Here is a 53,813-nt window from a genome sequence, read left to right on the forward strand (position 1 = left end):
ACATTCCGAACCCGGAAGCTAAGCCTCACAGCGCCGATGGTACTGCAGGGGGGACCCTGTGGGAGAGTAGGACACCGCCGGACTCCTTTTAGACAGAATGGCCACCCATCGATGGGTGGCCATTTTGCATTGTGCTGGAGAAGACAGAAGGGCCATCCCATACGGGGTGGCTCTTCTGCGTTAAGCCGCGGAACGCGGGGGCGCTCTCAGCGTTTGAGGCGCGACTCCAGCATCGCCGCGCACTCCAGCACGGCTGCGGCCAGCAACTCCTCATCCAGCTCTGCGCGCCCCCACGTGACGGCCACGGCGGCGACGGGCCACCCGGCAGCATCGAGCACCGCGGCGCCGACACTGCGCAGTCCATCAGCGATCTCGCTGTTCTCGGTCGCATACCCGCGCGAGCGCACTTCGCGCAGCAGCTCCCGTAGTTCTCGGGGTGTCCGAGGGCCGAGGCCGGTGCGGTCGGGGAATGCCGAAAGGTCGGGATACAGCGCTCGCACCTGTTCGCGGGGGAGCGCGGCGAGCATCGCCCGCCCCGAGGCGGTGAGGTGCGCGGGCAGCCGCACGCCGACGTCGGTCACGAGAGCGGGGCGTCGCGGTGCTCGCTCCTCGACGATGTAGAGCACATCGCCGCCGCTCATCACCGCGAGGTGAGCGCTCTCGCCCAAACGGTCGGAGAGCGCGGCCACCAGCGGCCGGCCTCTCCGCGCCAGTGGCTGCTGTCGTGTGTACCCGCCAGCGAGCTCGAACGCCGAGGCGCCGAGTCCCCACCGTCGTTCCTCGCGCAGGTGCAGGACGAACCCGTGAGCGGCGAGCGTCGTGAGCAGGTGATAGACCGTGGATCGCGGCAGCTCGAGCTCGCGCGCGATCGCTGAGGCGGCCACCGGGGCGGGACGTGCGGCGAGAAAGCTCAGGATGCGGAGCGTGTTCTCCGCCGCAGGTACCTGCGCGCCGCCGTCCGACGCGGTGCCTGCCTTGTCTGGGATCACAGACACAGTGTCGCACGAACGGGTGCCGCTCACGACACGTCGGGTGTGGAATCGAGTCATGACTGTTCCTGTCCCCGTTGTCGTCGGCGCGGCCCCGCTGTCGCCCGCTGATGTCGTCGCCGTCGCCCGTCACGATGCGCCCGTGCAGATCGATGCGGATGCCCTCGGTCGTGTCGCCGAAACCCGTCGCGTGATCGACGGCCTCGCCGCAGACCCGCATCCGCACTACGGCGTCTCCACCGGGTTCGGTGCGCTCGCGACCACCTTCATCGCACCCGACCGGCGCCTGCAGCTGCAGGCCAGCCTGATCCGCTCCCACGCCGCCGGCACCGGCGCCGAGGTCGAGCGAGAGGTCGTCCGCGGGTTACAGCTGCTGCGCCTGCAGACGCTCAGCTCCGGACGCACCGGTGTGCGTCCCGTCGTCGTCGAGACGTATGCGGCCATGCTCAACTCCGGGATCACTCCGCTCGTCCGCGAGTACGGGTCGCTCGGGTGCTCCGGCGATCTCGCACCCCTCGCACACATCGCCCTCGCCGCGATGGGTGAGGGCGACGTGCGCGACGCATCCGGCGCGCTGCTACCCGCAGCGGACGCCCTCGCGGCGGAAGGCATCGCTCCCCTCGTGCTCGTCGAGAAGGAAGGGCTCGCGCTCATCAACGGCACCGACGGCATGCTCGGAATGCTGGTGCTCGCGCTGCACGATCTCGAAGTGCTCCTGCTCACCGCCGATGTCGCTGCCGCGATGTCGATCGAGTCCCAGCTCGGCACCGATGCCGTGTTCGCCGCCGACCTCATGGCACTGCGACCGCAGACGGGTCAGGCCGAATCGGCGGGCAACCTGCGCGCGTTCCTGTCGGACTCCCCGATGGTCGCAAGCCACAAGGGACCCGAGGATGGGCGCGTCCAGGATGCCTATTCACTCCGGTGTTCGCCCCAGGTGCACGGGGCGGCCCGCGACACCATGGCGCACGCGTCGATGATCGCCGGCCGCGAACTCTCCAGCGTGATCGACAACCCGGTCATCACCTTGGACGGACGGATCGAGTCGAACGGCAACTTCCACGGTGCGCCGGTCGCTGCCGTGCTCGATTTCCTCGCCATCTCGGTCGCCGATGTCGCTTCGGTCTCGGAACGCCGAACCGACCGCGCACTGGATCCGGCACGCAGCCACGGTCTCCCGCCGTTCCTGGCCGACGAGGTGGGCGTCGACTCCGGTCTCATGATCGCGCAGTACGCCGCCGCGGGCATCGTCTCCGAGCTCAAGCGCCTCGCGGTGCCGGCATCGGTGGACTCGATCCCGTCGTCCGCCATGCAGGAGGATCACGTATCGATGGGATGGGCCGCGGCCCGCAAGCTGCGCCGGGCGATCGACGGTTTCGGGCGCGTGCTCGCGATCGAGATCCTCACGGCGTCCCGTGCCCTCGATCTGCGGTCTCCGCTGCAGGCGGGACCCGCGACCGGCGCTGTGCGCGACCTGGTCCGCACGGTCGCCGCCGGCCCCGGCCCCGATCGCTTCCTCTCCCCGGAGATGGAAGCCGTCACCGCCCTCGTCCAGTCGGGCGACGTCGCCCGCATCGCAAAGGAGCACATCGATGGCTGAGAACACGACGGCTGCGAACACGGCGTCTGAGAGCACCGCCGCAGGACCCCGTGTCGTCCGTGCCGCGCGTGGCAACACCCGCACCGCGAAGAGCTGGGGCGCCGAAGCGGCCAAGCGCATGCTGATGAACAACCTCGACCCCGAAGTGGCCGAGCACCCGGAAGACCTCGTCGTCTACGGCGGAACCGGCAAGGCTGCCCGCAGCTGGGAGGCGTACGACGCGATCGTGCGCACCCTCGACGAGCTCGAACCCGATGAGACCCTGCTCGTGCAGTCCGGCAAGCCGGTCGGTGTCTTCCGCACCCACGAGTGGGCTCCGCGCGTGCTCATCGCCAACTCGAACCTGGTGGGGGACTGGGCGACCTGGCCAGAGTTCCGCCGTCTCGAAGAACTCGGCCTCATCATGTACGGGCAGATGACCGCCGGCTCCTGGATCTACATCGGCACCCAGGGCATCCTGCAGGGGACATACGAGACCTTCGCCGCAGTGGCGCGCTCACTCGGGCGGGATTCCCTGCGCGGCACCCTCACACTCACTGGCGGTGCCGGTGGGATGGGCGGTGCCCAGCCTCTGGCCGTGACCATGAACGACGGCGCGGTGCTGATCGTCGACGTCGACGAATCGCGTCTCGCCCGTCGCGTGGAGCACGGCTACCTCGACGAGTACGCGACGGATCTGGATGCCGCCGTCTCCCGGGTCGTCGCAGCGAAGGAGGCCGGCGAGGCCCTCTCGGTCGGCGTCGTCGGCAATGCGGCCGAGGTCTTCCCCGAACTGCTGCGCCGCGGTGTGCCGATCGACGTCGTGACCGATCAGACCAGCGCGCACGACCCGCTCGCATACCTGCCGGTCGGCATCGGAGTCGAGGAGTGGAAACAGGAGGCCGAGCGCGACGCCGAGGAGTTCACCCGCCGCTCACGCGAATCCATGGCTTCGCACGTCGAGGCGATGGTGGCGTTCCAGGATGCCGGGGCCGCGGTGTTCGACTACGGCAACTCGATCAGAGCCGAAGCACAGCTGGGCGGCTACGACCGGGCCTTCGCCTTCCCCGGATTCGTGCCGGCCTACATCCGTCCGCAGTTCGAAGAGGGGCGAGGCCCCTTCCGCTGGGCGGCTCTCTCCGGAGACCCGGAGGACATCTACAAGACCGACCGAGCCATCGCCGAGCTCTTCCCGGAGGACGCGGCACTGCACCGCTGGCTGGAGAAGGCCGCCGAGAAGGTGCACTTCGAAGGTCTTCCCGCGCGCATCTGCTGGCTCGGCTACAAGGAGCGGCACCTCGCCGGGCTGAAGTTCAACGAGATGGTCGCATCGGGCGAGCTCTCGGCGCCGATCGTGATCGGACGCGATCACCTGGACTCGGGCTCCGTCGCGTCGCCGTACCGCGAGACCGAGGCGATGAAGGACGGCTCCGATGCCATCGCGGACTGGCCGTTGCTCAACGCACTCCTGAACACTGCGTCAGGCGCCTCCTGGGTGTCGCTGCACCACGGCGGCGGTGTCGGCATCGGCCGCTCGATCCATGCCGGCCAGGTCACCGTCGCCGACGGGTCGGTCCTCGCCGCGGAGAAGCTCGAACGCGTGCTCACGAACGATCCAGGCACCGGTGTGATGCGCCACGTGGATGCCGGGTACGACCGTGCCCGCGAGGTCGCGCGCGAGCGTGGCCTGAATATCCCGATGCTCTGACACACTCGAAGGATCTCGACCGGGAGGAACGGCGATGCGCACGCTGCTGACCAACATCGCAGAACTCACCACCAATATCGCCGCCGATGGCGACCCCTGCGGAACGCTGAGCGATGCGGCCGTCCTGATCGAGGACGACAGGATCGCCTGGGTGGGCGCGGCGGCGGATGCGCCGGCGGCCGACGAGGTGGTGGATGCCGGTGGCCGGGCGGTGCTCCCCGGATTCGTCGACAGTCATAGCCACCTCGTGTTCGCCGGCGACCGTGCCGCGGAGTTCGAGGCGCGCATGGCGGGACAGAAGTATGCCGCCGGGGGCATCCGCTCCACCGTCGCCGCCACCCGGGCAGCGAGTGACGACGAGCTGCGCTCTCGACTTCGCGGGTTCCTCGCCGAGATGCTCGCACAGGGGACGACCACCGTCGAGATCAAGAGCGGCTACGGGCTGAGCGTCGCCGACGAGGAGAGGCTCGTGCGTGTGGCGGCGGAGGTCACACCGGAGGTGACCTTCCTCGGCGCGCACGTCGTTCCCGCGGAGTACGCCGACCGCCCGGATGAGTATGTCGACCTGGTCACGGGGCCCATGCTCGACGCCTGTGCACCGCACGCGAGATGGATCGACGTGTTCTGCGAGACCGGCGCATTCACCGTGGCGCAATCACGGCGGGTGCTCGAGGCGGGGATCGCGCGCGGACTCGCGCCCCGCGTCCATGCGAGCCAGCTCGGACCGGGCGACGGCGTGCGACTCGCGGTCGAGCTGGGCGCAGCATCCATCGACCACGGCACGTATCTCACCGAGGCCGACATCGACGCGCTCGCTCAGAGCTCCACCGTGCTGACCCTGCTTCCGGGAGTCGAGTTCTCGACCAGACAGCCCTACCCCGACGCGCGGCGCCTGATCGATGCGGGCGTCACCGTGGCCCTCGCGTGCGACACCAATCCGGGATCGAGCTTCACCTCGTCGATGCCGTTCTGCATCGCGATCGCTGTGCGCGACATGGGCATGACCCCGGCCGAAGCCGTCTGGGCGGCGACCGCAGGGGGCGCTCGCGCGCTGCGGCGCGACGACGTGGGGATCATCGTCCCTGGTGCCCGCGCCGACCTCGTGCTGCTCGATGCCCCCACCCGGGTGCATCTCGCGTACCGTCCGGGCGTGCCCCTGGTGCGTCAGGTGTGGAAGGACGGCGCGACCGTCGGATGACGGACGCTCAGCCGGCGACGGCCGCGAGCACCGCGCGCAGTCGTGATGCGGCGTCGCCGCCGACGGTGATCACGCGGACGACGTCGTCGTGCTCGAGGTCGTCTGCGATCTCCTGCAGCGCCTGATCCATCGCTTCGCGGAGCTCAGGATCCTCATCGTCGGGGACATGGATCGGACGCTCGCCATCCAACGGCACCACGACGATCAGGTCGATGCTCTCCGCCGACTCTTCGACGATCCTCGACGCGCGCGCGAGGAGTGCTCCGTCGCTGCGCCCCAATCGCTCCAACGCGATGAGGTAGGCGAGGAAGTCGAGCGGCCCGCGCTCGGCGATGACATCGTCATCGGCGGACGACTCCTGCAGACGCACGGTCGAGATCCGCAGTTGGGCGGCGAAGCCGGCCTCGCCGGCCGGCTCTTCGAGATCGAGATCCTCGAAGGGGTCGCCCAGCGTGCGGTACTCGGGGTGCACGGCGTGGAAGTCCGAGATCAATGTGCTCTTCCCGCTCGCGTGCGTGCCGGAGACGACGATCCTCATCGGCGGGACGCGAGACCGGCGAGCAGTTCGAGCACGCACAGCGCCGCGAGTCGGACCGTGCGGGCGTCATCGGCATCGGCGGTGGCGTCGACCTCGGCGATGTCGGCGCTCACGACGCGGAGATCCGAGGCCACGGCGCGGGTCAGCGCGCGCAGCTCCCACGCCTGGAGTCCGCCCGGCACACTCGCCGGGCAGCCCGGAGCCACTGAGCGGTCGCACACATCGACGTCGATGTCGAGGTGGACGCGAGAGCCTTCGCCGACGCCCGCGATCTCGAGGGCCTCCGCGACCACGTCGTCGATGCCGCGCCGCCGCAGCTCGTCGAGGGTGATCACCCGGATGCCCCACTCGGCGGCACGCCGGGCGTAGGCGGCGGAGTTCGCGAAGTCGGCGATCCCGATCTGCACGATCCTGGACGGATCGATCCGCACGGTGTCGAGCGGCGACGCGGCCGGCACGTCTTCGACCAGGCGGCGGACCGGCGTGCCGTTCGAGATGCCGTCGCGAAGGTCGAAGTGCGCGTCGAACGTGATCAGCCCCGTCGCCTCGGCGCCGAGGGCGACCGGGTAGGTGAGCGAGTTGTCACCGCCGAGCGCGATCACGAGGTCGGCGGCACCGGTGAGTTCGCGCACGCGGGAGATGACCCTCGCCTCGCCGGCGGACCCGTCGGGGTCGGTCACGTCGCCGGCGTCGGCGACGCGCAGCACCTCGTCGAGCTCGATCGCGGGCGGGCCCATCAGCGCCGTCCCATACCGGGGGAGTGCCTCGCGGATCGCGGTCGGCGTCGCATGGGCACCCGTCGGCGAGAGCGACGTGCGCCAGGTGGGCACGCCGAGCAGCACCGCATCCGCCGTGCCGCTGAAGGCGGGCCAGGATCCTGCGCGTGGCCAGAGCGGGTCGTGACTCAGCTGTCGGGATGCGGGTGCCATGTCAGACTCCGGGGATCAGGGCGTGGGCGATCGTGAAGATGGCGAGGCCGGCGAGGGCGCCGACGAACGTGCCGTTCAGGCGGATGTACTGCAGGTCGCGGCCGACCATGAGTTCGATCTTCTCGGTGGTCTCGGCCGGGTCCCAGCGCTCGACGGTGTCGGTGATGATCGAGGCGATGTCGTGGCGGTAGCGGTCGACGAGGAAGACGGCCGCATCGGATACCCAGGTGTCCACCCGGGTCTGCAGCGCGGCATCCGTCGTCAGGCGTTCGCCGACCTCCTGCAGCGCCTGCACCGCGCGTCGGCGCAGCCCGCTCTCGGGGTCTGCGAGGGCGGTGAGCAGCCCGTTCTTCGCGGTGTTCCAGGCCTCGGCGGCCAGAGCGCCGACCCGAGGGCTGTCGAACAGCGACGCCTTCGCGTTCTCGAGCTTGGCGCGCGTGGCGGGGTCGTTCTGCAGATTGTCGGCCAGGCGGCCGAGGTAGCCGTCGATGGCGATGCGAGCCGGATGCCGCGGATCGGCCTGCACGGCGTGGACGAACTTGATCGCCTCGTTGTAGACGGTGTCGTCGACGAAACGATGCGCGAGCTTCGGCACCCAGCCGGGAAGGCGCCGCGAGACGAGCCCCGAGAACGACTCGGCGTTGGCCTCGAGCCAGCGTCCGATGCTGTCGACCGCGAGATCGACGGCGCCGTGATGCGCGTCGGCCTCGACGATCTTCTCCAGCCAGGCGCCCGCGGGCGGGCCCCATTCGGGAGCGACGAGGTGCTCGCGGGCGAGGTCGGTGATGAGGTCGCGCACGTCGTCGTCGCTCAGCGCATTGAGCACCGCCGTCGCGATCGTCGCGCCCTCGGCCCCGACCCGCTCGGCGTGGGGAGCCTCACGCAGCCACTCGCCGGCACGGAGGGCGATGTGCGTGCTCGACAGCTTGGTGCGCACGACGTCACCCGCCAGGAAGTTCGTCTCGACGAACTCGCCGAGGCTCCGGCCGATCTCGTCCTTGCGGCTCGGGATGATCGCGGTGTGCGGGATCGGCAGCCCCAGCGGACGACGGAACAGCGCGGTCACGGCGAACCAGTCGGCGAGCGCACCCACCATCCCGCCCTCCGCCGCTGCTCGGACATAGGCCAGCCAGTCGAACCGCTGCTGGAAGGCGAAGGCGAACACGAAGACCACGGCCATGAACACCAGAGCTCCGAGGGCGACGGCCTTCATCCGGCGGAGCGCGCGGAGGCGTTCCTGGTCAGCGGGCGAGAGCTGCGTCATCGGTGTTCGCGGCATGACGTCATCCTTTCACGGGCGGTAGCCTCGAGACGTGATCGAAGACATCAAGAAGCGCGCCCTGCACCGCACGAGCATCCTCGAGGGGCAGATGCGCGGCGTCGCGCGGATGATCGAGAACGAGGAGTACTGCATGGACATCATCACGCAGTCCCGCGCGATCCAGCGCTCCCTCGAGTCGCTGAACCGGCTGCTGCTGGAGAACCACCTCCGCACGCACGTCACCGACATGTTCGACGCGGGCGGTGAGGAACGCGACAAGGCCGTGGTCGAGCTACTCAAGGCGTTCGACTTCGACTCCAAGTAGGCGCGGCTCTCCGTTCGCCTCAGCCGGCGGTGGCCTCGTCGGCCACGCTCAGGGCCTCGTCGAGCACGGACAGGCCGCGGACCAGATCGTCCTCGCTGATCACCAGCGGCGGGGCCACGTGCATGCGGTTGAAGTGCGTGAACGGCCAGACGCCCGCGTTCTTGGCCGCCGCAGCGAAGGCACCCATCGGGGCGGCATCCGCACCCGAGGCGTTGAACGGCACGAGCGGTTCTCGTGTCTCCTGGTCGCGCACCAGCTCGACCGCCCAGAAGAGCCCGAGGCCGCGCACATCGCCGACGCTGGGGTGCGTCTCGGCCCAGGTTCGCAGGGTCGGACCGACGATGCGCTCGCCGAGGTCGCGCACGCGCTCCAGGATGCCGTCGCGGCGGAACACCTCGAATGTCGCGACACCGGCCGCGCACGCCAGCGGGTGGCCCGAGTAGGTCAGTCCGCCCGCGAACGGCATCGTGTCGAAGGCGCTCGCGATGCGGTCGGAGATCACCACGCCGCCCAACGGCACGTAGCCGGAGTTCACACCTTTCGCGAAGGTGATCAGGTCGGGGCGGGCATCGAACGCATCGATGCCGAACCATTCGCCCAGTCGCCCGAAACCGACCATGACCTCGTCGGCGATGTACACGATGCCGTGGCGGTCGCACAGTTCGCGCACACCCTGCAGGTAGCCGGGCGGCGGCACCAGCACGCCGTTGGTGCCCACGACAGTCTCGATGATGATCGCGGCGATCGTCTGCGGTCCCTCGAGCTGGATGGTCTGCTCGAGATGTGCGAGCGCCCGCTCGGACTCCTGCTCCGGGGTCTCGGCATGGAAGGGCGAGCGGTACAGGTACGGCCCGAAGAAGCGCACCGCTCCGGAGTCGACGGTGTCGTTGGCCCAGCGGCGCGGGTCGCCGGTGAGCGAGATCGCCGTCGAGGTGGAGCCGTGGTAGCTGCGGTACATAGACAGCACCTTGCGACGGCCGGTGAACTGGCGGGCCATGCGCACCGCGTACTCGTTCGCCTCGGCGCCGCCGTTGGTGAAGAACACCTTCTCCAGCCCCTCCGGCGCGACCTCGGCGATCAGACGCGCGAGCTCGCCGCGCACGTCGTTCGCGATCGACGGCTGGATCGTCGCGAGACGCCCGGCCTGCTGCTGGATGGCCGCGACCAGATCCGGATGCTGGTGCCCGAGGTTCAGGTTCACGAGCTGGCTGGAGAAATCGAGGTAGGCATTGCCCTGGTAGTCCCAGAACGTCGAGCCCTCGCCCGCGGCGACGGGCAGCGGGTCGATCAGGCCCTGCGCGCTCCAGGAGTGGAACACGTGGCCGCGGTCATCCGCACGCACCTGCGCCTCGGCCTCGGGGGCGGGGAGCGGGTGCGAGACGCCGTGGCGGTCGGTGAAGTTCGTCATCGTGGTGTGCTCCTCGTCAGTGGTTGCTCGGGAAGCCGAGATCGATCTGGGAAGGGGTGTGGTCGGGCCAGCGGGTGGTGACGACCTTGGAGCGGGTGTAGAAGTGTACGGATTCCGGGCCGTAGATGTGGGAGTCGCCGAACAGCGAATCCTTCCATCCGCCGAACGAGTAGGCGCCGATCGGCACCGGGATCGGCACGTTGACGCCGACCATCCCGACCTCGATGTCGAACTCGTACTGCCGTGCCGTGCCGCCGTCGCGCGTGAAGATCGCCGTGCCGTTGCCGTAGGCGTTGGCGTTGACCAGCTCGACCGCTTCGGCGTAGGTCTCGACGCGCACCACCGACAGCACCGGGCCGAAGATCTCGTCGTCGTAGACCTTCATGCCGGGGGAGACGCGGTCGATCAGGCTGACGCCCAGGAAGAAGCCCTCCGACTCGAACTGCTTCTGCGTGCCATCGACGACGACCTTCGCGCCCTCGGCCTCGGCGCCCGTCACGTAGGACGCGACCTTGTCGCGGTGCTCGCGGGTGATGAGCGGACCCATCTCGCTCGCGGCGTCGGCGCCCGGACCGATCTTCAGACCGTCGATGCGCGAAGAGATCGCGGCGACGAGGTCATCGGCGATGTCGCCCACCGCGACCAGCACCGAGACCGCCATGCAGCGCTCGCCGGCGGAGCCGTAGGCGGCGGAGACCGCGGCGTCGGCGGCCGCGTCGATGTCGGCATCCGGCATCACGACCATGTGGTTCTTCGCGCCGCCGAGCGCCTGCACGCGTTTGCCGGCGGCCGAGGCGCGCTGGTAGATCGAGCGGGCGATCGGGGTGGAGCCGACGAAGCTGACGGCCTCGACCCGGGGGGAGTCGAGGATCGCGTCGACGGCCTCCTTGTCTCCGTTGACGACGTTGAGCACGCCGGCGGGGAGACCCGCCTCGGCGAAGAGCTTCGCGAGCCACACCGCAGCCGACGGATCCTTCTCGCTGGGCTTGAGCACGACCGTGTTGCCGCAGGCGATAGCCGAGGCCACCATCCACAGCGGCACCATGACCGGGAAGTTGAAGGGGGTGATGGCGGCGACGACGCCGACGGGCTGCTTGACCGAGTGCACGTCGACGCCGCGCGAGACCTGCTCGCTGCGCTCGCCCTTGAGCAGGTGCACGAGACCGGCCGCGAACTCGACGTTCTCGATGCCGCGCGAGACCTCGCCGGCCGCATCCGAGAGCACCTTGCCGTGTTCGGACGTGACGATCGCGGCGAGCTCGGGCGTGCGCTCCTTGAGCAGCTGGCGCAGGCGGAAGAACACATCGGCGCGCTTGATCAGGCTGGTCTCGCGCCAGGCGGGGAGGGCGGCGGCAGCGGCGGCGATGGCGGAATCCACCTCGGCGGTCGAGGCGAAGGCGACCTGCTTCGACACCTGGCCGGTGGCGGGATCGAAGATCTGACCGGTGCGGGCCGCTTCGGCGGTCTCCACTCCGTTGATGACGTGACGGACGATGTCCACGATGTTCCTCCGACTGCTGAAGATCTGACTATCGAACACTCTGACCGAGGTTCGGTACGCTGGTGCTCCTCAATGATCACAGAGCGGAAGAGCGGCCAGTGGTGTCAGAACGTCAGGACTTCTCGTTGAATCGGACAGATCGTCCGACGTCGCCGAGCGTGCTGCTCACGGTCGCCGAGGTGCTCACCGAGCCCGCACTGCAGGCCGGCGCACCGGAAGTGGTGGTCGGCGGGGCCGCGCTCGACGCCGAGGTGCGCTGGGCCCACGTCTCGGACAGTGCCGGAGTCGCCCGGCTGCTCGACCGCGGGGAGCTGCTGCTCAGCACGGGCGCCGGGTGGCCGGCAGGTGCAGTGGATCTGGCCGCATTCGTGCGCGACCTGCACCGGGCGGGGATCGCCGGCATCGTGTTGGAGCTCGGCGTCGCACACGCTCGGGTGCCGGAGGCCGTGGTCGATGCCTGCGTCGAGGCGGGGCTCGCCTTGATCGCTCTCACGCGCGAGGTCAAGTTCGTCGTGGTGACCGAGGCTGTGCATCGGGCCCTGATCGCGGCCCAGACCGACGCGCTCCACGAGCGACAGCGGCTGCACGAACTGTTCACGGCGCTCAGCCTGCAGGGCGCACCAGCCGACATCGTGGTGGCCGAGACCGCGCGGGCGCTGGGCTCTCCTGTCGTGCTGCAGAACTTGGCAGGTGAGGTGATCGCCGTCGAAGGGCTTCGCGTTCCGGTTGCCGAGGTGCTCGCGCGACTCGACGACGTCGCGGAGGTCGTCCCCGTGCAGGCGCGCGGGACGCGCTGGGGGATGCTGTCGACGCTGGCCGGATCCGCGCATCCGGCCGGCCGACTCACGGTGCTCGAGCAGGGGGCGACGGCGCTGGCGTTCGGATGCCTCGCCGATGGAGGGGACGCCGAGTGGGCGATCCTGGTGCAGAGGAGCCTGATCGACGATCTGCTCGGAGCACGATTCGCGAGCCCGGATGACATCGCGGCACGTCTCGCCGCCGGCGGCTTCGGGTTCGTCGACCGCCACTGTCACGGCATCGTCGCCCGCGGCGTGGTGTCTGCGGGCGAGCTCGCCTCCCGCGCGAGGGAGTCGGGCTGTGCGGCCGTCGCCGCACGTGTGGAGCAGGACGATGTCGCCCTGCTATCGGTGCCAGCATCCGTTCCCCTCACCGACGCGCTGCTCGCCCACATCGCAGGACCCGATCGCACGGTCTTCGTCGGCCCCGCCGCTGACGACGTGCTCGGTCTGCTCGCCTCGGTGAGAGCCGCGCAGGATCTGGCGGAGGGCGATCCCACGGGACACGCGCCGCGCGTACGGCGGGTCGAGGACCGCCCGCTCGAACGACTCGTCGCCGCGCTGCGGGACGATCACCGGCTGCACGAGCACAGCGAACGGATGCTGGCGCCGCTCGTGGCACATGACCGCGACCGGCGAGGGGATCTGCTGGGAGTGCTGGCCGCGCTCGTCGCGCACCCCGGCAATCGATCGGCGGCTGCTGCGGCCAGTCACCTCTCCCGATCCGTCTTCTACCAGCGCCTCGCTTTGATCGGCGACCTGCTGGACGCCGATCTCGACGACGGCGAGACCCTCGCGGCGCTGCACCTCGCCCTCGCTGCTCGCCGTCGCACAGCGCGCTGACTGTCGCCGAGGCCCCGCTTTTCCGACGAGACCCCGCTCTGCCGATGCCGGGAAGCCGGGGTGTCGGCGCGAAACCGGGGTCTCGGGCGGGTTACAACACGGACTGCGCCCGCGTCAGCACATCCCGGAGAATCTGCTCGATCTCGCGGAACTCCGTGGGGCCGACGGTGAGCGGTGGTGCGAGCTGGATCACGGGGTCGCCGCGGTCGTCGGCGCGGCAGTACAGTCCCGCCTCGAACAGGGCGGGGGAGAGGAAACCGCGCAGCAGTCGCTCGGACTCGGCTTCGTCGAAGGTCTCCTTGGTGGCCTTGTCCTTCACGAGCTCGATGCCGAAGAAGTACCCGTCTCCGCGCACGTCGCCGACCAGCGGCAGGTCGAGCAGCTTCTCGAGCTCGGCGCGGAACAGCGGCGAGTTCTCGCGCACACGGGCGTTGAGCCCCTCCTCGTCGAAGATCGCGAGGTTCTCCAGGGCGACCGCGGCAGACACCGGATGTCCGCCGAACGTGTAGCCGTGGGGGAAGGAGACCTCGCCCTTCGAGAACGGCTCGTAGATGCGGTCACTGATGATCGTCGCACCGATGGGGGAGTAGCCGCTCGTCATGCCCTTGGCGCAGGTGATCATGTCGGGCACGTAGCCGAGACCGCTGCACGCGAAGGTGTGACCGAGGCGACCGAACGCGCAGATGACCTCGTCCGAGACCAGCAGCACGTCATGACGGTCGCAGATCTCGCGCACCCGGGCGAAGTATCCGGGAGGCGGCGGGAAGCACCCGCCGGAGTTCTGCACCGGCTCCAGGAAGACCGCGGCGACCGTGTCGGCGCCCTCGAACAGGATCATCTCCTCGATGCGGTCGGCCGCCCAACGACCGAAGGCTTCGAGGTCGTCGGCCGGCCCGCCCATCTCGGCCGCGCGGTAGAAGTTGGTGTTCGGTACGCGGAAGCCGCCCGGGGTGACCGGCTCGAACATCGACTTCATCGCGGGGATGCCGGTGATCGCCAGCGCACCCTGCGGGGTGCCGTGATACGCCACCGCGCGGGAGATCACCTTGTGCTTGGTGGGCTTTCCCTGCAGCTTCCAGTAGTGCTTGGCGAGCTTGAACGCCGTCTCGACAGCCTCGCCGCCACCGGTGGAGAAGAAGACCCGGTTGAGGTCGCCCGGAGCTTCGTCCGCAAGACGGTCGGCCAGCTCGATCGCCGCCGGATGCGCGTACGACCACAGCGGGAAGAACGCCAGCTCGGATGCCTGCGCCGCAGCGGCCTCGGCGAGTCGCCGCCGACCGTGTCCGGCGTTCACGACGAACAGGCCGGCGAGCCCGTCGAGGTACTCCTTGCCCTTCGCGTCCCAGATCCGGTGTCCGTCGCCTTTGACGATGATGGGCACACCCGACTCGGCCATCGTGGACTGCCGGGCGAAGTGCATCCAGAGATGGTCCTTCGCCATCGCCTGCAGCTGAGGCTCGGACGGGATGGTGCGGCTGGTGTTCATCTGGTCCCCCAGTTGTAGAGCTGCTTCTGCAGTTTCGCGTAGATGAAGGTCTCGGTGGAGAGGACGCCGTCGATCGGGCGGATGACGTCGTTGATCAGTGACAGCAGGTGGTCGTCGTCCTCGCAGACCACCTCCGCGAGGACGTCGAACGATCCAACGGTGATGACCACGTAGTCGATCGCATCGATCGCGGCGACGGCCTCGGCCACGTGCCGCGTGTCTCCGGCCACACGGATGCCGATCATCGCCTGCCGGGGAAAACCCAACTGCATCGGATCGGTCACGGCGACGATCTGCATCACGCCGGTCTCGGTCAGCCGCTGTACCCGCTGCCGCACGGCGGCCTCGCTCAGGCCGACCACCCGGCCGATGTCGGAGTAGGAGCGGCGCCCGTCTTCCTGGAGCAGCTCGATGATGGTCTTGGCGATCGCGTCGAGTGGGGGATTCTTCTTGACCGGACCCATGCTGCGATCCTGGCACTCGTCCTGGCGTCAGGCAACCGATTCGGTGGTCTTGCAGCAATTCATCTGCGGAATCGGCGGAAAAGCTGCTCAGCCCTCGATCGGCCCCAGCAACGCGCTCGCCGCGGTGGAGTGCGCCGATTCGGGGTCGGAGGGGTGGAACGCGCCGGCCAGCACGTCGCGGTAGAGACGTGACAGCTCGTTGGCGGAGAAGTAGGAGCCGCCGCCCGCGACGAGCATCGCCTCGTCGACGACGTGCTTGGCCATCGTGATCGCGCGGTGCTTGACGCCCGAGAGCAGCGGGAACCAGCGTGCGCCGTTGTCGACCCGGTCGTCCACGTCGCGGGCGAGGGCCGCGATCTGCGGAGGCAGCGCGTCGTAGGCCAGCCCCATGTCGGCGATCCGCCAGCGGATGTCCGGGTCCTGGCTGTAGGCGAGGCCCGTCTTTTTGGAGTGCCGCTTCTGCGCGGTCGCGACCGCCAGCTCGAGCGCCCGCCCGGCGATGCCGGTGTAGACCGAGGCCAGCAGGATCTCGAACACCGAGAAGATGCCGAACACGATCGGGTCGGGGCTGGGACCGGGGTCGATGCGCCGCACCACGTGCGCGGCATCCGCCATGGCGCCGTTCAGTCGCGTGGTGCGGCTCTGCGTACCCCGCATGCCCAGGGTGTCCCAGTCGTCGGACGTGGTCACGGAATCCGTTCGCTCCACGAAGGCGAACACGAGCTTCGGCGCATCCGGGCTCGTGGTGTCGAGCCCGTGCAGTCCGAGCCTCGTCCAGACCGGGGCGAGCGAGGTGAAGATCTTGGTGCCGGTGAAGGTGTAGCCGCCGTCACCGTCGGGCACGGCGGTGGTGTCGCTGCCGAACAGCACCAGGTCGTTGCCGCCCTCGCTGATGCCGAAGGCGAAGACCTCGCCGGCGACCGCGCCGTCCTGCACGAACTCGAGGCCGGGAACGCCGCGGTCGGAGAACACCTTCGCGACGCCGGTCCACACCAGGTGCATGTTGATGGCCAGCGCCGTCGCCGGAGCGGCGCCCGCCAGACGCTGCTGCAGGATCGCGGCCTCGGCGAGCCCGAGCCCTGCACCGCCGCGCGCGGTCGGCACGAGGATCGACAGGTAGCCGGCGTCACGCAGCTCATCGAGGTCCTGTTGGGGGAACGTGTTCTCGCGGTCGTGGATCGGCGCGCGCTCCCTGATCCGCTCGAGAAGGTCGTCGGGCAGGAAGACTGTGGGGTCGAACGTGCTCATGCGAGTGCCTCCAGAAGCTGTCGGACGGATTCCTCCGGGCGATCGCGGTGCAGCGAATGCCCTGCGCCCTCGACGACGGACAGGGTGATCAGCGGATTCGCGGCGAGGACTTCGGCGGCGAGGGCGCCGGTGAAGATGCTGTAGACCGCGGGGTCGGCGCCGATCACATGCGTCGGCACGGTGAGGCGCGCGGCGTCGGCCCGCACATCCCACGGCTGGTTCTGGACGCTGGTCTGTTCCACCGCCCACGCGCTGGCACGCAGGACGGCATCGACCTTGAGCTCCTGATCCTGCGGATGCCAGTGCGGATGCTCCTGCTGCACGACCTCGAGCCGGGTGTCGGCGAAGGCGCGCTCCTGGCTCCGGCGGACGATGGCCGCGTCACGCCCGTCGACGTGGATCGCAGGATCGACGAGCACGAGGCGTCGCGTCCAGTCGGGGTCGGATGCCGCCGCGACCGTGCTCGCCGCGCCGCCGAGGGAGTGGCCGATGACCGCGTCCCAGGCTCCGCCGTGTTCCGGGTGGGTGGCGGCGAGGTCGGCGCCGAACGCGGCCACGGAGTAGTCGAGGGAGCGCGGGGCGTCACCATGACCCCGGAGATCGACGGCTGTCGCATGCCATCCGGCGTCGGCGAGAGCATCCCCCAGGCGCCACATCAGCGCGCCCGAAGAGCCGAGACCGTGGACCAGAAGCGCCCGTCGAGAGGCCGACGGAGCGCCCCACGAGAGGCGGGGCAGCGTGAGCGGTGCAGGCATGGCACCAGCCTACGACCGGGCGGAGCGCCGCAGGCCCTGCACGGGCGGCATCCGCGCGTCAGTCGAGCGGCGGCAGCGCCGGCAGGTCGGCCGCGATCAGCAGCACCCTCTCGGCCGCGGCGTGACCCGCGGAGAGGCGTGCGGCGAGGTCGGCGCCGTCGAGGGTCGCCGCCAGGAAGCCGGAGGCGAAAGCATCGCCGGCGCCGACCGGCTCGACCACTTCCACCACGGGAGCGGGGACGAACACCGGCTCGGCATCGCCGTCGAACGCGGTCGCGCCGACGTCGCCGTCCTTGACGATGAGGAGTGCGCAGTTCGGCAGGAAGGCGCGGATCTCCGCCGGGGTCACGGTTCCCCAGATGCGTTCGGCCTCGTCGCGTCCGACGAAGGTGATGTCGGCGGCGTCGGCCAGTCGTGCGAGGGTCTCGGCCGCGTCCTCCCGGCTCCACAGCGGGCGGCGGTCGTTCACGTCGAAGGAGACGAGGGCACCGGCCGTGCGTGCGTCGATGAAGAGACGGTCCACCATCTCGCGGCAGGATGCGGAGAGCGCGGGCGTGATCCCGGTGGTGTGCACGATGCGCACGCCCTCGAGCCGCTCTGTCGGCAGGAACCCCGCCTCCATGTGCGAGGCCGCGGAGCCTCGGCGGTAGTAGTAGACGGAGGAGGACTCGACGCCCGGATCCTTGAACATCACGCCGGTGGGGGTGGCGTCGTCGCGCTCGACCCACAGTTCCACGCCGCGACGATCGAGCTCCGACGCGATGCGGTCGCCGAGCGGATCGGCGCCGAGGCGGGAGGCCCAGGCCACGCGGTGCCCGGTCGCGGCGACCCCGGCGGAGACGTTCGACTCGGCGCCGGCGATGCCGATCGTCGCGTGACCGGCTGTCGCGAGTGCGGCGTCGGTCGGTGTGATCAGCGCCATGGTCTCGCCGATGCAGACGATCTCGGGTGCGGAGCCGGGGGTGGAGGTGGAGCTCATGAGGGGGTGACCGCCAGGGGTTCGGTGTCGGGATGCGGGCTCGCGTCGCGATGACGCAGGTCGGGGAAGGAACGGACGAAGACGATGGAGACGAGCAGGCCGACCGCGGCGAAGATCGTGGCGGCGAGGTAGGCGCCGCGCCAGTCGCTGACGTCGACGAGGAAACCGGCGACGGCGGATCCTGCCGCCGCGCCGATGAGCTGCCCGGTGCCGGCCCAGCCGAAGGCTTCAGCGGTCTCGCTGAACTTCACGCTCGCCGAGGTGATGGCGAAGAGCACGGCGAGGGCGGGGGCGATGCCGATGCCGGCGAGGATCAGGGTGCCGCCCAGCCAGAACACGTTGAGCATGACCATCGTGAGGCCGAGCCCGATCGTGACGATCAGCAGGCGGCGCGCCATGGCCCACGGCCCGATCGGGATGTGGCCGAACGCCAGGCCGCCGGCCAGGCTCCCCGCCGAGAAAACGGCGAGCACGAGTCCGGCGGCGAGGCTGCCGTGCTCGAAGGTCGCGACGACGCCCACCTCCACCGCGGAACAGGCCCCGATCAGCAGGAAGCCGATCACCGTGGCCAGCAGCACGGGAGGTTTGAGGACCACCTTGCCGAGCGCATTCCGGCTGCGCGGGATGCGCACCCGGCCGACCTCGGGGGAGAGGATGAACCAGGCGCCGCCGCCGACGAGGATGATCGCCACCAGCAGCAGGCCCTCCGGCGTGCCGATCTGGGTGGAGACCAGGGTGATGACGACCGGCGCCAGCACCCAGATGATCTCCTGCAGCGAGGCGTCGAGGGAGAACAGCGGAGTGAGGTTCGAGGAGTTGACGAGCTTCGGGTAGATCGTGCGGACGGCGGCCTGCACGGGGGGAGTGGAGAGCCCCGCGACCATGCCGAGTACCATGTAGCCGGGTACGTCGAGCGGAAGCAGCGCGAGTCCGAGCACGGCGACGACGCAGACTGAGAGGGTGAGGGTGAGCACCCGCCGCATGCCCCAGACGCCCATCCACCGGCTCGTGATCGGGCCGGCGACGGCCTGCCCGACGCTGGTCGCGGCGAGGACGAGTCCGGCGGAGCCGTACGATCCGGTCTGCTGCTCGACGTGCAGCAGGATCGCGAGGGACATCATCCCGTTGGGGAAGCGCGCGGTCAGCTGAGCCGCGATCATGCGCGCCACTCCGGGCGTGCGAAGAAGGTCCCGATATCCCGCCACCAGACAACGGTACCGGGCCTCGAGGGTGGTCGTGGAAGACGGGGTGCGACGACACGCCCGCGACACGCCGAAGGTCCGATTCCACAGGAAACGAAATGTCCGAGGGGCGTCGTAGCGTGCCCCCTGTGGATGGATCGCTCACAGGGGCTTCCCAGCCGCGATTTCTCGGGGTTCGGGAGCCACGCGAAGGGGTCTCGGCCTGTGGAAGAAACGGTGGAGAACCTGTGTTGTATCTGTAGAGAACGGTGGATAACTACACGGATGTAACTACTACCCCTTGTGGTCGCCCCCAATGTCGGTCCCCATATGTAGTATTGAAGTCCCGGCAGGGGGTCTACCGGGAAAACGCCTGATTAGCAGCAGGCCAGAGATTTGAGGGGTTACGAAAAGATGTCGATCACGGTCTACACAAAGCCTTCCTGCGTTCAGTGCAACGCCACCTACCGCGCCCTCGATGCCAAGGGCATCGAGTACGAGATCCTCGACCTTTCCGAGGACCCGACGGCGCTCGAGCAGGTCAAGGCGCTCGGCTACCTGCAGGCACCCGTCGTCGTCACCGACGAGGGCCACTGGTCGGGCTTCCGTCCCGACAAGATCGACGAGCTCGCCTCCCGTCTGGCGTGATCCTTCGGCGTCGCTCAGGAACCGGGGTGAATCATGCACCTAGTCGCGACCGCAGCGCCGCTCCTGATCTACTTCTCGAGCGTGTCGGGTAACACTGCGCGCTTCATAGAGAAACTCGGACTCCCGTCCCGACGCATCCCCCTCCACCGCCACGAAGAAGATCTCGTCATCGACGAGCCTTTCGTGCTGGTCACCCCCACCTACGGCGGGGGTGCGGGGCGCGGCGTCGAGAAGGGCGCCGTCCCCAAACAGGTGATCCGGTTTCTCAACGACGAGCGCAACCGGCGCCACATCCGCGGAGTGATCTCCGCGGGCAACACCAACTTCGGCGATGCGTTCTGCCTCGCCGGTGACATCATCAGCCGCAAGTGCCACGTGCCTCACTTGTATCGGCTCGAGATCTTCGGCACACAAGACGATGTGGATCGCGTGAGCGACGGATTGGAACGACGGTGGCAGCTTCAGTGACCGAGACAGTGGCATTCAAGGCGAACCCCTCCTACGAGGGTCTCGACTATCACGCCCTCAACGCGATGCTCAACCTGTACGACGCGAACGGGAAGATCCAGTTCGACGCCGACAAGCGCGCCGCGCGGGAGTACTTCCTGCAGCACGTGAACCAGAACACGGTGTTCTTCCACTCGCTCAAGGAGCGTCTGGACTACCTCGTGGAGAAGGAGTACTACGAGGGCGCCGTCATCGAGAAGTACTCGATGGAGTTCATCCAGAAGCTCAACGACCTCGCCTACGGCAAGAAGTTCCGCTTCGAGACGTTCCTCGGGGCGTTCAAGTACTACACGAGCTACACGCTGAAGACCTTCGACGGCAAGCGCTACCTCGAGCGCTTCGAGGACCGCGTCGTCATGACCGCCCTCGGTCTCGCCGACGGCGACGAGAAGCTCGCCGTCGCCCTCGTCGAGGAGATCATCTCCGGCCGCTTCCAGCCGGCCACCCCGACCTTCCTCAATGCCGGCAAGGCACAGCGCGGCGAGCTCGTCAGCTGCTTCCTGCTGCGCATCGAAGACAACATGGAGTCGATCGCCCGCGGCATCAACTCCGCGCTGCAGCTCTCCAAGCGCGGTGGCGGTGTGGCGCTGCTGCTCTCGAACATCCGCGAGTCGGGTGCGCCCATCAAGCAGATCGAGAACCAGTCCTCGGGCATCATCCCCGTGATGAAGCTCCTCGAAGACAGCTTCAGCTACGCCAACCAGCTCGGTGCCCGTCAGGGTGCGGGCGCGGTGTACCTCAACGCCCACCACCCCGACATCATGCGCTTCCTCGACACCAAGCGTGAGAACGCCGACGAGAAGATCCGCATCAAGACGCTGTCGCTCGGTGTCGTGGTTCCCGACATCACGTTCGAGCTCGCCAAGAACGACGAGGACATGTACCTGTTCTCGCCGTACGACGTAGAGAAGGTCTACGGCGTGCCGTTCGGCGACATCTCGGTCACCGAGAAGTACCGCGAGATGGTCGATGACCCGCGCATCAAGAAGACCAAGATCAACGCGCGCGAGTTCTTCCAGACCGTCGCCGAGATCCAGTTCGAGTCCGGCTACCCGTACGTCATGTTCGAAGACACGGTGAACAAGGCCAACCCGATCAAGGGCCGGATCAACATGTCCAACCTCTGCAGCGAGATCCTGCAGGTGAACACACCGACCACGTACAACGACGACCTGTCGTACGACAACATCGGCAAGGACATCTCCTGCAACCTCGGCTCGATGAACATCGCGCTGTCGATGGATGCCGACGACCTCGGCCAGACCGTCGAGACGGCCATCCGCGCCCTCACCGCGGTCAGCGACCAGAGCCACATCGGCTCTGTGCGCTCGATCGAGGACGGCAACGACCGCTCGCACGCCATCGGCCTCGGCCAGATGAACCTGCACGGATACCTCGCTCGCGAGCACGTGTACTACGGCTCCGAAGAGGGCATCGACTTCACGAACATCTACTTCTACACGGTGCTCTTCCACGCGCTGCGTGCGTCGAACAACCTCGCCATCGAGCGCGGCACCACGTTCGACGGGTTCGAGGACTCGAAGTACGCGTCGGGGGAGTTCTTCGACAAGTACATCGACCAGGCGTGGGTCCCCGCGACCGAGAAGGTCAAGGAGCTCTTCGCCGGCAAGCACATCCCGACGCAGGACGACTGGGCCGAGCTGAAGGCGTCGATCCAGAAGCACGGCATCTACAACCAGAACCTGCAGGCCGTCCCGCCGACCGGCTCGATCTCGTACATCAACAACTCCACGTCGTCGATCCACCCGATCGCGTCGAAGATCGAGATCCGCAAGGAAGGCAAGCTCGGTCGCGTCTACTACCCGGCGGCGTTCATGACGAACGACAACCTGGAGTACTACCAGGACGCATACGAGATCGGCTACGAGAAGGTCATCGACACCTACGCGGCTGCCACGCAGCACGTCGACCAGGGTCTGTCGCTGACGCTGTTCTTCAAGGACACCGCCACCACGCGTGACATCAACAAGGCGCAGATCTACGCATGGCGCAAGGGCATCAAGACGATCTACTACATCCGCCTGCGTCAGCTGGCGCTCGAGGGCACCGACATGGCCGAGTGCGTCTCGTGCATGCTCTGACACTTCGACAGGCTCAGTGACCCAGGATTCAAGGACGACGAAGATAATGACTCCCGAAAGACTCAAGCTGGTCTCCAGCGTGCAGGCGATCAACTGGAACCGCATCCAGGACGACAAGGACCTCGAGGTCTGGAACCGTCTGGTGAACAACTTCTGGCTGCCGGAGAAGGTGCCGCTGTCCAACGACGTGCAGTCGTGGAACACGCTCACCCCCGACGAGCAGCTGCTCACCATGCGGGTGTTCACCGGTCTCACCCTGCTCGACACGATCCAGGGCACCGTGGGTGCGGTGTCGCTGATCCCCGACGCGATCACGCCTCACGAAGAGGCCGTGTACACGAACATCGCGTTCATGGAGTCGGTGCACGCGAAGAGCTACTCCTCGATCTTCTCGACGCTCGCGTCGACGAAGGAGATCGACGAGGCGTTCCGCTGGTCGACGGAGAATCCGAACCTTCAGAAGAAGGCTCAGATCATCATGGACTACTACCAGGGAGACGACCCGCTCAAGCGCAAGGTGGCCTCCACCCTGCTGGAGTCGTTCCTCTTCTACTCGGGGTTCTACCTGCCGATCTACTGGTCGTCGAAGGCGAAGCTGACGAACACGGCCGACCTGATCCGCCTCATCATCCGTGACGAGGCCGTGCACGGGTACTACATCGGCTACAAGTTCCAGAAGGGGCTCGAGAACGAGACCCAGGAGCGCCGCGATGAGCTCAAGGACTACACGTTCTCGCTCATGTACGAGCTCTACGACAACGAGGTGCAGTACACGCAGGACCTCTACGACGGCGTCGGTCTGACCGAAGACGTGAAGAAGTTCCTGCACTACAACGCCAACAAGGCCCTCATGAACCTGGGCTACGAGGCGATGTTCCCCTCCAGCGTCACGAACGTGAATCCGGCGATCCTGTCGGCGCTCTCGCCGAACGCCGACGAGAACCACGACTTCTTCTCGGGGTCGGGCTCGTCGTACGTCATCGGCAAGGCCGAGGCCACGGAAGACGACGACTGGGACTTCTGAGAGTCGCCGGCGGACATCCGCTGCATGACGACAGCCCCCGGCCACTTGCAAACGAGCGAGTGGCCGGGGGCTATCGCGTGTGCTGAAGTCCGAGTTCAGCGACGGCTGATGTCGTCGGACACCCATAGAATTCGGGAATGCGCACGCACCGAAGCCGCCCTGCAGAGCCATGCCCCTGACGCGCGAGATGCTCCTCCACGAGATGGAGGCGACCCTCGACCGTATCGGCGTCGGCATGAGCGAGTGGCCAGAGGGGGTCGACGTCAAGAAGTTGTCACCGCGGGATCAACTCGTGGCCCTGCTGCTGATCATGGATATCAGCCCCACGCGGGTGAACGGGTGGCCGTTCCGGTCAGCGGAAGACAAGATCGTGACCTCCCTGCCGCGGAAGACCCTGCCCTGGGACTCTGACACCGCGGTGTTCGCCCTGCAGGCGGCGCTGAAGGTCGATTGCATGAACTACATCTGCGGGCCGGCGCTGCGGGGCGCGGAGAAGGCGATGGCGGCCGGCCACGTCGGCCCCGCCCTGTACGAGGCGATCGACGCCTGCGCGACCCACCTCGCGGGCCTCATGCACGGGCGGTTCGCGCCGCGCTGGAACGTCGACAAAGACCTCAAAACGGCCAATCGGCTGCTGGCCTCCTTCCTCCCACCGGGTGTGCTCGACCTGACAGCTGTCCAGGATGGAGACGAATGGGCGGAACGGGCGCGGCAGCTGGCCCGTGCCCATCCCGTGGACGACGTGGAGCCCTTGGTGCGTCATCTCGCGCTCCTCGGGCACAAGGCGCCGTCCCAGACGTGGCAGCGACAGGTGCAGGAGGTGCTGCGTCCGGCGACCGCCCGTCTCCTCGTCGCGGAGTGGGTCGGTGCCGCTCGGGAGGCCGAGGTTGCCGCCGACGGACATCTCTACGCGCCCTCGAACGAAGATCTGATCCGGGCAACGGTGATCGCCGCGCGAGCGCTGCCCGCAACCGAGGTGCCCTCGGAGATGCTGGGAGCCTTGGTTCGGCAAGGCGCCGAGACGCGACCTCCCTCCACTGAGTCCCTGGCGCTCCGCGTGGCCAGTGCCGCCGTGGACACGCTCGCGCAGCGCGCCGCCGAGAGCGACCTGGCCGAGTTGGAACGGCTCCTCGACGACATCTCCCGCCGCGATCTTCTGAAGCGGATCGGCGCAGCGCTCGGACCCGGAGCCGTCGCACGCGCCGAGAAGCGCGACGCCGACCTCAAGAAGGAGAAGGCCGCGGCCGTGCGGGCGAAGGCGAGTCCCATCCCGAAGCTTCTGCGTGCTGAGGTGGATCGCCTGCTGGACGAACGCGTGAACGGCACGATGCGCGAGCTGGGCTTCCGCAAGTCCGGCCGTACCTGGCGTCGATGGGTGGATGCGCGTGTGGAGCTCGTGGACTTCTACTCCAGTGACCTCTACATGAGTGTGCAGTACGGGGTCCTGTTCGAAGGACTGCACCCCGAGGATGGCCCGGCGCCGCAGCGCGACCCGAAGCGGGTCAAGCCCTTCGAGCTCGACCTGCTCGTGTCCGAGACCGGGTGGTTTGCCGAGGAGGACGTCCTCGACCTGCTCGCCGAACGCGTGCGCACGGAGATCGTCCCGTTCCTGGAGCGCTGCGGCGACCGCACCGCGCTCTTCGAGCTGCTGCTGCACGGGGTGGGTCTGCCGCCGGTGCTCCACCGCGGGGATCCGCGGTTCCGCGACACGGACTACTCGGTGTCGCTGCGCAATCGACCAGCTCAATCGGGTCTCGCGCTCGGAGCACTCGCCTGCATCGACGGCGATCGTGCCGGAGCGGAGAGCTGGCTCGACGCGGCAGATCGGCAGGTCGATCCTCTCAGCCACCATGCCACGAAATCCGAGATCGACTACTGGCGGGAGCGCACTGCCGCTCTGCCCGCGCCGTAGCGTCCAGATCGATGACGGAGAACACCCCCGCCACGACCACCCCCACCGACGCCCGCGCGCGCAGGACCGTGACCCAGAAGCTGGTGCGCAACCCGCTCCTCTGGGGTGCGGTGCTTCTGCTCGCCGCCATCGGCTTCACGCTCGCCGGCGACGATCTGAGCTTCTTCCCCTTCCTGCTCATGCTGGTCGGTGGCTGGTGCTTCGGCTTCGCGTTCGTGAACGCGACATTCGACATGGAGCCCGCTCGCAACGGTGCCATCCTCCATACCGCCGTGGCCGTCGTCCTGGGCGCGCTCGTCGTGTCGGTGATCGAGTTCGGGGGAGACCTGCTCGACCCGTTCCCCGATGCTGTTCGCGGTGTCGCCGTGGTGCTGCAGATGGCGGCGATCCCCGCAGTCGGATGGATCTGGCTCGGGCTGCTCAGCCGGGTCACGGATCTCTTCACTCGGCGCGACGGGAAGAAGCGACCGCTTCCGGTGGCCCCGGGCTGGGAACGTGAGGAGAGCGGAGACGGGTCGATCGTGCGCTTCCCCGCCATCGAGCTCCGAATGCGCACTCTCACCCAGGCGATCGTGGCGATCGTCGTGGTCTTCGGGCTTCTCGGCGTCGTCGCGCTGATCGCGCTCGATGACATCGCGATGCGAATGGGGCCGCGGATCGCCGTCATCCTCTTGGGGATCGTCATCGGGCTGCCCGTGTACCTGGCGTTCACCGCGATCCTGCGTCGCCGCACGGAAGCATGCACGGTCGCGTTCGGCAACGATGAGCTTCGAGTCCGCGTGGGCACCACTGTCCACACGATCCCGTTCCGCGACCTGGAGTTCCTGCGCTGGCGGACCCGCAGCGACTACGCGCGTGTCGAGGTGCGCGGCGCCGGTGCGGATCTGTCTCTGGTCGCCGGGCTCGCGAAGCCGCCGCGCGGTCTCTCCGCGGAGCTTCCCGCGTTGCCGAAGCGGGTCCACCGACGACTCGAACTCGCCGGACTCGCGCTCGAGAAGTCGCGCCGGGACGAGGTCGTCACCTTCCGCCGGTGATCCGATCGGGCCGAGCGTCGGTGGCCCGTGCCATCATCCGAGCATGGAATCCCTCCGGCTCCGGCTCTGGTCCGAGAACGACATCGAGCTGCTGCACGCCGCGAACACCCCGGCGATGACGGCTCATCTGAACGGCCCGGAGACCGAGGAGCAGGTCGTCGAACGCCAGGCACGCTATCTGCGACTCGTGGCGTCGGGTGAGGCGCGGATGTTCGTGATCGAAGACGACGCGGGGGCGTCGCTCGGTTCGATCGGGTACTGGCGCATGGACTGGCGGAAGGAGCCCGCGCTGGAGACCGGCTGGTTCGTCCGACCCGAGGCGCAGGGGCGCGGGGTGGCATCGAACGCCCTCGCACTGCTCGTCGACGACGCCCGCGAACATCGAGGGGACCGGCGGTTCCTGACGGCATTCCCCGGCGTCGACAACCCGGCGTCCAACGGCGTCTGCCGCCGGAACGGCTTCGCCCTGGTCGGCACGTTCACCGAAGAGTTCCGCGGAGCAGAGCTGACCGTGAACGAGTGGGTGCTCGACCTCACGGCGTGATCGAGATCATCCCGCCGGATACTCCTGCGCCTTGAGCAGCCGGGCGAGGTGCGCCGCGTTCCGCGCTGCCGTCCCGATCGCCGACTCGACCTTCTCCGGGGTCTCGTCGAGATCTTTGTAGTCGGTGGTGTGCATCGCCTCCCCGTTCCAGTAGACCGAGCCCTGGGCCGGGATGGTGAATCCGACGTCGTTCAGCGATTGGAAGAGGATCGCCGCGATGTGATGTGCCCCGTCTTCGTTGCCGACGATGCCCGCGATGGCGACCTTGTCGAAGAGGGTGGGGCGGCCGCGGGCGTCGGTCTCGCCGAGCTCGGCGTCGAGCCGTTCGAGCACGCGCTGCGCGACGCTGGAATGCTGTCCCATCCACGTGGGAGTGGCGAACACGAGGATGTCGGCGTCGAGGATGCGTCGTCGCACGCTCGGCCACTCGTCGCCGTCACCCATGTCCTTCTGCACTCCGGGGCTGATCGACAGGTCGACGGCGCGGACCAGGTCGCCCGTGATGCCGTGACCGGCGAGGGCGTCGAGCAGTTGGGTCGCGAGGAGGTCGGAACTCGAGGAGGCGGGCGACGGCTTCAGCGTGCAGGAGACGGCGACCGCGGTCAGTGGTGTCTTCATGCTCCGAGCAGACCAGACGACGAAGAACGTGCACAGGGGGTTTCCGAGTCCGGGCTATCCTGGTAGACGGCACCGACGACAGGAGATCCCGTGATCCTCAGCTTCCTCTTCTTCATGATCCTCTTCATCGGAGGCATCCTGCTGATGGGCATCTCGTTCGGGCTGCCGGCCCTCAACGCGCTCGCCTTCTGCGGCGGCCTCCTGCTCGTCACGCTGGCGATGGCGTTCATGCTCCGTCAGGGCGGCTCGGCGACCCGCCGGTCGAACAACTGGTCGGGCAACGCCACCGAGTGATCCGTCGCGGTCGACGCCTCCGCGACGCCGGCCGCTCAACGTCGTTTGGCGAGCCTCGCCTCGAGGTTGGCCTTCACTGCGGGCCACTCCGGCTCGATGATCGAGTACTCCACGCTGTCGCGCAGCGCCCCGTTGCGATAGCGGCTCATGGCCCGCATCACTCCGTCTTGCTTGGCGCCGAGCCGCTCGATCGCCGTGCGCGACTGGAAGTTGACCCACTGCGTGGTCAGGCCGACACGGAATACTCCGAGCGTCTCGAAGGCGTGCTGGAGCAGGAGGAGCTTGGACTCCGCGTTCGTGCCCGTGCCGTGCGCGGATGGACGGTTCCAGGTGTAGCCGATGTGGAGACGCGGAACGTCGGCGACGATGTCGTAGTACGAGGTGAGTCCGAGAACGCGTCCGTCGGCACCGAAGGCGGTGAAGGGGACCATCTCGCCCTTCTCGATGAGCGAGATCCGCCGATCGACCTCGGCCGCCATGCCGTCGGGGGCCGGAACCGATGTGTACCAGGCCGTCTTCCACAGGTCGCCCTCCTGCGCCGCGTCGACGAGGCCGTCGACGTGCGAGCGTTCGAGCGGGCGGAGTTCGACGAGTTCGCCGGTGAGGGTGACGGGGGTGGGGGTGACGAGGAAGGCCATGACGGTATTCAACCAGCGACGGGCACGGCCCCCTGCCGCAGCAGCTGCTGATAGGCGATCACCAGCTCGATCGTGACCCCCAACTCGAAGGCCAGACTGGCGAGGTGAGGCCCGCGGAGCTCTTCCGCCTCGGCGTAGGCCTCCGGGGTGATCAGCCGACACGCGGCCCATTCGTCGGCCTGGCGCTCCTGCTGCGCGCGAACCATGGGCAGGCGAGCCGGGGTGTGCCCGAACCGGGCGTGCCCGAGCTCATGCGCGAGCACGCTGCGCGTCGTGCGCGCGCTCATGCCCGGGCTGAGGCGGATCGTGCGCGTCATCGGATCGAAGCCGCCGCGCGTGCGGCCGGGGCGCTCGACGATGCGCAGGCTCTGTTCCTCGGCGAGGTGCAGAAGCTCGTCCATAGCTCTCCTCCTCACCGTGCCCGCCGGCATCGTGCGACGCGGCTAGTCGTAGAGGTCGTCCGTGTCCGAGTCGTGCGACGTGCGGGATTCGAAAGCGACCTCGCGGGTATCTTCTCGTGGACCGGCGACATCGGGGGTGGGGCGGATCGGAGTGATGCGCGCGGTCGTCTCGCCGTCTGCTCTGAGACGTTCCTCCGCGCGGGCGAAGAGGACGTGGGGCTCGAGACCGAGAGCGTCGCAGACCGAGTACACGACCGGGACGGGGATGGCGCGCTTGCCGGTGACGTAGTTGTCCAGGGCGCTGCGTGCGATGCCGATGGTCCGCGCCATCGCCGCGATGCTGCTCCTTGACGCGGCGATCTCCGCGCGGATCTGACGCCCCACGGCGTCGTTGAACTCCTCGGCAGGTGTCTTCACCCGGCTCACGATAGCAGCGCGTCGACTCCAGAATGCCGCCATTATGGTGCAGGAGGAGGCGCGGAGTGTCCGTGCGGGGTACTACCGTGTGCGTATGGGGACAGGATTGCGTCATATGTTGGCATCGACGGTGGATGGAGCCCGAGTGCACGCCGGGATGTCGTTCACTCGGCTTTCGGAGCTCTCGGGCATCGAGCCGGAAGCGCTCGCAGAGCTGCTGGAGGGGCAGACCGACTTCACGGTCGTCGACCTCGTCGGCATCGCCACGGCGCTCGACATCCCGATCACGAGACTTCTCCCGGTGTCCGCCGCCGACGACTGCTGATATCGGCCGCGCACAGTAGCGTGGTCCGCATGAAGACTGTGCCGTTCGGATCGTCCACCGCCCCCGCCCTCGTCGCCGGCATGATGCGCATCGACGACAAGGACGACGCGCACATCCGGGCGCTCTACGCCGCAGCCCGAGAGTCCGGCATCGACTTCTTCGACCATGCCGACATCTACGGCGGGAGCATGCACCACTGCGAGGCGCGCTTCGCCGGTGCGTTGAAGCTCAGCGCCTCCGAGCGCGACGAGATCGTGCTGCAGACCAAGTGCGGGATCGTGCCGGCGCAGGGGATGTTCGATTTCTCCTACGAGCACATCGTCGCCCAGGTCGAAGGCTCCCTGGCCGCGCTCCAGACCGATCGCCTCGACGTGCTGCTGCTGCACCGCCCCGACATCCTCGTCGAGCCCGAAGAGGTCGCCCGCGCGTTCGACGAGCTGGAGGCCGCGGGCAAGGTCCGGGCTTTCGGCGTCTCGAACCACACGCCGCGACAGATCGATCTGCTCCGCACGGCCGTCCGGCAGCCGCTTGTCGCCAACCAGCTGCAGCTGTCGATCACCCATGCGCCGATCCTTGCCCAGCCGGTCGCGGCGAACATCGCCGGCCACGAGCAGAGCATCGTGCGCGACGGCGGCGGCATCGTGGAGTACTGCCGCATCAACGGCATCACGATCCAGGCCTGGTCGCCGTTCCAGGACGGCCGCGGTCACGGAGTGTTCCTCGGCAACCCCGAGTACCCGGAGCTGAACGCGGTGATCGATCGCCTCGCCGCGTCGTACGGCGTGACTCCGCTGGCCGTCGCGACCGCCTGGATCACCCGCCACCCCGCCGGCATGCAGGTGGTCCTCGGCACGACCACACCCGAGCGCGTGCGCGAGGCCGTGATGGGTGCCGACCTCGAACTCACCCGGCCGGAGTGGTACGAGCTGTTCCGCGCCGCCGGACACCTGCTGCCATAGAAGTGGTTCGGGGTCGCGCGGCACCGTCACGCCGTCGTCTACCCTGAACTCATGCCGTTCCTGTTCTCGCTCCTCGTCATCGCCCTGATGATCGGCGCGCTGATCGACATCATCACCCGCGACAGCGCCCTGGTGAAGCACCTGCCGAAGATGGTGTGGATCATCATCGTGATCCTGCTGCCGCTCATCGGCAGCGTGCTGTGGTTCGCGATCGGGCGCGAGTACGGAGAGTCCGGCGTTCCCATCCCCCGCATGCGCAGGGCGGAGCGGCCGGCCGCCACCCGCACCGACGTGCGCCCCTCGCCTCCGGCGGACACGCGCACGACCGAGCAGCAGATCGCCGATCTCGACCGTGAGATCGAGGAATGGCGCCTCCGCGAGGAGGTCGAGAAGCGTCGCCGCGACGGCGATGCCGCCTCCGGTTCCGCCGGAGCCTCCTCTTAGGCCGAGGCCCCTTCGCGGTCGAAGGATTCGCGGATCGCCTCCTCCAGCTGCGGGTAGCGGAACTCGAAGCCCGCGGCGGTGAGCTTTTCGGGCAGCACCCACCGGCTCTTCAGGACGAGTTCGGTCTCGGTGCGGATGCCGATGGCGCCGAGCTCCAGGATCCAGCGGGGCAGAGGCGGACCGATGCGAGCGCCCAGCACGCGACGGACGGTCGCCATGAACTCGACGTTGTCGACCGGATTCGGGGATGCGACGTTGACTGGTCCCTCGAGCGACGGCGTCCGCTCCACGAAGTCGATGATGCGCGCGACATCATCGATGTGCACCCAGCTGAACCGCTGGCGCCCGCGGCGTGCGCGGAAGTGGTGAACGGTCCCGGCCCGGCGCCGCGCGGCACTCGCGGGCCACCGGCCGTCGTACTGCGGACCGCCGAGTCCCAGCCTGGCGAGGTTCTTCAGCGGCTCGAGCACGCCGCCGTGGCCGAGCACGATGGCGCTGCGCAGGGCGACGCGGCGGGTGGCGGGCAGCTCGTCGGCGAACAGCGCCTTCTCCCAGGCCTTCGCGACCTCGACAGAGAAGCCCGTGCCGAGCTCGCCCGTCGACTCGGTCATCGGGCGGTCTTCGGCGTGCCGGTAGATCGTGGCCGTCGACGAGTTCACCCAGACGGCGGGAGGCGCCGAGGCACGGGCGATCGCCGTGCTCAGCGAGGTGGTGGTGTCGAGCCGCGACCGGAAGATCTCGGCGCGGTTATCCGGCGTGTAGCGGCAGTTGACGCTCTTGCCGGCGAGCCCGATGACCAGGGATGCGCCGTCGATCGCGCGGTCGATCCCGACCTGATCGCCCCAGCGGAGGTCGGCGCCCGAGCGCGAGATCGTGACGACCTCACGCCCCTCGGCGCGGAGTCGGGAGACGAGGTGACTGCCCATGAATCCCGTGGATCCGCCGATCACGACCCGGCCTGCGTTCATGCGGATTGCTCCTTCTCTGCGATGTGGGGGACATCGGCGATACGGGGGACGCGGTACTCGAAGTCGCCCCGGTACTCGTACACGCGGCCGATGAGGGGCGCGTCGATCGTGAGCGCCACCTGCTGCCGGTCGATGTCGTCGTCGAAGCGCTCCGTGAGGCGGACCACCGGCGAGATCAGGCGGGGGATGCGGATCCGGAGGCGCCCGAGTCGCATGCCCACGGCCCGACTGGTGAGGCGGAGCGCGCCGTCGTGGACCTCGACGTCGAAGCAGGCAGCGACGAGTCCGGGCTCGCCGAGCTCGTCGACCACGCGGCCGTGTCGGGTGAGCGCGACCGCGTCGTGCATGACCCACGGGCCCCGGGCGAAGTGGAAGGTGCGCTCGCCGATGGCCCGCGACGCGATCGTGCGGTTCTCGACGCGGAAGGGGACGTCGCGCTCCCAGGCGGCCGCGACGACCCCGCGACGTTCGAGGATGCGGAGCAGGGGCCAGAGCCATCGCCGCGGAGTGCCGACCACGTGGAACACGCCCTCGCCGATGCCGACGGCGCCGTCGGGGACCGCCGAGAAGTACGCGCGCAGACGCGGGTGCAGGTCGTCGAGGCGGTCGCCGAGAGCCCGGGCATAGGGCGATTGCGGCACGGGCGTCACCGTTCGAGCCTAGCTCGGCGGTCGCAGCAGCCGATCGAGCAGCGCGAGGGCCTCGTGCTGTGGCGCGGTCTCATCCAGCAGCCACTGCGTCTGGAGGCCGTCCGACGCCGCGACGACGAGCGCAGCGACGGCATCCGCGTCGACGTCCGTGCGGATCTGCCCGCCTTCCTGCTGCCGTCGGACGGTCTCGGCGAGTCTGTCGCGCAGACGGGCGAATCGACCGGTGGCGAACGTGCGTGCCGCCGGGTGTCCCTCCTCGAGCGCCGACGCGACGAGGGTGGAGTACAGCTGCACGAGACCGGGGATCGCGCGGTTGAAGCGTGCGGACTCGATCATCATCTCGACCGGCGTCGCGTCGGGCGACGGGGGATCCGGCTGCCGCCCGGGTGCGTTGCTCTCCTCGTACACGGCGACGAGCAGCTCTTCGAGCGAGCCGAAGTAGTGCGTGAGGGCAGCGTGCGTGACGCCGACTTCGCGTGCGATCGCCCGCAGGCTCGTGCGGTCGGAGCCGCGCTCGGCGAAGACCTCGATGGCGCGATCGAGGATCTCCTGTCGGCGAGCGATCCCCTTGGCGTAGGTGCCCCGCGGGCGGGGCTGCTCGGCAGGCTCAGGCGTGTCGGCGGGCATGGGGCGAGTCTAGCGAACCAAAACTTCCACGTGGAGGTATTTGGTGGTAGCGTGCCTGCACGGGGCAGTGACCCCGCACGTCACCGCAGACCGAAGGAGCACGACCGATGACGATTCAGACCTCCCTGCAGCTGTTCACGATCAAGGACCAGCTGGAGGCCGACCTCGAGGGCACGCTCTCGGCGGTCGCCGCCCGCGGCTTCACCGCCGTGGAGCCTTACGACTTCGTGCGCCGCGCCGAGCCGCTCGCCGCCGCGCTCTCCGCAGCCGGGCTGACCGCGCCGTCGGGGCACGCCTTCCTCGCCTCGGAGTCGTTCGTGAACCCCGACGGCAGCGGCACGACCATCCCCGTTCCCACGCCCGACGTCGTCTTCGCCGCGGCCAAGGTGCTCGGGATGGACACGGTCATCGATCCGTACACCGAGCCTGCCCGCTGGGAGTCCGTCGCGCAGATCGAGGAGACCGCCCGTCTGCTGAACGAGGCCGCCGAGATCGGAGCGACCGTCGGCGTCCGCGTCGGCTACCACAACCACGCCCATGAGCTGGAGGCCGTCTTCGACGGGGTGACCGGGCTGGAGGTCCTCGCCGGGCTGCTCGACGAGCGCGTCGTGCTCGAGGTCGACCTGTACTGGGTGGCGCGCGGCGGCGTCGACCCCGTCGCGCTGCTCCAGCGCCTCGGTGACCGCGTGATCGCGGTGCACGCGAAGGACGGCACGCTCGACCCGGCGCTCGCCGGCGCCTACCCGCCCGCCGACCAGGTGGCCGCGGGTGAGGGATCCGTTCCGCTCGTCGAATCCATCGCCGCCGCCCCGGCGCTCGAGCTCGCGATCGTCGAGTTCGACCACTACGAGGGCGACCTGTTCGACGCGATCGAGCGCAGCCGCGTCTTCCTCGACGAGAAGGTGGCCGGCTGATGGCGGGTCCTGTCGGCGTCGGCATCATCGGTGCCGGGAACATCAGCGACCAGTACCTGTCGAACCTCACCACCTTCCCGGATGTCCGTGTGATCGCGGTCGCCGACGTCATCGAGGAGCGGGCGAAGGCCCAGGCCGAGAAGTACGGCGTGCCGCGCGCCGGTGGCGTCGATGTGGTGCTCGACGACCCCGAGATCGACATCGTCGTGAACCTCACGATCCCCGCCGTGCACGTCGAGGTCTCCGAGGCGATCGTCGCCGCGGGCAAGCACGTCTGGACCGAGAAGCCGATCGGCGTCAGCCGCGAGGAGTCGCGCCGGCTGCTGGAGAAGGCGGATGCCGCCGGCCTCCGCATCGGCGTGGCCCCGGACACCGTGCTCGGACCGGGCGTGCAGACCGCCAAGCGGGCGATCGCGCGCGGTGACATCGGACGCCCCCTGTTCGGGCAGACGACCTTCCAGTGGCAGGGGCCGGAGATCTTCCACCCGAACCCCGCGTTCCTGTACGCCAAGGGCGCAGGGCCGCTGCTCGACATGGGTCCGTACTACGTGTCGACGCTCGTGCACGTGTTCGGGCCGGTCGCCGCCGTCGCCGCCCTCGGACTGCAGGGGACGCCGACGCGTCGCGTGCAGGTCGGCGAGCTGGCCGGTCAGGAGTTCCCGGTCGAGATCCCCTCCACGCTCAGTGTGCTGATGGACTTCGAAGAGGGCGGACAGGCGCAGAGCCTGTACAGCACCGACTCGCCGCTGCTGCGGCAGGGGATCGTCGAGATCACCGGTACCGAGGGCACGATCGTGATCCCCGACCCGAACACCTTCGGGGGCCCGATCACCATCACGCGCCCGCTCACGCACCAGTTCGTGCCGCCGGAGCCGATGACGCAGGAGATCGTCGACATCGTACAGGAGGGTGTGCTCTCCGGCCGCGGTGTTGGACTGCTCGACATGGCGCGCGCGATCGCCGCGGACCGCCCGCACGTCGCCACGGGGGAGTTCGGCTACCACGTGCTCGACACGCTCCTCTCGATCGAAGAGGCCGCCGAGTCGCGCAGCTTCGTCCCCGTCGAGAGCACGCTGGATCAGGTCGGCGTGATCGACGCCGGCTTCGATCCGTTCGAAGCCACGCTCTGACGGCCGCCGCTCGGGGCGGCGGGGGTGCGTGTCAGCGCGCCTTCGCCGCCACGTAGCGGTCGACGCTCGCGGGGGACAGCACCTCGCGGGCGACCATGATCGCCGCCCCCAGCACGGCGGCGCGATCGCCCGCCTGCGACTGCACGATCGCCAGGTGCTGCGTCGCCAGGGGGATCGACCGTCGGTAGACGACCTCGCGCACGCCCGCGAGCAGGTGCTCCCCGGCGCGGGCGATGCTGCCGCCGAGCACGATGATCGACGGGTTCAGGAGGTTGACGACGGTCGCGAGGACCTCGCCGACGTCCCGCCCCGCCTGACGGGTCGCCTCGATCGCGGCGGCGTTCCCGGCGCGGACCAGGTCGACGACATCCGACGGACCGTGCACGACGAGCCCTTCCGCGCGGAGCGCGATCGCGAGGGCGGAGCCGCTGGCGAGAGCCTCGAGATCTCGCTCATCTCCCGGCTCGCGGGTCGATCCCGCGCCGGCGGGCACCTGCACGTGACCCATGTCTCCCGCGGACCCCTGCGCGCCACGCTGCAGCTGTCCGCCCGCGATGATGCCGGCGCCGATGCCGGTCGAGACCTTGACGAAGACGAGGTCTTCGACCTGAGGCCAGCTCATCGCCTGCTCGCCGAGGGCCAGGATGTTGACGTCGTTGTCGACCAGCACCGGCACGTCGAAGGTCTTCTGCACGTAGGCGGGAACGTCGAACCGATCCCAGCCGGGCATGATGGGCGGGTTGGTAGGTCGGCCGGTGGAGTGCTCCACGGGGCCGGGGACGCCGATGCCGACGCCGACCAGGGGGAGTCCGCCGGCGGTCGAGTCGAGCAGGTCGGCGGCGTCGGCGAGGATCGTGTCGAGCAGGCTCTCGGGTCCGTCGCCGATGTCGATCGTGCGCGTGCGGGCATCGAGGATGACCGCGGCGAGGTCGGCGACCGCGACCGTCGCATGCGTGGCACCGAGGTCGACGGCCAGCACGAGCCCGGCGCGCGGGTTGAAGGCCACGCGCGCGGGCGGTCGCCCGCCGGTCGAGACGGCCTCCCCGGCGGGGCGGACGAGGTCGGCCGCGAGGAGCGCGTCCACCCGCAGGGCCACGGTCGACCGGGCGAGGCCGGTGAGCACGGCGAGCTCCGCCTTCGTCCTGGCGTGACCGTCGCGGAGGATCTGGAAGATCTCTCCGATCCCCGATGCGATCGCCGGAGCCGGCCTGAGAACGTCAACCATTGCGTCAGTAAACCACAGCACTTCGGCGTCCCGCCGATCGACTTCCGATTTCCGTCAGATAACTTTTGACGAAGCTCTAGCAAAAGTCTGCCGGTCTGTGTCAGAATCGCCGCATGACAACGGATGTCACTGACACCGGTCTCGGGACGATCCGAGCCGGCATCCTCGGCGGAGGATTCATGGCCCGCGTGCATCGCACCGCGGCCCGCGACGCCGGCGGCGAACTGCGCGCCGTCGCCACTCGTTCCCGCGAAGGAAGCCGCGATGCCGCGCTGGCGCTCGGCGCCGGTCGAGCCGAGAGCGACGCGGCGGCTCTTCTCGAGGCGGGGGACATCGATGTCGTGCACGTCTGCACGCCGAACGCCACGCACGCCGAACTCGCACTCCAGGCACTGCACGCCGGCAAGCACGTCGTGTGCGAGAAGCCGCTCGCCACGACGGCGCAGGACGCGAAGGTGCTCGCCGAGACCGCGGAGGCCCGCGGGCTGGTGGCGGCCGTGCCGTTCATCTACCGCTATCACCCGATGGTGCGCGAGGCCCGGGCACGGATCGCCCGCGGCGAGGCCGGCGACCTGCTCACCCTCGACTGCTCCTACCTGCAGGACTGGATGCTGCTGTCGAGCGACGACGACTGGCGGGTGCGCTCCGAGTCCGGTGGGGCATCCCGCGCCTTCGCCGACATCGGCTCGCACCTGTGCGACCTGATCGAGTTCGTGATCGGCGAGCGGATCCACGCGCTGAGCGCCCGCACCCGTCGCGTCTTCTCGGAGCGCTCCGGCCAGTCGGTCGACACCGAGGACATCGTCGCGGTGCTCGTCGAGACCGACTCGGGCGCCCTCGGCACGCTGCTCATCTCGCAGATGGCCGCCGGCCGCAAGAACGCCCTGACCCTCGAACTGCACGGTTCCCGGCAGAGCCTGCGCTTCGAGCAGGAGCGGCCGGAGGAGCTGTGGATCGGCATGCGCGAGGAATCCCGGCTGCTGCTGCGCGACCCCGCCACCGCCGACCCGGACTCGGCGCGGCTGCAGCGGGTTCCGGCCGGGCACGCGATGGGCTACCAGGATGCGTTCAACGGCTTCGTCGCCGACGTCTATGCGGCGATCGCCGGGGCGGAACCCGACGGGCTGCCGACGTTCGCCGACGGCTACCGCTCGGCCGTGCTGACCGAGGCCGTGCTCGCTTCGGCGGCAGACGCCGGACGATGGGTGGAGGTGACGGCATGATCGCGACCACGACTGAGCCCGTGCTGCAGGTGGCGGGCATCCGCAAGTCGTTCTTCGGCGTCGAGGTGCTCAGGGGGATCGACTTCGACGTGCGGCCCGGCGAGGTGCACGGCCTCGTCGGCGAGAACGGCGCGGGCAAGTCCACCCTCATGAAGATCATCGCCGGCGTGCAGCCGGCCGACGAGGGCACGATCTCGTATCTCGGCGAAGAGGTGCACCACGCGCACCCGCGGCAGGCGATGGATGCCGGCATCGTCACGGTCTTCCAGGAGTTCACCCTGCTGCCGGAGCGCACCGTCGCCCAGAACGTCTACCTCGGCCGCGAGCCGCGCCGGCGGGGATTCGTCGACCAGCGCGCCATGAACTCCCGGACCGCCGATCTGCTGACCGACCTCGGCGTCTCCTTCATCGAGCCGACCGCGCGCGTCGGCTCGCTCACGGTCGCCGAGCAGCAGATCGTCGAGATCGTCAAGGCGCTCTCGTTCGACGCGCGGATCATCTCGATGGACGAGCCGACCGCCGCGCTCAGCGACCGCGAGGTCGAGCTGCTCTACGCGATCATCCGCCGGCTCACCTCCCGCGGCGTCGCCGTGATCTACGTCTCGCACCGCTTGAAGGAGATCTTCGACCTGTGCGACCGCATCACGATCCTCAAGGACGGCGCGCTCGTCTCGACCGACGACACCGCGGCGCTCACCACCGACGAGCTCGTGCGACGCATGGTCGGCCGCTCCATCCAGTCGTACTTCCCGGACGCGGTCGAGGGTACGACGGTGGGGGAGGCGAAGCTCGAACTCGACGGTTGCGGCAACGCCTACGTCGACGGGGTGTCCCTCACGCTCCGCGCCGGGGAGATAGTCGGCATCGCCGGGCTGCAGGGCTCCGGACGCACGGAACTGGTGGAAGGGGTGTTCGGCATCCAGGCCTTCACCCGGGGGTCGATGCGCATCGACGGCGCGCCTGCGCGCATCCCGAACGCCCGCGCCGCGGTCCGCGCCGGCCTCGCCCTCGTGTCGGAGGACCGCAAAGCGCAGGGCCTCGCCCTCGGGCAGTCGGTCCTCGACAACGCGCTCCTCGTCGTCCGCAGCGTGTTCGCCGGCCGGACCGCCGCCTCCCGGCGCGAGGTGCCCGGCATCCTGAGCTCGCTCGAGGTGAGCTCGCAGGGCGTCGATCAGGAGGTGCGCTTCCTCTCCGGCGGCAACCAGCAGAAGGTGGTGCTGGCCAAGTGGCTGCTCACCCAGCCGCAGATCGTGCTCTTCGACGAGCCCACCCGTGGCATCGACGTCGGCGCCAAGTACGCCGTGTACCAGCTGATGCGCGAGCTCGCGGCGCAGGGGAAGGCGGTGCTCATGGTGTCGAGCGAACTGCCGGAGGTGATCGGCATGAGCGACCGGATCCTGGTCATGCACGACGGCGAGCTCGTCGCCGAGCTGCCGGCGGGATCCGCGGAGCACGAGATCCTCGGGGCCGCGACCGGTGCCATCGATCCCGGAACCGCGACGGACGGAGGCGCGCGATGAAGCGTCTGAAGATCGACTCCACGGTCATCGTGCTCGGCATCCTGCTCCTCGTCCTCGTCATCGGCGCGATCCTGGTCGGCACCGTCGGGCGCAACTTCCTCAGCGCCGGCAACATCCGCGACATCCTGACCGGCATGAGCGTGCTCGGGCTCGTCGCCATCGGGCAGACGCTCGTGGTGCTCGGCGCCTCCCTCGACCTCTCGGTCACCTACGTGATCAGCCTGTCGAGTCTGCTGGCGGCCACGATGATGAACGACAACGCCGCGAACATCCCGGTGGCCGTGGTCGTCACGCTGCTCGTGTGCGCCGGTATCGGTCTCGTGAACGGCCTCATCGTCACGGTGCTCAAGGTGAACGGCTTCATCGCGACACTCGGCGTCGGCCTCATCCTGCAGGGCATCCTCAACACGAACTTCGAGGGGGCGGCGGGCAAGGTGCCCTGGGCGTTCCAGCTCATCGGCGCCACCGGCGTCGGACCCATCCCGGTCTCCACGCTCATCATGATCGTGCTGGCCGTGGTCATCTGGGTGCTCCTCAACCGCACCCGCACCGGAGCCCATCTGTATGCCGTGGGCGGCGACCCCGAGATCGCCCGGCTGTCAGGGGTCCGCATCCGGATGCCGCTCATCTGGGCGCACGTGCTCTGCTCGGTGTTCGCCGGGCTCGCGGGTCTGCTGCTCGCCAGCCGCCTCGGCGTCGGCAGCCCCACGGTTGGGCAGCAGGGCGGCTACGCGCTGCTGTCGATCGCGGCGGTCGTGCTCGGCGGAACGCTGCTGCTCGGCGGACGCGGCTCCATCTGGGGCACGATCGGCGGCGTGGCGATCCTCGCGGTCGTCGACAACGTGATGAGCGTCATGCAGGTCAACCCGTTCCTCAAGGACGTCGTGCGCGGTGTCGTGATCGTCGCCGCCGTGGCCGTGTACAGCCGGCGGTCGATCATCCGCCGCCGTCCGCGCTTCGGCGCCGGAGGTACCCGCACCGGTGGGGACGATGCCGCGAAGGCGGCGGAGCCCGAGATGGCCGCCGCCGCGTCGCAGCTCGCAGACGTCACCACCACCGCATCCGATATCGGCACCGCCACGGAAGGAGGACGCTCATGAACGCGCTGCGCACCCTCGTGAGTCCCCGTGGGGCCGTGTTCCTGCTGCTCGTGCTGCTGCTGGTGGCCGTCACGATCCTGAACCCGAGCTTTGCCGAGCCCGGTCAGTTCATGCGCTTCCTCCAGCGGGTGGCGCCCATCGCGATCGTCGCGATCGGCCAGTACTTCGTGATCATCGCGGGGGAGTTCGACCTCTCGCAGGGCTCGCTCATCACGGCGCAGGTCATCATCGCCGGCAACCTGGTGGGCCAGGATGATGCCCGCACGGTGCCGGTCCTGCTGCTCATGATCGTGTTCGCGGTGGCGGTCGGCCTCGTGAACGGCGTGATCACGACACTGCTCAAGGTGCCGTCGTTCATCGTCACGCTCGGCATGATGCTCGCGCTCCTCGGCGGAGTGATGTGGTGGACCGGGGGAGCGGCGACCGGGAACCCGGCCGACAGCTTCCGCGAGATCGGTCGAGGCGGCATTCGCGACGTGCCGTTCCTCGAATTCATCCCCTGGGCGGTGCTGCTGCTGATCGTGTGGCTGGGGCTCGGCATCTGGATCACCAAGCGGCCGCTGGGCAAGACGCTCATCGCGATCGGCGACAACGCCGGTGCGGTCGACTACGCCGGAGCTCGCCGCGCCTGGGTGACGACCCGCGCGTTCGTGATCTCGTCGCTCTCGGCCTCGCTGTCGGCCGTGCTCCTGGTCGGATACGCCGGTGTGCACCCCTCGGTCGGTCGCGGATACGAGTTCACCGCCATCACGGCCGTGGTGCTCGGCGGCGTCGTGCTGGGCGGTGGTCGCGGCTGGATCGTCGGCGCGGTCGCCGGTGCCTTCGCCCTCGAAGCGCTGTTCATGCTGCTCAACATCGCCGGCATCCCCTCGACGCTCCGCGATGCCGTGCAGGGCGTGATCATCATCGCGGCGGTCGCCTACTCCGCCGTCGCCTTCCGGGCACGGCGCAAGCGCGGCCCGCTGCCATCGGACATCCCGCCCGCAGAACCCCGAATCCCTGAAACAACCCGAATCCCTGAAACAACCCGCACCATCAACACAGAAACCAGAGGAGATTAGCAATGCGACGATCGATGAAGATCGCCACCGCAGGGGTGGCCCTCTTCGGCCTCATCGCGCTCGCCGGGTGTACGACAGACCCGTCCGTGGCGCCGGCGGAGTCGGAGAACCCCGAGGAGACGGCAGAGACGACAGAGTGGTTCGACCAGGAGCTCTTCGACAAGCAGGACGAGGAGCGCGGCGTCACTCCGCAGGGGCCGGAAGACGAGCCGTACCTGCAGCACATCAACGCCGAGATGGTCGACACGGCGGAGTTCGCGAGCGAGGGGGCCAAGAAGGCCTGCTTCGCCAACGCCTCGATCTCCAACCCGTGGCGCCAGACCGGCTGGATCACGATGAACGAGCAGCTGAAGGCGCTGCAGGAGGCCGGCGCGATCAGCGAGATGGAGACTCGCGACGCGCAGGACTCCGATGACACGCAGATCGCCGATATCGACTACTTCATCGCCGAGGGCGGGTGCGACGTCTTCCTCATCTCGCCGAACAGCACGGCGGCCATGACCCCGGCCGTCGAGCGGGCGTGTGAGACGGGCAAGCCGGTCATCGTGTTCGACCGCGGTGTGAACACCGACTGCCCGGTCACGTTCATCCACCCGATCGGCGGCTTCGCCTGGGGCATCGACACCGCCGAGTTCCTCATCGACAACCTCGAAGAGGGCGACAAGGTCGTGGCTCTGCGCATCCTCCCGGGTGTCGACGTGCTCGAGCACCGCTGGGCCGCCGCCGAGAAGCTCTTCGACGAGGCCGGCATCGAGGCCGTGGATCACTTCACGGGCGCCGATCCCGCCGAGATCAAGAGCATCATCAGCGACGAGCTCGCCAAGGGCGACGTGCACGGCATCTGGATGGACGCCGGTGACGGCGCGGTTGCAGCCATCGAGGCGTTCGAGGACGCCGGAGCGGACTACCCGGTCATGACCGGTGAGGACGAGATGAGCTTCCTGCGCAAGTGGAAGGACACGGGGCTCACGGGTCTCGCGCCGGTGTACTCCAACTTCCAGTGGCGCACCCCGCTGCTCGCGGCGCAGATGATCTTCGCCGGCGAAGAGGTTCCGAAGGAATGGGTCCTCCCGCAGAAGCCGATCACGGAGCCCGAGCTCGACGACTACCTGAAGGCCAACGAGGGCATGCCCGACGGCCACTACGCCAAGTTCGGCGGGGAGAACCTCCCCGGATACCCGACGGTGTGGCAGGAGCGCCAGATCCCGTAACCGAAATCCGCTCCCACCCTTCCGCTTCGCCTTTGTGGAGTGGGAGGGTGGGAGCGCTTCACGATCACAAGGACAATGATGCCCCGCACGATCGCCGTCAACACCTGGGTGTGGACGTCTCCGCTGACCGACGCGTCGCTCGAGCCGCTCGCCCGCAAGGCCAAGAACCTCGGCTACGACGCGCTGGAGCTGCCGCTTGAGAGCGTCGGCGACTGGGATCCCGCGCGAACCCGTGAGGTGCTCGACGGCCTGGGACTGGGGGCGATCGTCGTCGGAGCCATGGGGCCCGGACGCTCTCTGGTCGCCCGTGCCGGCGATGTGGCAGCGACGCAGACCTACCTCCGCGCCTGCATCGCGGCGGCGCAGACGCTCGGAGCGGAGGTCGTGGCCGGTCCGTTCTACGCGCCCACCGGCGTCACCTGGCGGATGGATGCCGAGGAGCGGGCGGCGGTCGTGGGGGAGCTGCGGGAGAACCTCGCGCCGCTTGTCGCCGAGGCGGCCGAGGCGGGCATCACACTGACGATCGAGCCGCTCAACCGCTACGAGACGAGCCTGCTCAACACGGTCGAGCAGAGCCTCGACGCGCTCGGCCCGCTGCTCGGCGCGGGACTCGGGCTCGCGCTCGACACCTACCACCTCAACATCGAGGAGAAGAAGCCCGCCGAGGCGATCCGGGCCGCCGGCGCCGCGATCGCCCACGTGCAGGTGTGCGGGAGCGACCGCGGAGCTGTCGGGGACGACCACACCGACTGGCCCGGGATCTTCGTGGCCCTCGACGACGCCGGCTATCGCGGCCCGCTGGGGTTGGAGAGCTTCACGGGGGAGAACGCCACGATCGCGGTCGCGGCCTCGGTGTGGCGGCCGCTCGCCCCGAGTCAGGACGAGCTCGCCGCGCGCAGCATCGCCGCCCTCAGGTCTTTCGATACGAAGCCTCACGAGTAATGGAGCATCCATGAGCACGCATCCGGTCACCCTGTTCACCGGCCAATGGGCGGACCTGCCGTTCGAGGAGGTCGCCCGCCTCGCTGCGGAGTGGGGCTATGACGGGCTGGAGGTCGCCGCCTCCGGTGATCACCTCGACCTGCGGCGTGCCGACGAGGACGACGCCTATGTGGCCTCGCGCCGGGAGATCCTCGACCGGCATGGGCTGAAGATCTTCGCGATCTCGAATCATCTCGCCGGTCAGGCCGTGTGCGATGCGCCGATCGACTTCCGGCACCAGGCGATCCTGCGCGAGTACGTGTGGGGCGACGGCGAGGCGGAGGGTGTGCGGCAGCGGGCGGCCGAGGACATGAAGCGGGCGGCCCGCGTCGCGCGCAAGCTCGACATCGACACCGTGGTCGGGTTCACCGGCTCGTCGATCTGGCCGTATCTGGCGATGTTCCCGCCGGTTCCGGCATCCGTCATCGAGGGCGGGTTCGAGGACTTCGCGGCCCGATGGAACCCGATCCTCGACGTGTTCGACGCGGAGGGCGTGCGGTTCGCGCACGAGGTGCATCCGGGCGAGATCGCCTACGACTACTGGTCGTCGGTGCGCGCGCTGGAGGCGATCGAGCATCGGGAGGCGTTCGGTTTCAACTGGGACCCGTCGCACATGATGTGGCAGAACATCGATCCGGTCGGTTTCATCGTGGACTTCGCCGACCGGATCTACCACGTGGACTGCAAGGACACCCGGATGCGTCCGCACAACGGCCGGGCCGGCGTGCTCGGCTCGCACCTGCCGTGGGGCGACCCGCGGCGGGGCTGGGACTTCGTCTCGACGGGGCACGGGGATGTGCCGTGGGAGGACTCGTTCCGCGCGCTGGATGCGATCGGCTACTCCGGCCCCATCTCGATCGAGTGGGAGGACGCCGGTATGGACCGTCTGCACGGCGCCCCCGAGGCGCTGGCCTACGTGCGTTCGCTGCTGTGGCCGAAGCCCGAAGCATCGTTCGACGCCGCGTTCAGCAATCAGTGACAAACCCCGACAGGAGCCTCATGCCGATCCAGCACACCGTCGTCTTCCGTCTGATCCATCCGGTCGGTTCCGCGGAGGAACAGGAGTTCCTGGCGGCCGGCCACGCCGTGCTCACGTCGATCCCCGGGGTCGAGGACTTCACGATCCGTCGTCAGGTCAGCGCGAAGAGCGACCTCACACACCAGTTCTCGATGGTGTTCGCCGATCAGAGCGTTTACGACGCCTATGACGCCCATCCGGCGCACCGGGCGTTCGTCGCGGAGCGGTGGCTGCCCGAGGTCGCCGAGTTCCAGGAGTACGACTTCGTGGAGTGAGGGTCAGTCGCTCGAGCCATGTGCGTGCGCCATTCTCCAATGAAACATGAGGAACCAGATCAGAAGGGGCTGTCGAAGATGTCCTCGCCGTTTTCGCTGATCTGGCAAGCAACGGCAACGATCGGATGCCGGCGCCCCTGCGAAAGCAGCGCAAAGACACGATCCGAGGCGACCTCACCAAAGGCAGCACTGACCGCCGCGACGTCTTCCGCTGTTCCGTGGTCGACGGCCAAGCCCTTCAAAGTACGTGGAACCGCGAGATAGGCGACCCCAACGAAGATCAGGTCGACGTTGAGACCAGCTTCTGGACCCTTCGGACTCCTGATGAGCAGCGAGCCGTGGCCGACTCGATACTCCCAGAGTTGGAATCGACGGTCGGGGTAGCTGGCGATCATTCGAACGGATTCCCCACACGAACGCCGCCCCGCCAGAACTCGAGGTTGGGGAAACTTGCGCCTCTGACCTGGAACAACTCCCAGTCCGTCGCCCCGCCACGTCCGGAGGCCACGCGTGTGACCCCGGGCCACACATCAACGCCGATCGCGAGAATCGGAGTCCAGGAGCCTTCAGTCCCTCGAGCCACGCGCGTGCGCTCTGGCCTCGCTTCACTCCAGTTCATATGCCGACCGAACTGATCAAACATCGAGTCTCTCTCGGTCTCTGTAGTAGCCGCGCAGTAGCTCAAGGGTTTCGTCGCTGGCCGGTTCGAGAGGTTGTTCTGGTGAGATCGGAGATCCGTACTCTCCTCTATCGGTGAGCCAGGTGAGCACTCCGCCTGACATGCAATCCGGATCGAACAGCGAAGGCGGGTCGCAGAACGGGAAACCCTCCCCAGAGATCCACGCGACGGTGCTCCCCGCGTCGATGATGCAGGTGAGAGTTCGCTTCACGCGCTCCTGGAAATCAATCCGGTCTGGCCATCTCGCGATCGGGACATCCCACTCGTACACGACCCAGCCCGGACCGTGCAATCGGAAGCGGGTGGGGTTCGCGGTGAGGTCCCACTCCTGATATGGGAACGCCGGCGGTATCCACCCGCTTGTCGAACCCAACGCGAACACAGCGATCCCCGATGTGAGCTCGCCGCGATCGACGATGTGCAGGACGTCCTTGGCCATCCTGGTCAATGCAGACCCCATTTCACGACATCGATGTGCGTGGTCGTCGGTAGATGGTGGGGGAGCGCGGCACTCGCGTGGCCGGCCATCCTATTCGTACACTCGAGCGGCAAGAAGGGACTGCGCGATCAGCTGCCATGAAGCTCCCTGGGGGATATCCTGTCCGCTGTTCAGGAAGTATCCATCCATATCGCTGATCCATCCCGCCCATGCTCGAAGGAAATCAGGAACGGAAGCGTTCTCCCACGCTTCGGGCGTCTCTTGCGCAGAATTCGCCAGCCTCACGAGAAATCGGGTGAACTCGTCGCGATCCATGTCCTTGAGGTCGACACGTTCACCTTCCATGCTTGCCCCTTCCGCTTCTGATCGGCTCACTGTCGCGCCGCGTCGTGCCGCAGGATTTCTTTGATCGTCGCTCCGAGTGCTCGAGCCTCGTCGACCGAGCTACCCAGCCTCGTATCGAACTCCCAGTCTTCAACGGCCTCAAGCGCCTCATTGAGCGAGTTGGCCAGCAGCATGAGCTCATTCCTCGTGGCCACAATCGTGACTTCTTCTTCGCCGATACGGTGCTTCTCGGCGTCACGACTATCGGGTTCCAAGAGTTTCATCTCATCGTCTCCTCAGCTCACTGATCAACTACAGGCTCGTCTCGCCGCCTTCGCTCGACGAGATGTACTCGCTGAGGTTCGGCGGCATGAATTCATCCTCGACAAGGCCGTCGATGTCTCGATGAATCGCGTCCACAAGGCTCCGAGGAACACTGGCTTTCTCCGTAACGATGGCCCACGCCAGCTGGCATAGTCCTTCGGGGGCCTCGCCGTGCTCGATCATGCTCCGTGCATAACGCAATGACTCCGACGGAAGGTATTCCGCTGCCTGACGCAACGTTTCCTGCACCCGGACGAGGTATTCCTCCATTCTTGGTCGTAAATCACCATCATTCGCGCTCCCGGACGGAGGTGCTCCGCCACCAGGTAGTCTGCGCTGAATCCCGCTTGCACAGCCGCCGTCGATGTTCTCAGTCATTCTCTGGCAAGCGCCTCTCTCACGTCCTTGCGAATGAACCCGGTGCGAAACTCGCCTCGCCGAAAGGCGGAGCGCACCGAATCGAGATCCTCCCTGGCCTGTACGTAAGAGTGCACAGCTGCCGCAGCCTTCACGATCACGACCTCGCGCTCGTCGACACCGAGGTCAGAATCGAGCCGCCCGGCCCGGCTGACCTCGATGCGATCGGTGCCCGCTGCCTCAAGCGCATCGTCCAGACCGGTAAAAGTCTCCAGGTACATAACTATCGGAGAGTTGTCCGCGCGCGAAAGAACTTCGTGGGTCTGAGGATCGAGGCCGATATCCAAGGACACCTGTCGCCCCCAGTTCGAGACGCTGATCTGACAAGTCCATTGAAGGTCGTGGCCCAGATAGCGCCACACCGAACCTCGACCCGTGAACCCTGCTTCTCGCAGTGCTCGCGAGTACGCCTTACGAAGTTCAGTTGACGTGGTCATCGTCTCATCGAGGTCTTTCGGTCTGGACGGGCGAGCAGTCCGCGGAGAGTTGAGCGACGACCGCGCGAATCTCTCGCAACCCCTCGGGGAATTTACTCGACACGACCTTGTCAGCTTCGTCCACCGCGGATACGAGCAACGCCAACAAGTGCGCTCTGACGTCATCGACCGGATCCTTGGCGACTCCTACATCGACGACCAGGAGGTTCCGTTTGGCGTTGATCCTTCGCGCGCGGACTCCGTGGAACTTGATCGGCCACAGTCGTCCATCGATATGGAAGATCACATTCAGCCGCACAGGACTGGACAGATCGGTAGCGAGTGTCCGAACTTCCTTCGAGAGGTTCGTGGTGGAACGCTTCCAGCCGAGGCTCGCGGAATCCGAGTCCCCGAGAACTGTGCCGACCGCAAAGACCCACTCCGGAGCACTCATCCGATCGGTCCGTCCGCGGGGTTGACGCTGGACGGGACAGTGGTCCCGTATCCAGCAGCCGCGAGACCCGGCATCACCCCTTCGAGCAGGGCGTAGATCTCTACGCTCGCGCCAGCAAGCGTGGATTCCCACCTGGCGGATCGTCTTTTCTCTTCTGTCGACGCGATCGCCAGGCCCTCGCTTGTCGAGACGGCATAGACATCTCGCGCCACGAGAAGGTTCTCGTACTGAAAGCTGCCTTCGAAACCAAACCAGAGGAATTGGCCACCCAGCGCGAGTATCTCGCTCGAGATTGTCTGGATGGTCTGGTCCAGCGGCGCCGGGAAGGTCGAGAAATAGAAGTCGAGTTCGATGATCCCCGAGGGCTTATCTGCTACTTCCGTGGGTCCGTACAGCACATAGGGCTCCACACGGTCCGGGGACGAGGCAGATGCCGCCAGCCGGTCTGCCGTCACTCGGCCACCCACGTCGAAGACGAAAGCAATGAGGATCCAGTGCTTATCGTCCCGACCCAGATACTCCCTCATCGGCCCGTCTCCCCGTAGCCGATCGAGCGCAGTGCACGGTGAGCTGCGACGCTCCCGTGTGCTTCGGCCTGCTGCCACAACGACAAGGCCTCGGCGATTTCGCCCCCGTCGAACATGGTCCGGGCAACTTCTGCCAACGCATCCGCACTCGCCTGACCGTTGCTCCGTTGCAACATCGCCCGGGCGTGTTCCGCTGCTCGCCGCGCGTCCGGAGACGGCGCCCCTTGCACAGCAGATGCAGTCAGCAACTCCGCACCGAAGACCTCCGATACGGCACCTGCCGGCACCGACACAGACCTGCGTGGAACGTCCGACTGCTGCTGTCCAGCTCCCGCGACACCAGCGGTCAACTCGGAAACCTCCTTGACGGCGAAGTCCCGAGGACTGGCCTTCGCGAGCGCCTCTGCCAGCTCTCTTCGCACAAGAACTTGACGGAACGCCTTCCAACCAGCCCCGAACCACTCCGGGCTCGCCACGATGTCGTAACCATCGAGAATCGACGTGTCGACGAGAGGCGAGAGCTTTCCCCACCACAGGGGCATCCAACGCCAGATGCCGCACGTTCCGCACACGGCACCGGCCTTGCCATGCTGGCTAATAGCGTTAGCGGCCAGGGCTTCGCCCTCGAACCACTTCTCCGCCGTCGACGGGATCACGATCTGAACCGCATCACCAGGCGAGCTTCTCGCCCATTTCACTTCACGCGTTTCGATGTCGAATCGCGAAGAAACTTCCTCCGCCACATCCCGCGCCATGCAAAGAGTGTCGAATCGCCAGTTCGGCATCCACGCGCCGCTCACGGTCAGTCCACGCTGCTGGAGGATGAGCGAGCCCTGCTGCTGACGACTCGGCACACCACAGGCATGGCACCAACCGTTCTCGCCATACATCGGTGTCAGGCCGAACGACCTCTCCGGCCACGGCCACCCGCGGTTCCTTTTGGCGAACAGATCGACAAAATCACTCATTTGCTCAGCCTGCTTGGTTCAGGCTGCGCCAGGCCAGGCTCGGGTGTGGACAGTCGCGCGACGATCGCGCGAATCTCCGCGAGGCCGCCGGGGAATTTGCGGGAGACCACGCGGTCGGCTTCGCTGACGGCGGCGGCGAGCAACGTCAACAAGTGTTCCCGATAGTCCGGCACAGGTTCCTTCACAATCCCCACGTTGACGATCAGCAGCTTGTACTTCGCACTCATTCTCCGAGCGCGAACTCCCTGATACTCGGGGGACCACAAGCGACCCGCGACGCAGAAGACCACGTTCAGGCGCATCGGGGACTCCACATCCTGCGAGAGGATTTGGACCTCTCGTCCAAGGCTGGCAATAGCACGCTTCCAGGTGAGACTCGCGGGGTCTGAGTCGCCGAGCACCCCGCCGACCGCGAAGACAAGACCGGTTGCATTCATTCGATCGATTCCGTTGCTCGCTGGGCGGATTCGACCTCGAGTTCGATCTGGATGGAGACGACCAAGTTCTGAAAATCTGGATCTCCATCCCCGTCGCTGCACCGAAGCACGACCACGCCGTCGCCTACTTCTTCAACACGAAAGCCGGAGTTGCCCGTCCACGCATCTGTGAGGCCGCTGCGTTCCCAACAGTTCCACACGCGCAACGACCGGTCGGAGGCACTGTGCCATCTCACGAAGACTTCAACATCACGGGGCGCGGTGTCCTCCCAGAGCACGAGATCCCGTGCCGTGTGACCATTCACTACCAGGCTCCCGCTAGAGATCTTCAAGCGAATCCCCTGACGCAACCTGGAACTCTGCGACCGGAAGGACAGGCGCAACGCCGAAGATTCCGTAGGAAGTGGGTACAGGCCATAAAGCGGGCCGTCCCATTCGATCCGGCTCGAACGAGCGGCGGCGAACACTTCCGAAAGGATCATCGAGGATCGAATCCATATCCCCCTCGTCGGGGTTGAATCGTTGGGCCGCTCGCCCGGTCGCTTCGCGGTCGATCGAGATCATATCGTCGAACATGCCATCTATGCATCGTCAGTCCGTCGATCCGCAGACGAACGCTATTCTGAGCGCAGCGTGGCGGAAGCCAGCGCTGAAGGGATGAAACGGGTGCCGGATCTGCGGAGTGCGAGCAACTACGACGAATTCGCGTGGGTACGGCAGTCTGTCGACGAGACGGTCGATATCACCATGCGGTTCCCCACGCGCCCATTCCGGTCCGAATCTGGGGATGTGACCATCTTCGAATGGGATAGCGTCGTCGCCCCTGGGTTCGCCAGCGCGCTGAGTTCGCTCGCGAGAGAGTTCGGCGATGAGGAAGTCTTCGTTCTTGCTGCCGATCCCGAGCCCCTCTATTTCGTCGCCGAGTATGGCGTGTACCCGGCTTTCGTTTGCTCCAGCGCGACCGTCGCGGACCGGTATGGCGAGGGCCTCTCGCTGCTCCCGGGTGACAGCGTGGGTAGCTTCTACCTCGAGGTCAACGCCCTCGCGATCAGCGGAGACTCCGGGCGTTGGTCGATCTGGGGGCAGCGCGATTAGGGGATCGCCGCAGTCGTCACGGAGCCGTCCTCTGTCGGTTGGCGTCCGAGCGACATCCCGTGGTTCGAATGCGACACCGCGTTTGAGACCCTCCGAGAACTCGACCCCTGGGGGCGGCCGTTGGCCGCTTCCGACGTTCACAAGTTCCGCGAGGCGATGTGCGGGAGCGATGGCGGCCCCCGTGAACAGCGCGAGTCAGCGACTGGCTTCGAATCGAGCCTGCAGAGCAGGCTGACGTCGGCCGAGAGGCCGATCCGCTCAGACCTCGCGGAGGCTGGAATCCATGTCGCCTCCGTTTTTGATCTCGACGCATCCGAACGAATTCCCCGGCGGGCGCTCTCCATTCTGATGAGCCATTTGGAGAGGGAGGGCTACCCGTCGCAGATTCGGGCGGCGATAGCGCGAGCACTGCGCGTGCGTTCCGCCGAATTCTTGTGGGATCGGATCACGTCGCGGTTCGTGACTTCGACCGACCCGGGGGAACGGACCGAACTTGCTCTGACGCTGGCGGCGATAGCGACGACACGACACGCAGGGGATCTCATCGGCTTCGTCTCGTCCACGGACCTCGGTCACGATCGTCAGTACTTCATTCGGCCGACTCTCATCCTCGGCGGACCGCGCGGCCGCGCGGCAGTGGAAGCATTGCGTGAGGACCCAGTGATGCGCGGTGAGGCCGACCGACAGCTCGCACGATCGAGTTGGTGGCTTCCCCCGAAAACGCCCTCGAAGGGGGCGAGCTGATGCTCCGGTACATGCGTGTCGAATGGCTTCGTGACCACCCGAACGAACCGGCCTTGCTCTACAGCGAAATCCAGAACGGGTTCGAGGTAATTCGACGGAGGGCACTACTGTCCGGTTGACCGTTCCCTCGGGGTATCGAGGAGCGTGACCTCCAGAATGGTGTTGATAGTAGATGGTTCATCAGGAAGCAGTGCACCGCGAGCCCGTGTGGCGTGAGCGATCGGATTTTGTCATCGGAATCCCGATAGCCCCGGGGAGTACTGATGTAACGACTGAGCAGTTGTGGGCGAGAAGAATATCGGAGTCTAGATTCGAAATCTGCTGCATACCTTTTTTCGCGTATGACATTGCCCTGGGCGACGTAGTCGAAGTAGACGCGTCCCTCACGGTCCAACGCGTAGTCGAGCACTCGGGTCGATATGTCTTCCGAGTTCACTTGAAGAATTCGACGTCCTCGGGCGCCCCGGATGTGGCTCGTCCTATCGAAGCGCTAGGCGGGTTGGTCGAATGGTCGTCCCCGATCCTATTCGCGATCGACGCCGACGAATACGTCATGGCTCAGGAGATTGCCAATTTGCTCCAGCAGATGGAGGCGCGAGGAGTCCTTGTGTTTGAGACCGGTAGAACTGCATGAGCGGGAGGTGTCGCTCACTTCAAAGGCGCAACCACGGCGACGTATCTTCGTCGGAGATCAGGGAATTTCCCAGGTCCTGAGCAGCATCACGGGGTTCCCGATTCAATGACAACAGAACTTTCACCCGAGCAAGCAAAGGCACTCTTGCGGCAGGCGCTGCGTGCAACACCCGGGCTTCCTACCGAGGACTACGAAAACGTACAGTCGCTGATCGATGTCGGAGAGACGCTGGTCGCCTTTGAAACACTGTGCACGCAGATATACGAGTGGGAGATTTCGTTGCGTCCTGAGACTATTCGGGGGCTCGAAGTCATCGGGTCTGCTCTAGGAGGAGATGCGGCGCTCACGAAGCACCTCTGGGAGGATTCGACCGGATGAGTTGTGTTCGCATCTCGCGTGTGAAGAGGAGTTGAGATGGTCGGAGTCAATGACCGCGAGGGCAAGTGGTTCGCTGTGCCGCTTCGCGAGGGTGGCGGTTACGCGATCGGGATCGTCGCGCGCGCGAGCCGCGCGGGCATCCTTGCGGGCTACTTCTTCGGACCCCGACATGACTCGCTCCCCACGCTCGCCGACGTGGAGGATTTGACTCCCGCGACGTCGATACTCCAGGGGAGGTTCGGCGACATGGGATTGAGAGAGCGCACGTGGCCGATTCTCGGTCGCCAAGATGGTTGGCGCCGGGAGGAGTGGCCGATGCCGATCCTGTTCCAGCAGGAACCGCTGAGGGGCATCATCATGCGGGTGATCTATGACAGCGATGACCCCAGCAAGTGGCTCCGGTCGGAAGTCATGCCCAAGGGCAGCCCGACCACTCCCGAAGACGGCATGATGGGTGCCGGATTCGTGGAGTCGGTGCTCACCAGGAAACTCAGCTCGTGAGCTCGCGCAACCGCACCAGACGCTCGTGCCCGGTCTCTTCAAGTTCCGCGATGTCGTCGCGCGACTTGAGGAAATCGGAGAACGAGCGGTAGCCGAGGGCCTTCTCGCTGAACGAGGGGTCCATGCGACGCATGTGCGTCTTCACGGCGGAACTGTGCAGCCACTCGTCGGCATCGGCCTTGTCGTGGCCGAGACGCAGGGCGCGCTCCAGCAGCTGCGTCGCTTCGCCCTGCTCGTCGAGCTTGGGTTCTTCGACCTTGGGCGCGGCAGCCTTCGACCTTGCCCGGCGCGGGGTCTTGGCCTTGGGGGCATCCGCCGCGTCGGCCGCATCCGGCACCGTCTCCGGCGCGGGCTCCGCGACAGCCTCGGCCTTCGCGGCGACAGCGGCAGCCGCCTTCACCGGGCGCACGACGCCGGGCAGCGAGTCGTACGACTCGAACTCGTCGCAGGCCGCGGCGAGCGACTTGGCCGTCGAGCCGGAGACACCCACGCCGATCACGTAACGTCCGAGACGCTT

General features: G+C 67.6%; 63 protein-coding genes and 1 rRNA gene (1 of these 64 running past the window's edge). 32 read left to right on the forward strand and 32 right to left on the reverse strand.

Going from position 1 to position 53,813, the window contains the following annotated elements; translation table 11 throughout:
• A 5S ribosomal RNA gene (rrf, locus tag ACWGO6_RS17240) occupies positions 1-83 on the forward strand; the annotation flags it as partial.
• Positions 84-206: 123 nt separating this feature from the next.
• Here the strand turns inward: rrf and ACWGO6_RS17245 are convergent.
• On the reverse strand, positions 207-995 hold the full coding sequence (locus ACWGO6_RS17245) for an IclR family transcriptional regulator (protein ID WP_452327481.1): 789 nt from the start codon (positions 993-995) through the stop codon (positions 207-209).
• A gap of 52 nt (positions 996-1,047) precedes the next feature.
• On the opposite strand from ACWGO6_RS17245, the gene hutH reads away from it, so the two are divergent.
• Genes hutH through hutI form a run of 3 tightly spaced genes read left to right on the forward strand, consistent with a single transcriptional unit; the run spans position 1,048 to position 5,474 of the window.
• Complete coding sequence (hutH, locus tag ACWGO6_RS17250; protein WP_452327430.1) at positions 1,048-2,589, forward strand: histidine ammonia-lyase; 1,542 nt, start codon at positions 1,048-1,050, stop codon at positions 2,587-2,589.
• On the forward strand, positions 2,582-4,276 hold the full coding sequence (hutU, locus tag ACWGO6_RS17255) for a urocanate hydratase (protein ID WP_452327431.1): 1,695 nt from the start codon (positions 2,582-2,584) through the stop codon (positions 4,274-4,276). Before hutH ends, hutU begins: the two co-directional genes overlap by 8 nt.
• 34 nt (positions 4,277-4,310) lie before the next feature.
• A complete protein-coding gene (hutI, locus tag ACWGO6_RS17260) occupies positions 4,311-5,474 on the forward strand; it encodes an imidazolonepropionase (RefSeq protein WP_452327432.1) in 1,164 nt (387 codons plus the stop codon).
• 7 nt (positions 5,475-5,481) lie between these two features.
• Here hutI and ACWGO6_RS17265 read toward each other — a convergent pair whose 3' ends face one another.
• Genes ACWGO6_RS17265 through ACWGO6_RS17275 form a run of 3 tightly spaced genes read right to left on the reverse strand, consistent with a single transcriptional unit; the run spans position 5,482 to position 8,220 of the window.
• Positions 5,482-6,012 carry an AAA family ATPase gene (locus ACWGO6_RS17265; RefSeq protein ID WP_452327433.1) on the reverse strand — a complete coding sequence of 177 codons (531 nt, stop codon included), beginning with the start codon at positions 6,010-6,012 and terminating at the stop codon, positions 5,482-5,484.
• The gene (locus tag ACWGO6_RS17270) at positions 6,009-6,941 is read right to left on the reverse strand and encodes an arginase family protein (RefSeq protein ID WP_452327434.1); all 933 of its coding nucleotides are present in this window, start codon (positions 6,939-6,941) and stop codon (positions 6,009-6,011) included. Before ACWGO6_RS17270 ends, ACWGO6_RS17265 begins: the two co-directional genes overlap by 4 nt.
• Before the next feature lies 1 nt (position 6,942).
• Positions 6,943-8,220: a DUF445 domain-containing protein gene (locus ACWGO6_RS17275; protein WP_452327435.1), complete on the reverse strand. Its 1,278-nt coding sequence runs from the start codon at positions 8,218-8,220 to the stop codon at positions 6,943-6,945.
• A gap of 34 nt (positions 8,221-8,254) precedes the next feature.
• Between ACWGO6_RS17275 and ACWGO6_RS17280 the strand changes: the two genes are divergently transcribed.
• A complete protein-coding gene (locus tag ACWGO6_RS17280) occupies positions 8,255-8,527 on the forward strand; it encodes a metal-sensitive transcriptional regulator (protein WP_136041445.1) in 273 nt (90 codons plus the stop codon).
• Positions 8,528-8,546: 19 nt separating this feature from the next.
• Here the strand turns inward: ACWGO6_RS17280 and ACWGO6_RS17285 are convergent, their stop codons facing one another.
• A complete protein-coding gene (locus ACWGO6_RS17285; protein WP_452327436.1) occupies positions 8,547-9,935 on the reverse strand; it encodes an aminotransferase class III-fold pyridoxal phosphate-dependent enzyme in 1,389 nt (462 codons plus the stop codon).
• A 16-nt stretch (positions 9,936-9,951) separates the two neighbouring features.
• Entirely contained in the window at positions 9,952-11,436 is a 1,485-nt protein-coding gene (locus ACWGO6_RS17290; protein ID WP_136041443.1) for a CoA-acylating methylmalonate-semialdehyde dehydrogenase, read from the reverse strand.
• Positions 11,437-11,534: 98 nt separating this feature from the next.
• Between ACWGO6_RS17290 and ACWGO6_RS17295 the strand changes: the two genes are divergently transcribed.
• Positions 11,535-13,076, forward strand: coding sequence for a PucR family transcriptional regulator ligand-binding domain-containing protein (locus ACWGO6_RS17295; protein WP_452327437.1), 1,542 nt, complete (start codon positions 11,535-11,537; stop codon positions 13,074-13,076).
• A 91-nt stretch (positions 13,077-13,167) separates the two neighbouring features.
• Here ACWGO6_RS17295 and ACWGO6_RS17300 read toward each other — a convergent pair whose 3' ends face one another.
• From ACWGO6_RS17300 to ACWGO6_RS17325, 6 genes are all read right to left on the reverse strand, one after another.
• Complete coding sequence (locus tag ACWGO6_RS17300; RefSeq protein WP_136041441.1) at positions 13,168-14,562, reverse strand: aspartate aminotransferase family protein; 1,395 nt, start codon at positions 14,560-14,562, stop codon at positions 13,168-13,170.
• Positions 14,559-15,026, reverse strand: coding sequence for an Lrp/AsnC family transcriptional regulator (locus ACWGO6_RS17305; protein ID WP_136041440.1), 468 nt, complete (start codon positions 15,024-15,026; stop codon positions 14,559-14,561). Before ACWGO6_RS17305 ends, ACWGO6_RS17300 begins: the two co-directional genes overlap by 4 nt.
• An 87-nt stretch (positions 15,027-15,113) precedes the next feature.
• Positions 15,114-16,274, reverse strand: coding sequence for an acyl-CoA dehydrogenase family protein (locus ACWGO6_RS17310; protein ID WP_452327438.1), 1,161 nt, complete (start codon positions 16,272-16,274; stop codon positions 15,114-15,116).
• Entirely contained in the window at positions 16,271-17,029 is a 759-nt protein-coding gene (locus ACWGO6_RS17315; RefSeq protein WP_136041438.1) for an alpha/beta fold hydrolase, read from the reverse strand. The genes ACWGO6_RS17310 and ACWGO6_RS17315 overlap by 4 nt, the downstream gene beginning before the upstream one ends.
• A 58-nt stretch (positions 17,030-17,087) precedes the next feature.
• On the reverse strand, positions 17,088-18,008 hold the full coding sequence (locus ACWGO6_RS17320; protein ID WP_136041437.1) for a sugar kinase: 921 nt from the start codon (positions 18,006-18,008) through the stop codon (positions 17,088-17,090).
• A complete protein-coding gene (locus ACWGO6_RS17325) occupies positions 18,005-19,213 on the reverse strand; it encodes an MFS transporter (RefSeq protein ID WP_205820262.1) in 1,209 nt (402 codons plus the stop codon). The genes ACWGO6_RS17320 and ACWGO6_RS17325 overlap by 4 nt, the downstream gene beginning before the upstream one ends.
• A gap of 390 nt (positions 19,214-19,603) precedes the next feature.
• Here ACWGO6_RS17325 and nrdH point away from each other — a divergent pair, with 390 nt between their 5' ends.
• The 7 genes from nrdH to ACWGO6_RS17360 all read left to right on the forward strand — a co-directional run bounded on the left by nrdH (position 19,604) and on the right by ACWGO6_RS17360 (position 26,960).
• Entirely contained in the window at positions 19,604-19,837 is a 234-nt protein-coding gene (gene nrdH, locus ACWGO6_RS17330; protein WP_028503264.1) for a glutaredoxin-like protein NrdH, read from the forward strand.
• A gap of 33 nt (positions 19,838-19,870) precedes the next feature.
• Positions 19,871-20,305: a class Ib ribonucleoside-diphosphate reductase assembly flavoprotein NrdI gene (nrdI, locus tag ACWGO6_RS17335; protein ID WP_136041436.1), complete on the forward strand. Its 435-nt coding sequence runs from the start codon at positions 19,871-19,873 to the stop codon at positions 20,303-20,305.
• Positions 20,302-22,446 carry a class 1b ribonucleoside-diphosphate reductase subunit alpha gene (gene nrdE / locus ACWGO6_RS17340; protein ID WP_021199955.1) on the forward strand — a complete coding sequence of 715 codons (2,145 nt, stop codon included), beginning with the start codon at positions 20,302-20,304 and terminating at the stop codon, positions 22,444-22,446. The genes nrdI and nrdE overlap by 4 nt, the downstream gene beginning before the upstream one ends.
• A 46-nt stretch (positions 22,447-22,492) precedes the next feature.
• Positions 22,493-23,470, forward strand: a complete 978-nt coding sequence (gene nrdF / locus ACWGO6_RS17345) for a class 1b ribonucleoside-diphosphate reductase subunit beta (protein ID WP_017828866.1) — start codon at positions 22,493-22,495, stop codon at positions 23,468-23,470.
• Between the two features lie 169 nt (positions 23,471-23,639).
• Positions 23,640-25,382 carry a hypothetical protein gene (locus ACWGO6_RS17350; RefSeq protein ID WP_452327439.1) on the forward strand — a complete coding sequence of 581 codons (1,743 nt, stop codon included), beginning with the start codon at positions 23,640-23,642 and terminating at the stop codon, positions 25,380-25,382.
• Between the two features lie 11 nt (positions 25,383-25,393).
• Entirely contained in the window at positions 25,394-26,416 is a 1,023-nt protein-coding gene (locus ACWGO6_RS17355; RefSeq protein ID WP_452327440.1) for a hypothetical protein, read from the forward strand.
• Positions 26,417-26,459: 43 nt separating this feature from the next.
• Complete coding sequence (locus ACWGO6_RS17360; protein WP_168429559.1) at positions 26,460-26,960, forward strand: GNAT family N-acetyltransferase; 501 nt, start codon at positions 26,460-26,462, stop codon at positions 26,958-26,960.
• A 6-nt stretch (positions 26,961-26,966) separates the two neighbouring features.
• Here ACWGO6_RS17360 and ACWGO6_RS17365 read toward each other — a convergent pair whose 3' ends face one another.
• A complete protein-coding gene (locus ACWGO6_RS17365; protein ID WP_136041433.1) occupies positions 26,967-27,578 on the reverse strand; it encodes a flavodoxin family protein in 612 nt (203 codons plus the stop codon).
• A 90-nt stretch (positions 27,579-27,668) separates the two neighbouring features.
• Here ACWGO6_RS17365 and ACWGO6_RS17370 point away from each other — a divergent pair, with 90 nt between their 5' ends.
• Positions 27,669-27,872 carry a hypothetical protein gene (locus tag ACWGO6_RS17370; RefSeq protein ID WP_136041432.1) on the forward strand — a complete coding sequence of 68 codons (204 nt, stop codon included), beginning with the start codon at positions 27,669-27,671 and terminating at the stop codon, positions 27,870-27,872.
• Between the two features lie 35 nt (positions 27,873-27,907).
• Here ACWGO6_RS17370 and ACWGO6_RS17375 read toward each other — a convergent pair whose 3' ends face one another.
• Genes ACWGO6_RS17375 through ACWGO6_RS17385 form a run of 3 tightly spaced genes read right to left on the reverse strand, consistent with a single transcriptional unit; the run spans position 27,908 to position 29,328 of the window.
• Positions 27,908-28,510, reverse strand: coding sequence for a GNAT family N-acetyltransferase (locus ACWGO6_RS17375; protein WP_136041431.1), 603 nt, complete (start codon positions 28,508-28,510; stop codon positions 27,908-27,910).
• A gap of 8 nt (positions 28,511-28,518) precedes the next feature.
• The gene (locus ACWGO6_RS17380; protein WP_452327441.1) at positions 28,519-28,911 is read right to left on the reverse strand and encodes an ImmA/IrrE family metallo-endopeptidase; all 393 of its coding nucleotides are present in this window, start codon (positions 28,909-28,911) and stop codon (positions 28,519-28,521) included.
• Between the two features lie 42 nt (positions 28,912-28,953).
• Positions 28,954-29,328 (reverse strand): helix-turn-helix domain-containing protein, encoded by a 375-nt coding sequence (locus tag ACWGO6_RS17385; RefSeq protein ID WP_240745025.1) that lies wholly within the window; start codon positions 29,326-29,328, stop codon positions 28,954-28,956.
• 115 nt (positions 29,329-29,443) lie between these two features.
• On the opposite strand from ACWGO6_RS17385, the gene ACWGO6_RS17390 reads away from it, so the two are divergent.
• The 3 genes from ACWGO6_RS17390 to ACWGO6_RS17400 are packed head-to-tail and all read left to right on the forward strand — an operon-like array spanning position 29,444 to position 31,056.
• Positions 29,444-29,653 carry a helix-turn-helix domain-containing protein gene (locus tag ACWGO6_RS17390; protein ID WP_136041429.1) on the forward strand — a complete coding sequence of 70 codons (210 nt, stop codon included), beginning with the start codon at positions 29,444-29,446 and terminating at the stop codon, positions 29,651-29,653.
• Between the two features lie 29 nt (positions 29,654-29,682).
• Complete coding sequence (locus ACWGO6_RS17395; RefSeq protein ID WP_452327442.1) at positions 29,683-30,612, forward strand: aldo/keto reductase; 930 nt, start codon at positions 29,683-29,685, stop codon at positions 30,610-30,612.
• 51 nt (positions 30,613-30,663) lie between these two features.
• Positions 30,664-31,056, forward strand: a complete 393-nt coding sequence (locus tag ACWGO6_RS17400; RefSeq protein ID WP_136041427.1) for a PLDc N-terminal domain-containing protein — start codon at positions 30,664-30,666, stop codon at positions 31,054-31,056.
• Here the strand turns inward: ACWGO6_RS17400 and ACWGO6_RS17405 are convergent.
• From ACWGO6_RS17405 to ACWGO6_RS17415, 3 genes are read right to left on the reverse strand one after another with little or no spacing between them, the layout of a single operon-like run.
• Entirely contained in the window at positions 31,053-32,024 is a 972-nt protein-coding gene (locus tag ACWGO6_RS17405; protein ID WP_452327443.1) for an epimerase, read from the reverse strand. The two genes, ACWGO6_RS17400 and ACWGO6_RS17405, sit on opposite strands and share 4 nt — an antisense overlap.
• On the reverse strand, positions 32,021-32,674 hold the full coding sequence (locus ACWGO6_RS17410) for a DUF4166 domain-containing protein (protein WP_136041425.1): 654 nt from the start codon (positions 32,672-32,674) through the stop codon (positions 32,021-32,023). Before ACWGO6_RS17410 ends, ACWGO6_RS17405 begins: the two co-directional genes overlap by 4 nt.
• Positions 32,675-32,683: 9 nt before the next feature.
• Positions 32,684-33,301, reverse strand: a complete 618-nt coding sequence (locus ACWGO6_RS17415) for a TetR/AcrR family transcriptional regulator (protein ID WP_136041424.1) — start codon at positions 33,299-33,301, stop codon at positions 32,684-32,686.
• 107 nt (positions 33,302-33,408) lie between these two features.
• Between ACWGO6_RS17415 and ACWGO6_RS17420 the strand changes: the two genes are divergently transcribed.
• Together ACWGO6_RS17420 and ACWGO6_RS17425 are read left to right on the forward strand one after the other, a co-directional pair.
• A complete protein-coding gene (locus ACWGO6_RS17420) occupies positions 33,409-34,215 on the forward strand; it encodes a sugar phosphate isomerase/epimerase family protein (RefSeq protein WP_452327444.1) in 807 nt (268 codons plus the stop codon).
• A complete protein-coding gene (locus ACWGO6_RS17425; RefSeq protein ID WP_452327445.1) occupies positions 34,215-35,345 on the forward strand; it encodes a Gfo/Idh/MocA family protein in 1,131 nt (376 codons plus the stop codon). Before ACWGO6_RS17420 ends, ACWGO6_RS17425 begins: the two co-directional genes overlap by 1 nt.
• Before the next feature lie 31 nt (positions 35,346-35,376).
• Here ACWGO6_RS17425 and ACWGO6_RS17430 read toward each other — a convergent pair whose 3' ends face one another.
• Complete coding sequence (locus ACWGO6_RS17430; protein ID WP_452327446.1) at positions 35,377-36,570, reverse strand: ROK family protein; 1,194 nt, start codon at positions 36,568-36,570, stop codon at positions 35,377-35,379.
• Positions 36,571-36,683: 113 nt separating this feature from the next.
• On the opposite strand from ACWGO6_RS17430, the gene ACWGO6_RS17435 reads away from it, so the two are divergent.
• The 8 genes from ACWGO6_RS17435 to ACWGO6_RS17470 all read left to right on the forward strand — a co-directional run bounded on the left by ACWGO6_RS17435 (position 36,684) and on the right by ACWGO6_RS17470 (position 44,959).
• A complete protein-coding gene (locus ACWGO6_RS17435) occupies positions 36,684-37,793 on the forward strand; it encodes a Gfo/Idh/MocA family protein (protein WP_452327447.1) in 1,110 nt (369 codons plus the stop codon).
• Complete coding sequence (locus ACWGO6_RS17440) at positions 37,790-39,313, forward strand: sugar ABC transporter ATP-binding protein (RefSeq protein WP_452327448.1); 1,524 nt, start codon at positions 37,790-37,792, stop codon at positions 39,311-39,313. Before ACWGO6_RS17435 ends, ACWGO6_RS17440 begins: the two co-directional genes overlap by 4 nt.
• On the forward strand, positions 39,310-40,413 hold the full coding sequence (locus ACWGO6_RS17445; protein WP_452327449.1) for an ABC transporter permease: 1,104 nt from the start codon (positions 39,310-39,312) through the stop codon (positions 40,411-40,413). Before ACWGO6_RS17440 ends, ACWGO6_RS17445 begins: the two co-directional genes overlap by 4 nt.
• Entirely contained in the window at positions 40,410-41,474 is a 1,065-nt protein-coding gene (locus ACWGO6_RS17450) for an ABC transporter permease (RefSeq protein ID WP_452327450.1), read from the forward strand. Before ACWGO6_RS17445 ends, ACWGO6_RS17450 begins: the two co-directional genes overlap by 4 nt.
• Positions 41,475-41,476: 2 nt before the next feature.
• A complete protein-coding gene (locus ACWGO6_RS17455) occupies positions 41,477-42,685 on the forward strand; it encodes a substrate-binding domain-containing protein (RefSeq protein WP_376107378.1) in 1,209 nt (402 codons plus the stop codon).
• Between the two features lie 78 nt (positions 42,686-42,763).
• Complete coding sequence (locus ACWGO6_RS17460; protein WP_452327451.1) at positions 42,764-43,627, forward strand: sugar phosphate isomerase/epimerase family protein; 864 nt, start codon at positions 42,764-42,766, stop codon at positions 43,625-43,627.
• A gap of 10 nt (positions 43,628-43,637) precedes the next feature.
• Positions 43,638-44,645 (forward strand): sugar phosphate isomerase/epimerase family protein, encoded by a 1,008-nt coding sequence (locus tag ACWGO6_RS17465; RefSeq protein WP_376107382.1) that lies wholly within the window; start codon positions 43,638-43,640, stop codon positions 44,643-44,645.
• Between the two features lie 20 nt (positions 44,646-44,665).
• Positions 44,666-44,959 (forward strand): Dabb family protein, encoded by a 294-nt coding sequence (locus ACWGO6_RS17470; RefSeq protein WP_452327452.1) that lies wholly within the window; start codon positions 44,666-44,668, stop codon positions 44,957-44,959.
• 59 nt (positions 44,960-45,018) lie between these two features.
• Here ACWGO6_RS17470 and ACWGO6_RS17475 read toward each other — a convergent pair whose 3' ends face one another.
• The 11 genes from ACWGO6_RS17475 to ACWGO6_RS17525 form a co-directional block, all read right to left on the reverse strand.
• Positions 45,019-45,354 (reverse strand): hypothetical protein, encoded by a 336-nt coding sequence (locus tag ACWGO6_RS17475; protein WP_452327453.1) that lies wholly within the window; start codon positions 45,352-45,354, stop codon positions 45,019-45,021.
• 240 nt (positions 45,355-45,594) lie between these two features.
• On the reverse strand, positions 45,595-46,077 hold the full coding sequence (locus tag ACWGO6_RS17480) for a hypothetical protein (RefSeq protein WP_452327454.1): 483 nt from the start codon (positions 46,075-46,077) through the stop codon (positions 45,595-45,597).
• 90 nt (positions 46,078-46,167) lie between these two features.
• Positions 46,168-46,422, reverse strand: coding sequence for a DUF7660 family protein (locus tag ACWGO6_RS17485; protein ID WP_452327455.1), 255 nt, complete (start codon positions 46,420-46,422; stop codon positions 46,168-46,170).
• 26 nt (positions 46,423-46,448) lie between these two features.
• On the reverse strand, positions 46,449-46,685 hold the full coding sequence (locus tag ACWGO6_RS17490; RefSeq protein WP_452327456.1) for a hypothetical protein: 237 nt from the start codon (positions 46,683-46,685) through the stop codon (positions 46,449-46,451).
• A gap of 28 nt (positions 46,686-46,713) precedes the next feature.
• Positions 46,714-47,103: a hypothetical protein gene (locus ACWGO6_RS17495; RefSeq protein WP_452327457.1), complete on the reverse strand. Its 390-nt coding sequence runs from the start codon at positions 47,101-47,103 to the stop codon at positions 46,714-46,716.
• Complete coding sequence (locus ACWGO6_RS17500) at positions 47,100-47,579, reverse strand: hypothetical protein (protein ID WP_452327458.1); 480 nt, start codon at positions 47,577-47,579, stop codon at positions 47,100-47,102. Before ACWGO6_RS17500 ends, ACWGO6_RS17495 begins: the two co-directional genes overlap by 4 nt.
• Positions 47,580-47,583: 4 nt before the next feature.
• Positions 47,584-48,012 carry a hypothetical protein gene (locus tag ACWGO6_RS17505; RefSeq protein ID WP_452327459.1) on the reverse strand — a complete coding sequence of 143 codons (429 nt, stop codon included), beginning with the start codon at positions 48,010-48,012 and terminating at the stop codon, positions 47,584-47,586.
• Positions 48,009-48,539 (reverse strand): hypothetical protein, encoded by a 531-nt coding sequence (locus ACWGO6_RS17510; protein ID WP_452327460.1) that lies wholly within the window; start codon positions 48,537-48,539, stop codon positions 48,009-48,011. Before ACWGO6_RS17510 ends, ACWGO6_RS17505 begins: the two co-directional genes overlap by 4 nt.
• The gene (locus tag ACWGO6_RS17515; RefSeq protein ID WP_452327461.1) at positions 48,536-49,507 is read right to left on the reverse strand and encodes a hypothetical protein; all 972 of its coding nucleotides are present in this window, start codon (positions 49,505-49,507) and stop codon (positions 48,536-48,538) included. Before ACWGO6_RS17515 ends, ACWGO6_RS17510 begins: the two co-directional genes overlap by 4 nt.
• Entirely contained in the window at positions 49,504-49,734 is a 231-nt protein-coding gene (locus ACWGO6_RS17520; protein ID WP_452327462.1) for a hypothetical protein, read from the reverse strand. The genes ACWGO6_RS17515 and ACWGO6_RS17520 overlap by 4 nt, the downstream gene beginning before the upstream one ends.
• 206 nt (positions 49,735-49,940) lie before the next feature.
• Positions 49,941-50,426 carry a hypothetical protein gene (locus ACWGO6_RS17525; protein ID WP_452327463.1) on the reverse strand — a complete coding sequence of 162 codons (486 nt, stop codon included), beginning with the start codon at positions 50,424-50,426 and terminating at the stop codon, positions 49,941-49,943.
• Between the two features lie 151 nt (positions 50,427-50,577).
• On the opposite strand from ACWGO6_RS17525, the gene ACWGO6_RS17530 reads away from it, so the two are divergent.
• The 5 genes from ACWGO6_RS17530 to ACWGO6_RS17550 all read left to right on the forward strand — a co-directional run bounded on the left by ACWGO6_RS17530 (position 50,578) and on the right by ACWGO6_RS17550 (position 53,296).
• Positions 50,578-51,039: a hypothetical protein gene (locus ACWGO6_RS17530; RefSeq protein WP_452327464.1), complete on the forward strand. Its 462-nt coding sequence runs from the start codon at positions 50,578-50,580 to the stop codon at positions 51,037-51,039.
• Between the two features lie 120 nt (positions 51,040-51,159).
• Positions 51,160-51,783, forward strand: coding sequence for a hypothetical protein (locus ACWGO6_RS17535; RefSeq protein WP_452327465.1), 624 nt, complete (start codon positions 51,160-51,162; stop codon positions 51,781-51,783).
• A gap of 172 nt (positions 51,784-51,955) precedes the next feature.
• Positions 51,956-52,417: a DUF4265 domain-containing protein gene (locus ACWGO6_RS17540; protein ID WP_452327466.1), complete on the forward strand. Its 462-nt coding sequence runs from the start codon at positions 51,956-51,958 to the stop codon at positions 52,415-52,417.
• A 105-nt stretch (positions 52,418-52,522) separates the two neighbouring features.
• Positions 52,523-52,795 (forward strand): MafI family immunity protein, encoded by a 273-nt coding sequence (locus tag ACWGO6_RS17545; RefSeq protein ID WP_452327467.1) that lies wholly within the window; start codon positions 52,523-52,525, stop codon positions 52,793-52,795.
• A 36-nt stretch (positions 52,796-52,831) separates the two neighbouring features.
• A complete protein-coding gene (locus ACWGO6_RS17550) occupies positions 52,832-53,296 on the forward strand; it encodes an Imm26 family immunity protein (protein ID WP_452327468.1) in 465 nt (154 codons plus the stop codon).
• Here the strand turns inward: ACWGO6_RS17550 and ACWGO6_RS17555 are convergent.
• Positions 53,286-53,813, reverse strand: the 3' portion of a protein-coding gene (locus ACWGO6_RS17555) for an NYN domain-containing protein (protein ID WP_376107394.1). 453 nt of this gene lie beyond the right edge of the window; 528 of the gene's 981 nt are visible here — the last part of the coding sequence; its start codon lies off the right edge, out of view; it ends in the stop codon at positions 53,286-53,288. The two genes, ACWGO6_RS17550 and ACWGO6_RS17555, sit on opposite strands and share 11 nt — an antisense overlap.

Source organism: Microbacterium sp. NPDC055665 (assembly GCF_053618035.1).

Bases quoted from the DNA above. Each gene is read 5' to 3' on its own strand.
- ACWGO6_RS17390 (WP_136041429.1), top strand. From the start codon at position 29,444: ATGTTGGCATCGACGGTGGATGGAGCCCGAGTGCACGCCGGGATGTCG.
- ACWGO6_RS17520 (WP_452327462.1), bottom strand. From the start codon at position 49,734: ATGAGTGCGAAGTACAAGCTGCTGATCGTCAACGTGGGGATTGTGAAG.
- ACWGO6_RS17485 (WP_452327455.1), bottom strand. From the start codon at position 46,422: ATGGAAGGTGAACGTGTCGACCTCAAGGACATGGATCGCGACGAGTTC.
- ACWGO6_RS17275 (WP_452327435.1), bottom strand. From the start codon at position 8,220: ATGCCGCGAACACCGATGACGCAGCTCTCGCCCGCTGACCAGGAACGC.
- ACWGO6_RS17480 (WP_452327454.1), bottom strand. From the start codon at position 46,077: ATGGCCAAGGACGTCCTGCACATCGTCGATCGCGGCGAGCTCACATCG.
- ACWGO6_RS17455 (WP_376107378.1), top strand. From the start codon at position 41,477: ATGCGACGATCGATGAAGATCGCCACCGCAGGGGTGGCCCTCTTCGGC.
- ACWGO6_RS17490 (WP_452327456.1), bottom strand. From the start codon at position 46,685: ATGAAACTCTTGGAACCCGATAGTCGTGACGCCGAGAAGCACCGTATC.
- ACWGO6_RS17360 (WP_168429559.1), top strand. From the start codon at position 26,460: ATGGAATCCCTCCGGCTCCGGCTCTGGTCCGAGAACGACATCGAGCTG.
- ACWGO6_RS17445 (WP_452327449.1), top strand. From the start codon at position 39,310: ATGAAGCGTCTGAAGATCGACTCCACGGTCATCGTGCTCGGCATCCTG.
- ACWGO6_RS17500 (WP_452327458.1), bottom strand. From the start codon at position 47,579: ATGACCACGTCAACTGAACTTCGTAAGGCGTACTCGCGAGCACTGCGA.
- ACWGO6_RS17540 (WP_452327466.1), top strand. From the start codon at position 51,956: ATGGTTCATCAGGAAGCAGTGCACCGCGAGCCCGTGTGGCGTGAGCGA.
- ACWGO6_RS17400 (WP_136041427.1), top strand. From the start codon at position 30,664: ATGCCGTTCCTGTTCTCGCTCCTCGTCATCGCCCTGATGATCGGCGCG.
- nrdI (WP_136041436.1), top strand. From the start codon at position 19,871: ATGCACCTAGTCGCGACCGCAGCGCCGCTCCTGATCTACTTCTCGAGC.
- ACWGO6_RS17430 (WP_452327446.1), bottom strand. From the start codon at position 36,570: ATGGTTGACGTTCTCAGGCCGGCTCCGGCGATCGCATCGGGGATCGGA.
- ACWGO6_RS17525 (WP_452327463.1), bottom strand. From the start codon at position 50,426: ATGATCCTTTCGGAAGTGTTCGCCGCCGCTCGTTCGAGCCGGATCGAA.
- ACWGO6_RS17435 (WP_452327447.1), top strand. From the start codon at position 36,684: ATGACAACGGATGTCACTGACACCGGTCTCGGGACGATCCGAGCCGGC.
- ACWGO6_RS17440 (WP_452327448.1), top strand. From the start codon at position 37,790: ATGATCGCGACCACGACTGAGCCCGTGCTGCAGGTGGCGGGCATCCGC.
- ACWGO6_RS17425 (WP_452327445.1), top strand. From the start codon at position 34,215: ATGGCGGGTCCTGTCGGCGTCGGCATCATCGGTGCCGGGAACATCAGC.
- hutH (WP_452327430.1), top strand. From the start codon at position 1,048: ATGACTGTTCCTGTCCCCGTTGTCGTCGGCGCGGCCCCGCTGTCGCCC.
- hutU (WP_452327431.1), top strand. From the start codon at position 2,582: ATGGCTGAGAACACGACGGCTGCGAACACGGCGTCTGAGAGCACCGCC.
- ACWGO6_RS17405 (WP_452327443.1), bottom strand. From the start codon at position 32,024: ATGAACGCAGGCCGGGTCGTGATCGGCGGATCCACGGGATTCATGGGC.
- ACWGO6_RS17315 (WP_136041438.1), bottom strand. From the start codon at position 17,029: ATGCCTGCACCGCTCACGCTGCCCCGCCTCTCGTGGGGCGCTCCGTCG.
- ACWGO6_RS17465 (WP_376107382.1), top strand. From the start codon at position 43,638: ATGAGCACGCATCCGGTCACCCTGTTCACCGGCCAATGGGCGGACCTG.
- ACWGO6_RS17300 (WP_136041441.1), bottom strand. From the start codon at position 14,562: ATGAACACCAGCCGCACCATCCCGTCCGAGCCTCAGCTGCAGGCGATG.
- ACWGO6_RS17470 (WP_452327452.1), top strand. From the start codon at position 44,666: ATGCCGATCCAGCACACCGTCGTCTTCCGTCTGATCCATCCGGTCGGT.
- ACWGO6_RS17375 (WP_136041431.1), bottom strand. From the start codon at position 28,510: ATGGCCTTCCTCGTCACCCCCACCCCCGTCACCCTCACCGGCGAACTC.
- ACWGO6_RS17460 (WP_452327451.1), top strand. From the start codon at position 42,764: ATGCCCCGCACGATCGCCGTCAACACCTGGGTGTGGACGTCTCCGCTG.
- ACWGO6_RS17550 (WP_452327468.1), top strand. From the start codon at position 52,832: ATGGTCGGAGTCAATGACCGCGAGGGCAAGTGGTTCGCTGTGCCGCTT.
- ACWGO6_RS17495 (WP_452327457.1), bottom strand. From the start codon at position 47,103: ATGACTGAGAACATCGACGGCGGCTGTGCAAGCGGGATTCAGCGCAGA.
- ACWGO6_RS17305 (WP_136041440.1), bottom strand. From the start codon at position 15,026: ATGGGTCCGGTCAAGAAGAATCCCCCACTCGACGCGATCGCCAAGACC.
- ACWGO6_RS17545 (WP_452327467.1), top strand. From the start codon at position 52,523: ATGACAACAGAACTTTCACCCGAGCAAGCAAAGGCACTCTTGCGGCAG.
- ACWGO6_RS17395 (WP_452327442.1), top strand. From the start codon at position 29,683: ATGAAGACTGTGCCGTTCGGATCGTCCACCGCCCCCGCCCTCGTCGCC.
- ACWGO6_RS17310 (WP_452327438.1), bottom strand. From the start codon at position 16,274: ATGAGCACGTTCGACCCCACAGTCTTCCTGCCCGACGACCTTCTCGAG.
- ACWGO6_RS17450 (WP_452327450.1), top strand. From the start codon at position 40,410: ATGAACGCGCTGCGCACCCTCGTGAGTCCCCGTGGGGCCGTGTTCCTG.
- nrdF (WP_017828866.1), top strand. From the start codon at position 22,493: ATGACTCCCGAAAGACTCAAGCTGGTCTCCAGCGTGCAGGCGATCAAC.
- ACWGO6_RS17350 (WP_452327439.1), top strand. From the start codon at position 23,640: ATGCCCCTGACGCGCGAGATGCTCCTCCACGAGATGGAGGCGACCCTC.
- ACWGO6_RS17475 (WP_452327453.1), bottom strand. From the start codon at position 45,354: ATGATCGCCAGCTACCCCGACCGTCGATTCCAACTCTGGGAGTATCGA.
- ACWGO6_RS17510 (WP_452327460.1), bottom strand. From the start codon at position 48,539: ATGAGGGAGTATCTGGGTCGGGACGATAAGCACTGGATCCTCATTGCT.
- ACWGO6_RS17420 (WP_452327444.1), top strand. From the start codon at position 33,409: ATGACGATTCAGACCTCCCTGCAGCTGTTCACGATCAAGGACCAGCTG.
- nrdH (WP_028503264.1), top strand. From the start codon at position 19,604: ATGTCGATCACGGTCTACACAAAGCCTTCCTGCGTTCAGTGCAACGCC.
- ACWGO6_RS17355 (WP_452327440.1), top strand. From the start codon at position 25,394: ATGACGGAGAACACCCCCGCCACGACCACCCCCACCGACGCCCGCGCG.
- ACWGO6_RS17285 (WP_452327436.1), bottom strand. From the start codon at position 9,935: ATGACGAACTTCACCGACCGCCACGGCGTCTCGCACCCGCTCCCCGCC.
- ACWGO6_RS17270 (WP_452327434.1), bottom strand. From the start codon at position 6,941: ATGGCACCCGCATCCCGACAGCTGAGTCACGACCCGCTCTGGCCACGC.
- ACWGO6_RS17505 (WP_452327459.1), bottom strand. From the start codon at position 48,012: ATGAGTGCTCCGGAGTGGGTCTTTGCGGTCGGCACAGTTCTCGGGGAC.
- ACWGO6_RS17320 (WP_136041437.1), bottom strand. From the start codon at position 18,008: ATGAGCTCCACCTCCACCCCCGGCTCCGCACCCGAGATCGTCTGCATC.
- ACWGO6_RS17515 (WP_452327461.1), bottom strand. From the start codon at position 49,507: ATGAGTGATTTTGTCGATCTGTTCGCCAAAAGGAACCGCGGGTGGCCG.
- ACWGO6_RS17365 (WP_136041433.1), bottom strand. From the start codon at position 27,578: ATGAAGACACCACTGACCGCGGTCGCCGTCTCCTGCACGCTGAAGCCG.
- ACWGO6_RS17415 (WP_136041424.1), bottom strand. From the start codon at position 33,301: ATGCCCGCCGACACGCCTGAGCCTGCCGAGCAGCCCCGCCCGCGGGGC.
- hutI (WP_452327432.1), top strand. From the start codon at position 4,311: ATGCGCACGCTGCTGACCAACATCGCAGAACTCACCACCAATATCGCC.
- ACWGO6_RS17265 (WP_452327433.1), bottom strand. From the start codon at position 6,012: ATGAGGATCGTCGTCTCCGGCACGCACGCGAGCGGGAAGAGCACATTG.
- ACWGO6_RS17380 (WP_452327441.1), bottom strand. From the start codon at position 28,911: ATGGACGAGCTTCTGCACCTCGCCGAGGAACAGAGCCTGCGCATCGTC.